General features: G+C 45.4%; 59 protein-coding genes and 1 pseudogene (1 of these 60 cut by a window edge). 18 read left to right on the top strand and 42 right to left on the bottom strand.

Translation table 11 applies throughout. The annotated features are described in order from the left end of the window. Positions 1-658: 658 nt before the first annotated feature. The gene (locus H6F74_RS04880) at positions 659-3,079 is read left to right on the top strand and encodes a sucrose synthase (protein WP_190437149.1); all 2,421 of its coding nucleotides are present in this window, start codon (positions 659-661) and stop codon (positions 3,077-3,079) included. A 353-nt stretch (positions 3,080-3,432) separates the two neighbouring features. Here H6F74_RS04880 and H6F74_RS04885 read toward each other — a convergent pair whose 3' ends face one another. The 4 genes from H6F74_RS04885 to H6F74_RS04900 form a co-directional block, all read right to left on the bottom strand. Continuing rightward, positions 3,433-4,479 carry a WD40 repeat domain-containing protein gene (locus H6F74_RS04885; protein WP_190437152.1) on the bottom strand — a complete coding sequence of 349 codons (1,047 nt, stop codon included), beginning with the start codon at positions 4,477-4,479 and terminating at the stop codon, positions 3,433-3,435. An 81-nt stretch (positions 4,480-4,560) separates the two neighbouring features. Then, positions 4,561-4,728 (bottom strand): hypothetical protein, encoded by a 168-nt coding sequence (locus H6F74_RS04890; protein ID WP_190437155.1) that lies wholly within the window; start codon positions 4,726-4,728, stop codon positions 4,561-4,563. A gap of 41 nt (positions 4,729-4,769) precedes the next feature. Beyond that, complete coding sequence (locus H6F74_RS04895; protein ID WP_199295435.1) at positions 4,770-5,243, bottom strand: peptidoglycan-binding protein; 474 nt, start codon at positions 5,241-5,243, stop codon at positions 4,770-4,772. Positions 5,244-5,515: 272 nt separating this feature from the next. Next, a complete protein-coding gene (locus H6F74_RS04900; RefSeq protein WP_190437158.1) occupies positions 5,516-6,385 on the bottom strand; it encodes a TIGR01548 family HAD-type hydrolase in 870 nt (289 codons plus the stop codon). Between the two features lie 102 nt (positions 6,386-6,487). Between H6F74_RS04900 and H6F74_RS04905 the strand changes: the two genes are divergently transcribed. After that, on the top strand, positions 6,488-6,787 hold the full coding sequence (locus tag H6F74_RS04905; protein WP_190437161.1) for a 30S ribosomal protein PSRP-3: 300 nt from the start codon (positions 6,488-6,490) through the stop codon (positions 6,785-6,787). 157 nt (positions 6,788-6,944) lie between these two features. On the opposite strand, the gene H6F74_RS04910 is transcribed toward H6F74_RS04905, so the two are convergent. From H6F74_RS04910 to H6F74_RS04925, 4 genes are all read right to left on the bottom strand, one after another. Continuing rightward, positions 6,945-10,244, bottom strand: coding sequence for a GAF domain-containing protein (locus tag H6F74_RS04910; RefSeq protein WP_190437163.1), 3,300 nt, complete (start codon positions 10,242-10,244; stop codon positions 6,945-6,947). 289 nt (positions 10,245-10,533) lie between these two features. Continuing rightward, a complete protein-coding gene (locus tag H6F74_RS04915; RefSeq protein WP_190437166.1) occupies positions 10,534-10,983 on the bottom strand; it encodes an NADAR domain-containing protein in 450 nt (149 codons plus the stop codon). A 114-nt stretch (positions 10,984-11,097) separates the two neighbouring features. Beyond that, positions 11,098-11,973, bottom strand: a complete 876-nt coding sequence (locus H6F74_RS04920) for a tetratricopeptide repeat protein (RefSeq protein WP_190437168.1) — start codon at positions 11,971-11,973, stop codon at positions 11,098-11,100. A 124-nt stretch (positions 11,974-12,097) separates the two neighbouring features. Beyond that, positions 12,098-13,231, bottom strand: a complete 1,134-nt coding sequence (locus H6F74_RS04925) for a geranylgeranyl reductase family protein (protein WP_190437170.1) — start codon at positions 13,229-13,231, stop codon at positions 12,098-12,100. A 570-nt stretch (positions 13,232-13,801) separates the two neighbouring features. Here H6F74_RS04925 and H6F74_RS04930 point away from each other — a divergent pair. Further along, entirely contained in the window at positions 13,802-13,975 is a 174-nt protein-coding gene (locus H6F74_RS04930) for a family 2 glycosyl transferase (protein WP_190419019.1), read from the top strand. A 98-nt stretch (positions 13,976-14,073) separates the two neighbouring features. On the opposite strand, the gene frr is transcribed toward H6F74_RS04930, so the two are convergent. From frr to H6F74_RS04950, 4 genes and pseudogenes are all read right to left on the bottom strand, one after another. Continuing rightward, positions 14,074-14,622, bottom strand: coding sequence for a ribosome recycling factor (gene frr / locus H6F74_RS04935; RefSeq protein WP_190437172.1), 549 nt, complete (start codon positions 14,620-14,622; stop codon positions 14,074-14,076). Further along, positions 14,609-15,337: a UMP kinase gene (pyrH, locus tag H6F74_RS04940; RefSeq protein WP_190419023.1), complete on the bottom strand. Its 729-nt coding sequence runs from the start codon at positions 15,335-15,337 to the stop codon at positions 14,609-14,611. The genes frr and pyrH overlap by 14 nt, the downstream gene beginning before the upstream one ends. Before the next feature lie 122 nt (positions 15,338-15,459). Beyond that, positions 15,460-16,011, bottom strand: coding sequence for a thioredoxin family protein (locus H6F74_RS04945; protein ID WP_190437173.1), 552 nt, complete (start codon positions 16,009-16,011; stop codon positions 15,460-15,462). A gap of 145 nt (positions 16,012-16,156) precedes the next feature. After that, positions 16,157-16,546, bottom strand: a pseudogene (locus tag H6F74_RS04950) (arginase family protein); the annotation flags it as partial. 354 nt (positions 16,547-16,900) lie between these two features. On the opposite strand from H6F74_RS04950, the gene H6F74_RS04955 reads away from it, so the two are divergent. Then, positions 16,901-17,812, top strand: a complete 912-nt coding sequence (locus H6F74_RS04955) for an alpha/beta fold hydrolase (RefSeq protein ID WP_190437176.1) — start codon at positions 16,901-16,903, stop codon at positions 17,810-17,812. 23 nt (positions 17,813-17,835) lie between these two features. Here the strand turns inward: H6F74_RS04955 and H6F74_RS04960 are convergent, their stop codons facing one another. The 5 genes from H6F74_RS04960 to H6F74_RS04980 form a co-directional block, all read right to left on the bottom strand. Beyond that, on the bottom strand, positions 17,836-18,207 hold the full coding sequence (locus H6F74_RS04960; protein WP_190437178.1) for a hypothetical protein: 372 nt from the start codon (positions 18,205-18,207) through the stop codon (positions 17,836-17,838). Positions 18,208-18,424: 217 nt separating this feature from the next. Continuing rightward, complete coding sequence (locus H6F74_RS04965) at positions 18,425-19,831, bottom strand: LCP family protein (RefSeq protein WP_313930989.1); 1,407 nt, start codon at positions 19,829-19,831, stop codon at positions 18,425-18,427. A gap of 341 nt (positions 19,832-20,172) precedes the next feature. Beyond that, positions 20,173-20,571 (bottom strand): hypothetical protein, encoded by a 399-nt coding sequence (locus H6F74_RS04970; RefSeq protein ID WP_190419031.1) that lies wholly within the window; start codon positions 20,569-20,571, stop codon positions 20,173-20,175. After that, complete coding sequence (locus H6F74_RS04975) at positions 20,568-21,836, bottom strand: serpin family protein (protein ID WP_190437180.1); 1,269 nt, start codon at positions 21,834-21,836, stop codon at positions 20,568-20,570. Before H6F74_RS04975 ends, H6F74_RS04970 begins: the two co-directional genes overlap by 4 nt. A gap of 271 nt (positions 21,837-22,107) precedes the next feature. Beyond that, on the bottom strand, positions 22,108-23,700 hold the full coding sequence (locus H6F74_RS04980) for a S8 family serine peptidase (protein ID WP_190437545.1): 1,593 nt from the start codon (positions 23,698-23,700) through the stop codon (positions 22,108-22,110). Between the two features lie 419 nt (positions 23,701-24,119). Here H6F74_RS04980 and rpe point away from each other — a divergent pair, with 419 nt between their 5' ends. The 3 genes from rpe to H6F74_RS04995 all read left to right on the top strand — a co-directional run bounded on the left by rpe (position 24,120) and on the right by H6F74_RS04995 (position 27,430). After that, positions 24,120-24,815, top strand: a complete 696-nt coding sequence (gene rpe / locus H6F74_RS04985) for a ribulose-phosphate 3-epimerase (RefSeq protein ID WP_190437181.1) — start codon at positions 24,120-24,122, stop codon at positions 24,813-24,815. 162 nt (positions 24,816-24,977) lie between these two features. Beyond that, complete coding sequence (locus H6F74_RS04990; protein WP_190437183.1) at positions 24,978-26,732, top strand: serine/threonine-protein kinase; 1,755 nt, start codon at positions 24,978-24,980, stop codon at positions 26,730-26,732. 458 nt (positions 26,733-27,190) lie between these two features. Then, entirely contained in the window at positions 27,191-27,430 is a 240-nt protein-coding gene (locus H6F74_RS04995) for a DUF2283 domain-containing protein (protein ID WP_190437185.1), read from the top strand. A gap of 86 nt (positions 27,431-27,516) precedes the next feature. Here the strand turns inward: H6F74_RS04995 and H6F74_RS05000 are convergent, their stop codons facing one another. The 5 genes from H6F74_RS05000 to H6F74_RS30400 form a co-directional block, all read right to left on the bottom strand. Beyond that, entirely contained in the window at positions 27,517-28,041 is a 525-nt protein-coding gene (locus tag H6F74_RS05000) for a hypothetical protein (protein ID WP_190437187.1), read from the bottom strand. Positions 28,042-28,141: 100 nt separating this feature from the next. After that, positions 28,142-28,582 (bottom strand): hypothetical protein, encoded by a 441-nt coding sequence (locus H6F74_RS05005; RefSeq protein ID WP_190437190.1) that lies wholly within the window; start codon positions 28,580-28,582, stop codon positions 28,142-28,144. A gap of 117 nt (positions 28,583-28,699) precedes the next feature. Further along, positions 28,700-28,888, bottom strand: a complete 189-nt coding sequence (locus H6F74_RS05010; RefSeq protein WP_190428005.1) for a CsbD family protein — start codon at positions 28,886-28,888, stop codon at positions 28,700-28,702. A 311-nt stretch (positions 28,889-29,199) separates the two neighbouring features. Next, on the bottom strand, positions 29,200-29,667 hold the full coding sequence (locus H6F74_RS05015) for a hypothetical protein (protein WP_199300846.1): 468 nt from the start codon (positions 29,665-29,667) through the stop codon (positions 29,200-29,202). Between the two features lie 158 nt (positions 29,668-29,825). Beyond that, positions 29,826-29,948 (bottom strand): hypothetical protein, encoded by a 123-nt coding sequence (locus H6F74_RS30400; protein WP_277875761.1) that lies wholly within the window; start codon positions 29,946-29,948, stop codon positions 29,826-29,828. Positions 29,949-30,012: 64 nt separating this feature from the next. Between H6F74_RS30400 and uvrB the strand changes: the two genes are divergently transcribed. Beyond that, the gene (uvrB, locus tag H6F74_RS05020; protein ID WP_190437193.1) at positions 30,013-32,010 is read left to right on the top strand and encodes an excinuclease ABC subunit UvrB; all 1,998 of its coding nucleotides are present in this window, start codon (positions 30,013-30,015) and stop codon (positions 32,008-32,010) included. Positions 32,011-32,067: 57 nt separating this feature from the next. Here the strand turns inward: uvrB and H6F74_RS05025 are convergent, their stop codons facing one another. Next, positions 32,068-32,346, bottom strand: coding sequence for a hypothetical protein (locus H6F74_RS05025; RefSeq protein ID WP_190437196.1), 279 nt, complete (start codon positions 32,344-32,346; stop codon positions 32,068-32,070). Positions 32,347-32,743: 397 nt separating this feature from the next. Here H6F74_RS05025 and H6F74_RS05030 point away from each other — a divergent pair, with 397 nt between their 5' ends. Both H6F74_RS05030 and H6F74_RS05035 read left to right on the top strand, forming a co-directional pair. Next, positions 32,744-32,902 carry a hypothetical protein gene (locus H6F74_RS05030; RefSeq protein ID WP_206756289.1) on the top strand — a complete coding sequence of 53 codons (159 nt, stop codon included), beginning with the start codon at positions 32,744-32,746 and terminating at the stop codon, positions 32,900-32,902. A 105-nt stretch (positions 32,903-33,007) separates the two neighbouring features. Beyond that, positions 33,008-33,574, top strand: a complete 567-nt coding sequence (locus tag H6F74_RS05035; protein ID WP_190437202.1) for a Uma2 family endonuclease — start codon at positions 33,008-33,010, stop codon at positions 33,572-33,574. Between the two features lie 66 nt (positions 33,575-33,640). On the opposite strand, the gene H6F74_RS05040 is transcribed toward H6F74_RS05035, so the two are convergent. Genes H6F74_RS05040 through H6F74_RS05050 form a run of 3 tightly spaced genes read right to left on the bottom strand, consistent with a single transcriptional unit; the run spans position 33,641 to position 34,944 of the window. Further along, positions 33,641-34,582: a hypothetical protein gene (locus H6F74_RS05040; RefSeq protein ID WP_190437205.1), complete on the bottom strand. Its 942-nt coding sequence runs from the start codon at positions 34,580-34,582 to the stop codon at positions 33,641-33,643. Positions 34,583-34,591: 9 nt separating this feature from the next. Next, positions 34,592-34,762, bottom strand: a complete 171-nt coding sequence (locus tag H6F74_RS05045; RefSeq protein WP_190437207.1) for a hypothetical protein — start codon at positions 34,760-34,762, stop codon at positions 34,592-34,594. 8 nt (positions 34,763-34,770) lie between these two features. Then, positions 34,771-34,944 (bottom strand): hypothetical protein, encoded by a 174-nt coding sequence (locus H6F74_RS05050; RefSeq protein WP_190437211.1) that lies wholly within the window; start codon positions 34,942-34,944, stop codon positions 34,771-34,773. 228 nt (positions 34,945-35,172) lie between these two features. On the opposite strand from H6F74_RS05050, the gene hpsE reads away from it, so the two are divergent. The 6 genes from hpsE (at position 35,173) to H6F74_RS05080 (ending at position 43,193) form a co-directional block, all read left to right on the top strand. Next, the gene (hpsE, locus tag H6F74_RS05055; protein WP_190437215.1) at positions 35,173-36,141 is read left to right on the top strand and encodes a hormogonium polysaccharide biosynthesis glycosyltransferase HpsE; all 969 of its coding nucleotides are present in this window, start codon (positions 35,173-35,175) and stop codon (positions 36,139-36,141) included. Between the two features lie 258 nt (positions 36,142-36,399). Beyond that, on the top strand, positions 36,400-37,539 hold the full coding sequence (locus tag H6F74_RS05060) for a DegT/DnrJ/EryC1/StrS family aminotransferase (protein ID WP_190437218.1): 1,140 nt from the start codon (positions 36,400-36,402) through the stop codon (positions 37,537-37,539). Positions 37,540-37,639: 100 nt separating this feature from the next. Next, positions 37,640-38,524 carry a cyanoexosortase B gene (crtB, locus tag H6F74_RS05065; RefSeq protein ID WP_190437220.1) on the top strand — a complete coding sequence of 295 codons (885 nt, stop codon included), beginning with the start codon at positions 37,640-37,642 and terminating at the stop codon, positions 38,522-38,524. Continuing rightward, entirely contained in the window at positions 38,521-39,294 is a 774-nt protein-coding gene (locus H6F74_RS05070) for a cyanoexosortase B system-associated protein (protein ID WP_190437223.1), read from the top strand. Before crtB ends, H6F74_RS05070 begins: the two co-directional genes overlap by 4 nt. Before the next feature lie 55 nt (positions 39,295-39,349). Then, on the top strand, positions 39,350-40,864 hold the full coding sequence (locus tag H6F74_RS05075) for a polysaccharide biosynthesis/export family protein (protein ID WP_190437225.1): 1,515 nt from the start codon (positions 39,350-39,352) through the stop codon (positions 40,862-40,864). Positions 40,865-41,018: 154 nt separating this feature from the next. Next, entirely contained in the window at positions 41,019-43,193 is a 2,175-nt protein-coding gene (locus H6F74_RS05080) for a polysaccharide biosynthesis tyrosine autokinase (protein WP_190437228.1), read from the top strand. Positions 43,194-43,257: 64 nt separating this feature from the next. Here H6F74_RS05080 and H6F74_RS05085 read toward each other — a convergent pair whose 3' ends face one another. From H6F74_RS05085 to H6F74_RS05150, 14 genes are all read right to left on the bottom strand, one after another. After that, positions 43,258-43,971: a rhomboid family intramembrane serine protease gene (locus H6F74_RS05085; RefSeq protein ID WP_190437232.1), complete on the bottom strand. Its 714-nt coding sequence runs from the start codon at positions 43,969-43,971 to the stop codon at positions 43,258-43,260. A 200-nt stretch (positions 43,972-44,171) separates the two neighbouring features. After that, complete coding sequence (petJ, locus tag H6F74_RS05090) at positions 44,172-44,498, bottom strand: cytochrome c6 PetJ (RefSeq protein ID WP_190437235.1); 327 nt, start codon at positions 44,496-44,498, stop codon at positions 44,172-44,174. 159 nt (positions 44,499-44,657) lie between these two features. Then, a complete protein-coding gene (gene petE, locus H6F74_RS05095; RefSeq protein ID WP_347269476.1) occupies positions 44,658-45,065 on the bottom strand; it encodes a plastocyanin in 408 nt (135 codons plus the stop codon). 138 nt (positions 45,066-45,203) lie between these two features. Further along, the gene (gene psbV2, locus H6F74_RS05100) at positions 45,204-45,695 is read right to left on the bottom strand and encodes a photosystem II cytochrome PsbV2 (RefSeq protein ID WP_190437241.1); all 492 of its coding nucleotides are present in this window, start codon (positions 45,693-45,695) and stop codon (positions 45,204-45,206) included. 133 nt (positions 45,696-45,828) lie between these two features. Next, positions 45,829-46,320: a photosystem II cytochrome c-550 gene (gene psbV, locus H6F74_RS05105; protein ID WP_190437245.1), complete on the bottom strand. Its 492-nt coding sequence runs from the start codon at positions 46,318-46,320 to the stop codon at positions 45,829-45,831. A 185-nt stretch (positions 46,321-46,505) separates the two neighbouring features. Continuing rightward, positions 46,506-46,700 (bottom strand): translation initiation factor IF-2, encoded by a 195-nt coding sequence (locus H6F74_RS05110; RefSeq protein ID WP_190427969.1) that lies wholly within the window; start codon positions 46,698-46,700, stop codon positions 46,506-46,508. 106 nt (positions 46,701-46,806) lie between these two features. Beyond that, positions 46,807-47,718 (bottom strand): acetyl-CoA carboxylase, carboxyltransferase subunit beta, encoded by a 912-nt coding sequence (gene accD, locus H6F74_RS05115; RefSeq protein ID WP_190437248.1) that lies wholly within the window; start codon positions 47,716-47,718, stop codon positions 46,807-46,809. A gap of 43 nt (positions 47,719-47,761) precedes the next feature. Then, positions 47,762-47,971: a hypothetical protein gene (locus H6F74_RS05120; RefSeq protein WP_190427963.1), complete on the bottom strand. Its 210-nt coding sequence runs from the start codon at positions 47,969-47,971 to the stop codon at positions 47,762-47,764. A 60-nt stretch (positions 47,972-48,031) separates the two neighbouring features. Then, a complete protein-coding gene (locus tag H6F74_RS05125) occupies positions 48,032-48,226 on the bottom strand; it encodes a hypothetical protein (protein ID WP_190437250.1) in 195 nt (64 codons plus the stop codon). A gap of 153 nt (positions 48,227-48,379) precedes the next feature. Further along, a complete protein-coding gene (locus H6F74_RS30405) occupies positions 48,380-48,550 on the bottom strand; it encodes a type II toxin-antitoxin system HicA family toxin (RefSeq protein WP_190437551.1) in 171 nt (56 codons plus the stop codon). Next, positions 48,551-48,769, bottom strand: coding sequence for a type II toxin-antitoxin system HicB family antitoxin (locus H6F74_RS05135; protein ID WP_190437253.1), 219 nt, complete (start codon positions 48,767-48,769; stop codon positions 48,551-48,553). Between the two features lie 211 nt (positions 48,770-48,980). Further along, positions 48,981-49,349: a hypothetical protein gene (locus tag H6F74_RS05140; RefSeq protein ID WP_190437256.1), complete on the bottom strand. Its 369-nt coding sequence runs from the start codon at positions 49,347-49,349 to the stop codon at positions 48,981-48,983. Positions 49,350-49,498: 149 nt separating this feature from the next. Next, positions 49,499-51,709: a phosphoketolase gene (locus H6F74_RS05145; RefSeq protein ID WP_190437259.1), complete on the bottom strand. Its 2,211-nt coding sequence runs from the start codon at positions 51,707-51,709 to the stop codon at positions 49,499-49,501. Between the two features lie 277 nt (positions 51,710-51,986). Continuing rightward, positions 51,987-52,427, bottom strand: a complete 441-nt coding sequence (locus tag H6F74_RS05150) for an ATP-binding protein (RefSeq protein WP_190437261.1) — start codon at positions 52,425-52,427, stop codon at positions 51,987-51,989. 743 nt (positions 52,428-53,170) lie between these two features. Here H6F74_RS05150 and H6F74_RS05155 point away from each other — a divergent pair. After that, positions 53,171-54,310 carry a SpoIIE family protein phosphatase gene (locus H6F74_RS05155; protein WP_190437264.1) on the top strand — a complete coding sequence of 380 codons (1,140 nt, stop codon included), beginning with the start codon at positions 53,171-53,173 and terminating at the stop codon, positions 54,308-54,310. Positions 54,311-54,385: 75 nt separating this feature from the next. Here the strand turns inward: H6F74_RS05155 and H6F74_RS05160 are convergent, their stop codons facing one another. After that, positions 54,386-54,706, bottom strand: a complete 321-nt coding sequence (locus H6F74_RS05160) for an STAS domain-containing protein (protein WP_190427953.1) — start codon at positions 54,704-54,706, stop codon at positions 54,386-54,388. A gap of 369 nt (positions 54,707-55,075) precedes the next feature. On the opposite strand from H6F74_RS05160, the gene crtO reads away from it, so the two are divergent. After that, positions 55,076-56,779: a beta-carotene ketolase CrtO gene (gene crtO, locus H6F74_RS05165; RefSeq protein ID WP_190437268.1), complete on the top strand. Its 1,704-nt coding sequence runs from the start codon at positions 55,076-55,078 to the stop codon at positions 56,777-56,779. Between the two features lie 343 nt (positions 56,780-57,122). On the opposite strand, the gene H6F74_RS05170 is transcribed toward crtO, so the two are convergent. After that, positions 57,123-57,127, bottom strand: partial view of an EAL domain-containing protein gene (locus H6F74_RS05170; protein WP_190437271.1) — the end only. The gene runs 2,512 nt beyond the window's last position; 5 of the gene's 2,517 nt are visible here — the last part of the coding sequence; its start codon lies beyond the right edge, outside the window — the gene reads right to left on this strand; its stop codon occupies positions 57,123-57,125.

Raw genomic sequence — 57,127 nt, forward strand, 5'->3', positions numbered from 1 at the left:
TTGGGTCGCCAGTATTTAGGGAAAACTGCCATAAGGAGTCGCCATTGGATGCAAATTATGAGCTTGATTCTCATTAATATATAAATACTGAGTATTTATACTCAATATTTGAACTATGATTCACTTCTACACTTAAAGCCACTGTCTATGTGACAGTTGTGGGTGCGGAATGTGGGTTAAAAAGAAGCATTTCTGAGTGCGAAATGTTACAGACAATACCTTTTCAAACACGCTCTTAGCCTTTACACCCTAGTAAGGAATGGTTGAAGAAGGTGAAACTAAACAACACTTATAAATTCGTTGGGTTTCGTAATCACTTAACCATTTCTACGAACTAATCAGGTTTATAAAACAGCAACAGCATCCGTTGTTCAAACGCCATGCTCCCGCGTACAACCGTGGTTTCCATTCCCTACGCTAACGTCGGTGTTTTGAGCTTCTAACCGAACCCTATGACCCAGAGTCTGTATGCGGAACTCTCCCCCTCACCCTATGCGAACAGTATTAGGACTGGTAGCAAAATTTACACTCTGTGATAGGTGTTATAACTATATGGGTGCTGCCTACGTCCTTACTCTCCATCCTCCAGAGGGAGGATGACTACCAATGGGATTATGTAATTTAGTCTTGTAAAACTATTCATCAATTTGGAGTTTTCATGTCAGAGCTGATCCAGGCCGTTCTCGACAGTGATGAAAAAAGTGATATCCGTCAGTTTATCAGCGAGTTACGTCAACAGGAAAAGCGATACTTACTGCGTAACGATATCGTTAATGCGTTTGGAGAATATTGCACCAAGCACCAGAAGCCGGAACATTTTTACCACTCTTCCCATTTGGGAAAACTGATTTATTACACCCAGGAAATTATTCAGGAGGAAGGAAACTTTTGCCTGATTGTCCGTCCTACGATTGCTTCTCAAGAAGTGTATCGGCTATCGGAAGATTTGAGCGTAGACCAGATGACGGTGCAGGAATTGCTGGATGTGCGCGATCGCTTGGTTAACCGCTTCCATCCCAGCGAAGGCAATATCCTCGAACTAGATTTTCAACCGTTTTACGACTACACCCCAACAATCCGCGACCCGAAAAACATTGGGAAGGGGGTGGAGTATCTCAACCGATATTTATCTAGCAAACTCTTCCAAGACCCCAAACAATGGCTGGAGAGTTTGTATGAATTTCTTAGCGTCCACTCCTACAACGGACTGCAACTGCTGATCAACGGGCGGATTAAATCGCAGCAACAACTCTCAGATGGGATCAAGAAAGCGATCGCCTTTGTAAGCGATCGCCCAGCCGAGCAACCTTACGAAGAATTCCGCTATGAGTTGCAAGTCCTGGGTTTTGAACCCGGATGGGGTAACACCGCCGGACGTGTACGGGAAACTCTAGAAATCCTCGATGAACTCATCGACTCTCCCGATCACCAAACCCTAGAAGCCTTCGTTTCCCGCATTCCGATGGTCTTTCGGATCGTCTTGGTGTCTGCTCATGGTTGGTTTGGACAAGAAGGAGTTTTGGGGCGTCCGGACACTGGCGGACAAGTAGTTTACGTCCTCGACCAAGCTAAAAGCTTAGAACAGCAACTACAAGAAGATATCACCCTGGCTGGGTTGGATGTCCTGGGTGTAGAAGCAAAAGTAATTATTCTCAGCCGTCTGATTCCTAATAGTGATGGCACCCTGTGTAACCAACGTTTAGAAAAAGTTCACGGCACAGAAAATGCCTGGATTTTGCGGGTGCCTTTGCGGGAATTTAATCCCAAGTTGACTAATAACTGGATCTCCCGGTTTGAGTTTTGGCCTTATCTGGAAACCTACGCCATTGATTCAGAAAAAGAACTGCTGGCAGAATTTCAAGGCAAGCCAGATTTGATAGTTGGCAACTACACTGATGGCAACATAGTTGCATTTTTGTTAGCACGTCGCTTGAAAGTAACTCAATGTAACATTGCCCACGCGCTGGAAAAATCAAAATATCTTTTCAGTAACCTTTACTGGCAAGATTTAGATGAGAAATATCATTTTTCCCTACAGTTTACCGCTGATTTGATTGCGATGAATGCGGCGAATTTTATCATCAGCAGTACCTATCAGGAAATTGTGGGAACGCCGGATAGTGTGGGACAGTATGAGTCTTACAAGTGTTTCACCATGCCAGATTTGTATCATGTGGTGAACGGGATTGAGCTATATAGTCCTAAGTTCAACGTGGTACCGCCTGGGGTAAACGAGAGTTACTATTTTCCATACTCGCGCATGGAAGATCGGGTGATGAGCGATCGCGATCGCTTGGACGAATTGCTCTTTACCCTTGAAGACCCAGAGCAAGCTTTTGGTAAACTTGATGACCCCAGCAAACGCCCTCTTTTCTCAATAGCGCGTCTCGACCGCATCAAAAACCTCACAGGTTTAGCAGAATGTTTTGGTAAAAGTGAAGCATTGCAAGAACGTTGCAACCTAATTTTAGTTGCAGGTAAATTGCGCGTTGAAGATTCCAGCGACAACGAAGAACGCGACGAAATTGAAAAGCTTTACCAAATCATTGAACAGTACAATTTGCAAGGTAAAATTCGCTGGTTAGCCGTCCGCCTCTCGAAAACAGACTCTGGTGAAATTTACCGAGTAATTGCTGATCGTCAAGGTGTCTTTGTTCAACCAGCTTTGTTTGAAGCCTTTGGTTTGACAATTTTGGAAGCAATGATTTCCGGTTTACCAACTTTTGCCACGCAATTTGGTGGGCCGTTGGAAATTATTCAGAATAAGTTTAACGGGTTCTACATTAACCCGACGAACTTAGAAGAAATGGCAGAAATTATGCTGGAGTTTGTCTCCAAATGCGACCAGAATCCTAACTACTGGTATGAAGTTTCTACGCGGGCTATAGATCGAGTTTACAGCACCTATACGTGGAAAATTCACACCACCAAGCTGCTATCTCTAGCTCGAATCTATGGTTTCTGGAACTTTACCTCTAAGGAAAAACGGGAGGATTTGCTGCGTTATCTTGAGGCATTGTTCTATTTGATTTACAAGCCAAGAGCGGAAAAGTTGTTAGCAGCGCATATGGAACGATAAAAAGCTAGTAGGTTGGGCCCTTGGAACCTTAGCCAGCCTACTACAACGATTCAAGGGTTGGGTGCAACACATCTGTAGGGACATGGCATTGCCCATCGGTGTAAATTTAAGCCCTGGCGAATGGAATTCGCGGCTACAAAAACGAAGTCCGCCTGCGCGGACTAACGGATCAAGATTCTTATAACCCGCGCAGGCGGGTTTTGTTTGTATAGCTGCGGTTACCCTACGGGAAGCCGCTATCGCGTCTACAACCGCCAAGCTAACGTTAAGCTGACACCAATGGGCATTGCCATGTCCCTACCAAGGTAGGCCGAAGGTCAGAACCGCGATATATAGTTCTTCAGTTTTGCCTTTTAATTAATTCCCTGCGTCCGCCAAATTTTAATAGTTCTGTCATAACTACCACTGGCGAGAGACTTTCCATCTGGACTGATAGCTACCGAATAAATCGAGCTTGAATCACCTGAGAGAGTGCTAATTTGTCTCCCTGTTTTCCAGTCCCAAATTCTGATTGTGTTGTCCTGCGAGCCACTAGCAAGCGTATTTCCATCGGGGCTGAAGGCAACAGAATAAATCATGTCTGTATGCCCCCTAACGGTGCGAATCAGCCGACGTCTGGAAAGATCCCAAATTCTGATCGTTTTGTCAAAAGCTCCACTGGCGATGGTCTGTCCATCTGGACTGAAGGCAACAGAATTAATTGTATTTGAATGACCGCTTAGGCTGCCAACTAATTGACCAGTAGCAAGATTCCAAATTTTAACGGTTTTATCTTGAGAGCCACTGGCGAGGGTTTGTCCATCGGGACTGAAAGCAACAGCTTCAACCCAATTTCTATGCCCTGTGAGACTGTAAATTTGTTCGCCTGTACCAACATTCCAAACTTTGATTGTGTCGTCTTTACTGCCGCTGGCGATGGTTTGTCCATCGGGGCTGAAGGCAACTCCAAAAACTGAACTAGCATGACCCCTCAAGGTGCGAATTAACTCACCAGTGGCAAGATTCCAAATTTTAATTGTGTTGTCCTGAGAACCACTGGCAATTAATTGCCCATTTGGGCTGATAGCGATCGCATAAACAGGTTTAGGATGTCCGCTAAAGGTGCGAATTAACTGACCTGTGGAAAAATCCCACATCCTGATTGTGTTGTCAAAACTGCCACTGACTACATTATTCCCATCAGGTGTGATGACGACGGAGTTTACCCAATCGGTATGTCCTCTGAGGGTGCGTTCTAGTTGAGCGTTTCGCCAGTAATCAGCAATTGTTGAAACAGCTGTATCAGTTGGGGCTGCTTGTGTCTTGATGTCGCCAAGTTGGATCATAACGCCAGTAGCGATCGCTGTGGCAACCACACCCATAACACTAATAATCGTTTTTGTTTTTTGAGCAGAGAACATAAAAATTAATTACCGAGTAACGGGAAGAATTGTTAGACATCAATTCTCTGGTCGTTTCCTAATATACATGGGGAAACGCGGTCAGCAAAACTGTACTGGAAAAATTGTGCTGATTTTATGCCCAAAGATAGATACACAAACAGCCGATTCATACAGAAATAAAAGCGCGATCGCCCCTATAGTTATAGAGCGATCGCTACCTGTAAAAGTTCCATATTCAGTTTTGGGTTGGAGGCGACCAGGAGACATGGGAGAAACAATTCCGCCAATTCCCCCACTCCCTAATCCCCTTAGTGAGGCAACTTGCTCAACTCGAACCAGGTGCGAGAACCAACAATTCCGTCAGCTACCAAGTTACGAGAAGTTTGGAAAGTTTTAATAGCATTCTGGGTAATCGGGCCAAATATACCATCAGAATTCAACTGTAGGACTTTCTGAACAGTTTTGACAGCCTCACCACGGCTTCCCAACTGTAGAACAGGCATATCAACGGGCGCGCCGGAGAACAGACCTTGCCACGTCTTAGCACCAACAATGCCATCCTCTACTAAGAATACGCGGTGCTGGAAAGCTTTAACGGCATTTTCTACTGGCACATCGAAGACTTCATCAAAGGGAGTGGCGTAATATCCCCAGCGTGCTAATAGTTGTTGCAATTCAAGCACTGCGGAACCGCGAGAACCCCTGCGAAGAACTGGTTTTTGGATAGCAGTAGCGGCAGCAGCTTGGGGAGTCATGGCTTCAAACTCTTTTGCAGATTGCATAATTAATGTTCCTTGAGGTGTGTTTCTACTCTTCCAATGTAGTTTTGAGAGCCAAGGTACACCTTCGCCCTGTTAGGTGTATTTAATCTCACCTTAACTATTCACCCATTAGGATGAGGTAGGAACCGTTACCTACAAGTAAGTGATTAATTGAAAATTGGAAATTTCAGTAATTTGTAGTAGCTCGTCCCGGCTAAAATGCAGGGCTGAAAAGCTGGAAAAGCTTACATTTCCAACTTTTCAGCCCCAAGAATACCCACTAAATTAGATGCTTAAACGCTACTACTACGTTCTGAATCTACAAGTTGCCGAATCTGCACAGAAGTTAACTGCTGCACATTGCTGAAAATTGCCGCAGCACCAGCAGCCTTAAGAGCATCTGCATAGGCATCACTTTGTTCCTGGGTTTTCTGAACGTGTGGCGGCAAAATGCCCACGCCAATCCAACACCGCTGTGATTTAAGCGATTTACTAGAAGCTGCTTCGCATTTACGCGCTTGTATTACTGTGTACAAATCAGCTACCGTATCCCCTACATAAATAACTGGCGTGTCGGGGTTAACGGAAAATTGCTGTTCCAACTGTTGTACAGCTGCCAACAGCCCTGTAGGATCGGGTTTTCCCGGAGCATCCTCCATCGCAATTAGCAATGGCGACTTCAAGCCCAAGCGTTTGCTCAAAACATAAGTCGCTGAACCACGGGTAGCACCGCTAAAAAAGCCCCAAGGTATTCCTGCTGCTGTCAGTTCCTCTAGATAACTTGGCTGCATGAGTAGCGGTTCATCGCAGATATAACCTGTCCAATTTTCCGGATCTGGCCCTCGATACCGGGACTGGAAAAAGGCAACCAGAGTGTCGTAGTTGAGTTGGAGTTGCGATCGCGTTGCGGTATTGCTCTCTTGGGATTGCTTTGTCCCCTGAGCCTCAAAGTATCGATAAACTAGCTCTTGCGACGCTTCCCAATCATTATTCCAAATTCCTTCCAACTTCAGCTTGTCTATATCCTCTGGAGTCGGTCGGTAGGCACCGCCAGTAAAATGCTCCACCGTATCAGCAAGCGCTCTGCGGTAAGATCCCCCGACATCGCGCACTACACCGTCAATATCAAAAACAACTAAACTGGGACTGGATTGTTCTACCACTCTTACCGCACCTTATAATCTTTTGCTCATGCACTATATCCAGGGTGTAGAATAGTCGTTTGTACAGTATTCAACAAGGCTGGGACTTCCCTGGAGGTGTGATTGTCGAGGTTTATTTTAAAGGTTCTCTGGCTGGAAGAGAACGTTGCATTAGCCGTTGACCAAGTAGTAGGCAAAGGCACCAGCCCTCTAACATCTTACTTTTTCTGGCCTCGGAACGATGCTTGGGAACAGCTAAAAAATGAGCTGGAAGCCAAGCACTGGATTTCTGAGGTTGAGCGCGTCGAGGTTCTAAACAAAGCCACGGAAGTAATTAATTACTGGCAAGACGAAGGCAAACGCCGTTCTATAGCTGACGCTCAGGCGAAATTTCCGGAAGTTGGCTTCACAGGTAGCGCCTAAGAGTTAGCTAAAGGCGAATTAGCCTCTTGTTTGATACTTTTGTCGGAAGTTGCCGAAGCGCGATAAGTTGAGGAATAGGGCTAATCGGTTCTGCACAAACAGAGTTTATAAAACCTAAGAGGGTAGCAGTTTATTAAAATGCTGACCCTCTAAATTTTTAATTTGCTTGTTGGATGGGAATCTCAATCCAAAACTGAGTACCTTTGCCTGGTAGGGAAGAACACTGGAAGACACCGCCGTGTTTTTCCACCACAATTTGATAGCTGATGGATAGTCCCAAACCTGTTCCCTTACCAACTGGCTTAGTGGTAAAAAAGGGATTGAAGATTTGCGATCGCACTCCTTCTGGCATTCCGGAACCATTATCGGAAATCTGAATGAGTGCGCGATCGCCATTTCGCACTTTGGTACTAATCTGTATCGTAGGTATTGCTGATTGGGCAGACTCTTCTGCCAGTCCCACATCAAGAGTCCCCATTTCCAGAGCGTCAATCGCATTGCTGATGACGTTCATAAACACTTGATTGAGCTGACCAGCATAGCACTCAACTAAGGGCAAATCGCCATAGGTTTTCACAACCTCAATACTGGGAACGTTACCCTTCCCCTTAAGTCGATGTTGCAAGATTAACAGCGTACTGTCTAGACCCTCATGGATATCAACCAGCTTCATTTCAGCTTGGTCTAGGCGAGAAAAATTGCGTAGTGACAGCACCAGCTGCCGAATGCGATCCGCCCCAACCTTCATCGAGGAAAGCATTTTGGGTAAATCGTCAGCCAGAAATTCTAAATCAATTTCCTCTTGCAGCTTGAGAATCTCAGAGTCAGGATGGGGATAACGCCGCTGGTAGAGATGCAGCAGATCCAGCAAATCTTGTGCGTACTCACCAACGTGAGCCAGATTCCCGTAAATGAAATTGACCGGATTGTTAACTTCGTGAGCTACACCCGCCACCAGCTGTCCCAAACTTGACATTTTTTCTGTCTGAATCAGCTGAGTTTGGGTTTGCTGTAGTTCTTTGATAGTACAAGAAAGTTGTTCTGTCTGCTCTTGGGTTTGAGCTAGGAGTTCAGCTTGCTGTATAGCTATGCCTAGTTGAGCAGCAATCTGGTTGACAAAATCAATAGCGGAGGCATCCCAGTGCCGGGGTTGGGAGCATTGATGGATACATAGCAGTCCCCACAGTAATTCCCCTTTCAAGAGCGGCACTACCAAGTTAGCTCGGACTTGGAATTGCTCTAGAAGCTTGACATGACAATCATTTAAGCCTGCATTGTAGATGTCATCAACTATCTGAATCCGACCTTGTTGATAGAGGTGAGCATAGTGTTCAGAAAAATGACGATCGTAAACTTTCGTCCCTAAAACCGGCTTAAACTCTGGCAACACGTCTTCTGAAACAAATTCATCATTCTCCGAACCAGAGGCTGAATATAAGCGAAATACAGCTACTCGGTCGGCTTCTAGCAGTTGTCGAACTTCAGTAGTTGTTGCCTTGAAAATTGTCTCCAGGTCAAGGGATTCTCGAATTTTGGTAACAACCGCAAATAATGCTTCCTGTTGTTCGGCAGCTTGCTCTAGTTGTTGAGCTTTTTGGGTGGCAATGTCAGCAGCAGCACGACTTTGTTGGTAGAGTTCGGCTTGTTGAATAGCGATCGCTGCTTGATCTGCCAGCTGTTGCAGTAGCTCTATTTCAGCCTCCTGCCAAATCCTCGTGTTAAAGCACTCATGGGCAATGAGCAGTCCCCACAGGTGATCGCCCATCCTAATCGACACGACTAAGTTAGCTTGAACTTGAATATTCTGTAAAAACTTTATATGACAGGCATCTAAATCTGACTCCAATACGTTGTTAATAGCCCGAACTCGTCCCTGCTGGTACCGATAGGCGTAGTCTAAAGGAAAGCATTTATCGTCATATATATCTCCGAGAATTGAGGTGCCATTGTCTTTCACATCTTCTACGACCACTTGCCCCTGGTAGCCTCTGGTGAACTGGTAAATCACCACTCGATCTGTGGTTAGCAATTCTCGGACTTCTCGCACGATGCTTTTTAGAATGGTCTGTAAGTCGAGCGTGCTACGAATTTGATCTGTAACCTGCTTCAAGACTTTGGCAAAATCCAACGATTGTTGCAACTGTTGTGTGCGCTCCTGTACCTGACACTCCAGGTTAGTATTCAGAGTCTTCACCTGCCTGTACAGTTCATACTGCTCAATTGCCATTGCGAAGTGATTGCCTAAGGCAGCAGCCAGTTCAATGTCTTCTTTTGTCCACTCGCAAGCTTGACCTTTTTTCAGCTCTAGCCAAGCTTCAAACGAGTTCCGGGGTTGCCACTGTCGGTCATCGGAATCAAAACGTCCCGCCCACAAAGTTTCCTTTTCAATTTCATCTCGAAATACGCTTAAGTAACCAAGAAACTCTTGACGATACTCCAGGGGTATAACGATCATGCCTCGAATCTTTGTCGGGCGGAATGCTGCTGCTAGCACTCGCAGCCCCGGTTCTTTATATATATCCCTAATTGCTACCGGGCTATTGCAGGCAGGATCTTGTAATTTAAAGTATTGCTGCCATACAAGACTCTCTTCGAGCAGGGAATCTTTCTTGAGTCCTACTAGCATCGGCTGAGCGCCACAGGTAAACTGTTTACCTCCAAAGCTGGGGTTTTCTGCGGCTATGTAAAGTCTGCCACCGGAACCCTTAAAGGCGGCAACGGTTTCTATGAGAGCTTGTTGCACCTCAATCGATGGTAGTGTATGCAGCAGGGTTGCTACTCGGTTAATCTTGGCTTCGATAATTGCTTGTTCGCGAGCGCGTCTGAGGAGATTTGACTGCGCGATCGCAATTGAAACTTGATCCGCCACTAACTGCACAATTTGCAATTCCCTTTCGGAAAAAGTACGTGTTTGGGCGTTGTGAGACACTAATAATCCCCACAGTTGCGGCTGTACTTTGTGTGCCTGTACGTCGTACTGTAAAATCGGCACCACGAAGGAAGACTGCACCCCCATTGCTGTGAGATATTCAATATGGCAAGGGTCTACTTCGCGATAGTAAAAACCTTGCGTCTCCAAAGGAATACCAGTTTGGGGACAATCCAGTTGACTTATCCCAATCTTCCCTGTGGCAAGATCCACAATTGAACGCCCTCTGGCTTTGATAAACATTTCGCGGGCGTGGGGAGGAATGTCATCGGCTGGAAAATTCAACCCCAGCAGGGACGGCAGGCGGTTGTTATAAATCGACTCAGCAATAACTTGCCCGCTACCATCAGCATGAAACTGATAAACTTTGACTCTATCGGTTTCTAGAAATGAACGGATCTCGGCAACTGTTGATATTAATATCTCTTGCAATTCTAGAGATTGCCGAATCCGGTTCGTGATTCGATGCAGTAACCCTTCTTGTTCTATTTTTGAGGGCATATTCTGCGTATTATTACTGAGTTCCATTCGCTTTATCCACCACGCCTATTATTTTTTAATTTTTTCTTTTGGTCGTATATGTCTATTTTGTGCCTGAAAAGCGCTTTAGCACATTAGTGAAACTATTGAAATTATCAAAAATTTAAGATTAAACGGAATATTAATATATTTTAATAAAGTTCTTGTAAGATAGCTACGTCTAAAGTAAAATACAATAATTACTGGCGAAGACAGGAAAATTATAGATAAAAATAAATAGTTAGTTTTGTTTTAAAGAAAATCTAGATTGCAATATTTATATTTTAAAAAACCTTTTTTACAAACGTTGCCGAATTTCTTGGCGGACGCTCATCAGAATTTTGCCTAGATGATTTTGACCAGTTTTATCTTTACCGCAGCCCCAGTAATAATCGATTTGGGAATCTTCGACAAGTAAGCGATCGCCTGTAGAAAGCAAAATAGACTGAATATCTAAATGGGTGAGAAACTTAATAAGCACAGCTTCGCGCATAATTTCGGTTTTCAGGCTTTCCCAGTCAGGACGGATGTGGCGAGTGCGATCGCGTCCCAATGTTGCTGCTTGCATTGGTGTCTTGGCGCTGGCAATCTCTAAAATTAAAGTTTCATCCTTGGTGCCAACAAATTTTTGCGCTTGATAGTAATGCTCTACTGTCGCCCAGTCTTGCCCCAGCAGATGAATGCAATGAGGAGAAAAGTTGGAAAAACATCCATAGGGATCGTCAACCTTGTAAAAGTAAATCGTCATTTGCTAATCGGGGATTGGGGATTGGGGAGACACGGACAAAGAAAGCAACCCTTTTTGTCCCAAGTCTCCCAAGACTATCTTCCAGTTTTTATTACCTTTTATCTCACAGGCTTTTTACTTCTGTCCCATCGCCTTCAATCCTTCATCGATCTTGTCAGCGTCCTGAGTTCTGCCTTGCTCTCTGAGTAAATCTCTAGCCTTTTTAATAGCTGTTATTGACTCAGATTTCTTACCTTGTTGATCTAAAGCCAACCCTAAGTTAAAGTAAGCTTGTGCTGCTTTAGGCTCAATTTCCGTCGCCTTTTTCAGAGACGCAACTCCCTCAGGCAAATTTCCTTGTTTGACTAAAGCAATCCCCAAAAAGTAGTGTGCATCCGCACTTTTTGGGTCAAGTTCAATTGATTTTTTAAAAGCAGCAGTTGCTTCCTTTAAATTGTTTTGGACACCTAAAGCAACTCCCAAGTCTTTGTGAGTTTTGGCATTATTCGGGTCAATTGCTAGAGATTTTTTGAAAGAATCAGTCGCTTCAGGTATTTTCCCTTGGTTGACTTGAATAAATCCTAAATTATTATAAACTTTTGCATTTTTAGGGTCAACTTCAAGGGCTTTTTGAAAAGTAGCCGATGCCTCATCTAATTTCTTTTGATTGACTTGAATCAAGGCCAACTTACTATACAATTCTATTTTTTTTGGATTTGCTTCAATAGCCTTTTTAAAAGCTTCTGTAGCTTCTGGTAACTTATTTTCTTGAACCAAAGCAGTTCCCAATTTATCGTAAGTTTCTGCATCTTTGGGATTAATTTCGACTGCTTTATTGTAGTCAGTGATCGCTTCCGATAATTTGCCTTGCTCAACAAGAGCATTTCCTGAGTCTACATACTTTTTGGCATCAGCCTGTGGGTTGCCACAACCCACCATCAGGAAGCCTACGAATCCGGCTACCGCAATCGAAAGCCCAAACCTGGATAAATTTGCAGTCCTAGAAGACATAACTATCGAGTTTCTAGAGGAAAGCCCCAATATAACACAAGAACAAATTGAAATTATTCATGGTTTATGGCTGATAGTTCCTAGCAAACCATCAGCCATAAAAAATACGACAGCAAAAAAAAAATTAGCCGCCCATACCGGGGATCATACTCTTACTCAGTCGCTTAATGGCACGATCAGCCACTTCTGAGTAACGGCTTTCCCCGCATAGCAGTTGACCCATTTTTTCAGCAGCACCGGGACGCTTAACACCAACTTTATAAGCGATACCAGGAATTCTGTAGAAAATTCCTGCTAAACGTTGCGCCCACACCATATCAGATCCCCATTCTTGAGCGATCGCATTGGTGTATCCTTCCAAAGCATTGCGATCGCCTCCCACAGCTTTATCAATTGCTTCTGCTGCCTTCAAACCGCTAAACATCGAGGGACGAATTCCCTCAGCCGTAAACGGATCGACGACACAAGCAGCTTCTCCAGCTAAAACTGCATTTTGGGTATGCAGCTTTTGATCGCCGTCCCACAAGCACAAAGGATGACCGTACTGCTTGCTGGTTTTGACATCAACATTAAACAGCGTGGCATACTCAGCTAGGAGGCTCTTAAAGTCTTGCGGGTCGCTGCCTCGGAAGTTGCCAATCCCGATAGAATAGCCGTCGGCTTTGGGAAAATTCCAGATATAGCCATTTTTGACCATCCCAAATTCAAAATGAGCGATGTGACCGTTTTCTACTTGCGCCTTTGGTTCTGCCTCCAAAGCGCCAGCCAGACGGCGTTTGCGCTCTTTAAAGCCCAGCCACTTAGCCATTGGCCCTTTGGCTCCATCGGCAGCAATTAAATAACGACCTTGTACCGGGCCGTTTGCCGTGTTGACTTGCCAAGCGTCGTTCTTAAACTCAATTCCCGTCACTTCCGTATTGTCTCTAAGTTCTGCGCCCTGTTGCTGCGCCTGCTGGATAAGAAAGTGGTCAAAAACGTCTCGCCGCACCATCCATATTGGTTCTGGCGTATTCAGTTCTGTTTCCACCGGATCTTTCATATTCCATGTGCAGCGAATCGTGTTCACTTTCAGGGAAATGGCGGGGGAGAAGTCAAAATCAAACCACTCGGCAACTGCTGGCGAAACGCCACCTCCACAAGGTTTGTATCGAGGCAGAGATTCTTTTTCTATAACTAAAACTGAGCGTCCCCGCTTCGCTAAGTGATAAGCTGCGGTTCCGCCTGCTGGGCCAGCGCCGACAATAATACAGTCAAACATCGTATTAATTTTTGCTCCTGAACGCACTTGAATTTGAGGCTGGAAGGAGAATTTAGATTCTCATAGGTGCATCCCACTTTCGGACACTCTAAAAGGCCGATGCTAGGCAAGCAAATATCGCCTGCACGGTCTTAAGAATTTTAGCCTGCCTACGCAGACTTGGTTGGCTTAGCCCGTGGGAGTATATTGGCACGCAATGGAATTCCCATCCTGACTCTTGTACTCACTGGTTTAAAGCTTAGTTGCTTTGGGTGCTAACTGGCTATTTGTGTAATTTCCCCGTTCCAGTAAAAAGCCTACAATCTAATGCTTTCAAGCTTTTGAGCATAGTGATCGCTGTTTGGATATTATATTGTGCTTTTATTTGCCCAATCAATTCCGTGTTTTCAACTACGTAAGCGATTAATTGCTCTTAAACTTGCCGATAGACTACGCGATCGCCATCTTTAATTAATTCATCAATTCCACTGAGTGCAAAATTGCATATAATTTATAGGATTGGTTCATGAAAGCTTCATAAAATTAAAAACAAGATAAAGTTGTGCATTTACTACTGTGAGGTCAAGACTTATGTGGGAAGTACGCATCCAATACGCCAACGGTAACGAGAAAATTTTACGCGCCTGCACGAACCGAGAAACTGCCCTGCGGTACGTGGATGCGATTTATTCCCAAGGCTACCCCATGCACGTTGCCTACCTTGTCCGTCCGAGTGTAGATGGACAAGTGTTTGTGCCTGCATAAGTTTTAGTCTTTAGTCCTTAGTTTTTTGCTAGAACTTTTGACGAATTAAATTTAGTCTTTAGTCCTTCACTATAACTAATGACTAATGACTAATGACTTTAAACAGTGGTGATATCTTTCTCTTTTTCGGCTAGCAGTTCGTCAACTCTGGCGATGTACTTGTCAGTCAACTTCTGAACGCTTTCTTGCAAATCTCGCGCTTCATCCTTGGGAAGTTCACTATTTTTTTCCTGTTTGCGAATCGAGTCAACGGCATCGCGGCGGATGTTGCGAATAGAGACTTTGCCTTCTTCGGCATACTTGGCTGCTATTTTCACCAATTCTTTGCGGCGATCGCTTGTCAATGGCGGAATATTCAGCCGAATCGTGGAGCCATCGTTGTTTGGCGTTAAGCCTACATCCGACAGCGAAATGGCTTTTTCAATTAAGTTTAGGCTGCTACGGTCAAAAGGTTGAATTGTAATCGTAGTCGCATCCGGCGTACTAATATTTGCCAAGGATTTGATAGGAGTTGGGGAACCGTAGTATTCCACAATTACTTTGTCGAGGAGACTAGCATTGGCTCGTCCCGTCCGAATGGTATTAAAAGACCGTTGAGTTGATTCAACTGCCTTTTTCATGTTGCTTTCAGCGTCAGATAACTTCACAAAAACCTCCGACAATTGTTCCGACAGATTCTCCCATAACGGCTCGGCGAATATTTCCCGGAACCGATAAATCAAACACCATAATCGGGATATTGTTTTCTTTACATAAGGCGATCGCTGTACTATCCATCACCCGCAGATCGTTAGCTAAAACGTGTCCGTAGGTAATGCTCTGATAGCGATGAGCTTGCGGGTTCAGCTTGGGGTCAGAATCATAAATCCCGTCTACTTTAGTCGCCTTAAAAATTACATTCGCATCAATTTCCGCTGCTCGCAAGGCAGCTGTGGTGTCGGTGGTGAAAAAGGGGTTTCCCGATCCAGCCCCAAAAATCACCACCCGTCCTTTTTCGAGATGGCGAATAGCACGCCGCCGGATGTAAGGTTCTGCAACTTCTTGCATAGCGATCGCGGTTTGCACTCGCGTTGGCACCCCAATTTGCTCTAGAGAGTCCTGCAAGGTCATCGCATTCATCACTGTGGCAATCATGCCAATGTAGTCTGCTGTCGCCCGATCCATCCCCGCCGATGCTGCTTTCACGCCGCGAAAGATATTGCCGCCACCCACGACAATAGCTACCTGAACGCCACTTGCCACCACTTCTGCGACTTGGGTCGCGATTTCCTGAACCACCATCGGATCGATTCCGTAGCCCAGGTTGCCCATCAAAGCTTCACCGGAAAGCTTGAGTAAAATTCGTCGATAAGTTATCCCCATGCAGACACTATTTTCTCACTCCAATTACCTCCACCATAAGATAGCAGTAGCGGAGTAGTTTGGGATATGATTCGGCAAATTTAACTCTTGTTAGCTACTACCACCAATCCGGCAGCGGGGTGTTAATTACGCCACTTTACCGAGCAACCCACGGCATCAGTGGACTCTGGAGTAATTGTATTGCCTTGCAGCAAACAGGCGATCGCATCCCGCAAATAATGCACCCGTACCGCTTCTGGCTCTTGGGGATTATCATCAATTCCCCCGCTGTAGCGGAGTATACCTGCATTGTCTATCAGGTAAACTTCCGGTGTTTTTGTTGCTCCGAAGCAACGAGCAACATCCTGCGTTGTATCGCGCAGATAGGGGAAATTCAGCCGATCTGCTGCTAAATTTTTCATGTTTTCAAAGCTGTCTTCAGGATACTGGAAAGCATCATTAGCATTGATGCCAATCAGCGTAAATCCTCTCTCTTGAAACTCGGCTTGAATCTCTATTAGCCTATCAAGATACAACTGCACGTAGGGGCAGTGATTGCACATGAAAACGACACCTATAGCCCGATATTTCTCTAAATAGCGGGATAAATGGTGTACTTTATCATCGATCCCTGGCAGTTCAAAATCCGGAGCATAACTACCAATGGGAGTGCCAGTTTTTTCCATCACACTCATTTGCACAAGCCTTAATGAATCAACAATTGGAACACAACAGATTAGAAAAGGAATGTGGCTACTTAGCAGTAGCTACTAGCCGATTTACAATGCCTTATAACCTATAAGTTTATAGACCAATTTGGCTGCCGTAAATTGGAATACTACGGAATGCCTTCACAATGCCAGTAGTAATGCTGGGTTCGCCACCCAAACCGATGACAAACTTACAATCTGCAATCAGCTTAAACAAGGTATCACGGGTGACTTTTAGCATTGCCTTGGATGACACCGAGCTACCGTTGCGCGTGTCCGCGATAGATTCGTAAGTGTAAATTCCAATGTCTCGGCAAGTTTCCGCATCTAGCTCCTCATCGTAGTATTCCACTTGTTGAGAAGCTTCCAGAATCGAATCTGTCCCGTTTTCGCATCCCCGGCGATAGTTTGTTGTCGCCTCGTAGGGGATTGGGAGAATGACCACCTGTGCAGCATCGGTAATTGCTACATCAGAGCCGAGGAATGACAGAACAGAGGTAGAAGTTTGCACCATATTCATCAACAAAATAGATTGCGTCAACGATTCCCCAATCTTGATACTGACATACTCCCCGCTTTAACTGCATCCACAGCGAAAAAATTGGGGACTAGGGGATCGGGGATTGGGGACTAGGGGATTGGGGATTGGGGACAAGACAAAAGAGTAAAAGTCTTGTTCCCTCTACCTTGTCTCCCCTTTGCTTTCTTACACCGCATAATTATCAGTTGTTTCTACACATAGCATCAGAGTTTTTACGGATCTTTTTTATTTATTTGCTAAAAAGTGCGTAAGTACATAGAAGAGTTGAAGAAACTAAAATAAAGGAAGCCGATAAATCCCGATCGGGGATGGAAATTTAAAGATACGCCTCCCATGACCCTATCTTCTGACCCTAGCGCGATCGCACCCACCAAAGCCAAAATCATCACGAAAACTTGGACTTGGCGGGGCTTTCCCATCTGCTACCAAACCCAAGGAACCCAAGGGCCGCCTGTTGTGCTAGTGCATGGCTTTGGGGCATCTTGGGGACACTGGCGCAAAAACATCCCCGTCCTAGCCCAAACGTGCCGCGTCTATGCTATTGACTTAATTGGCTTTGGCGGTTCAGCTAAACCCACACCAGGAAATCCGATTTCCTACACCTTTGAAACCTGGGGACAGCAACTCGCTGATTTTTGCCGCGAGGTTGTGGGAGGAGAGGCTTATTTAATCGGTAACTCCATCGGCTGTATTGTTGTCATGCAAGCAGCAGTGGATAATCCGGATATTGCATTAAAAATTGCTTTACTTAACTGTTCCCTGCGACTGCTACACGACCGGAAACGCCCTCAACTGCCCTGGTATCGCAGCTTTGGCGCACCGATAGTTCAACAACTGCTATCAGTAAAGTGGATTGGCAAACTGTTTTTTAGTCAACTTGCCAAACCGAAGGTAGTGCGTAAGGTTCTCCTGCAAGCCTATAAGCATCCAGAAGCCGTCACAGATGAACTGGTAGATATGCTCATGGCTCCTGCCTTTGATGAGGGTGCTGTGGACGTTTTTGTAGCCTTTACGCGCTATTCCCAAGGGCCACTACCTGAAGATTTACTGCCGCTTTTGCCTTGTCCGGCGATCATGCTCTGGGGAACGGATGACCCTTGGGAGCCTATAGAATTGGGGCGAGAGTTGGCTAATTATCCCAAAGTGGAAAAGTTTATTCCTATAGAAGGTGTCGGGCATTGTCCACAAGATGAAGCCCCAGAGTTGGTTAATCCGATTTTGCTGGATTGGATTTCACAAAAATAAACTCTGGGTGAGCGTAACCAATTTTAGGGAGACTTGATAGAGAAAGACCAGCTATATGATTTCGTTTTACCATCTAGAGTCCTAAAACGAACTTCGGCGCGATGAGTACCAGTCTCAGAGAAATTGGGAGTATAACCTATTTCGAGGTGGCTAATAGGCCAGTCGCGGGTGTTGCCAATCTGAGATTGAGTGGTGACATCTACTCCATCAACAAACAGCTGCACCGATCTAGGATCGGACTCTTCCCCTAATTTAAAGCTCAATGCAGCAGCAACATACTGCACATAAGTCTGTGTTGATTCTTCAGGGGGAAACACCTCCAATAGCTGAGCAGGTCGAGGCGCTGAAGATGCCATCAAGAGGAGGCTCAATAAGGTTACAGGAAGCCGATTCATAGGAAAATTAGCTGGAACGATACAATTACAAAAAGAATTTTTATAAATTGGGGATGCTAATTGTGAGGCTGGAGCCTCACCTGTTCCTTTTGCGATTTTTAGAGCTTTGGAGGTGCCACCTCCAAGAATTGCGTTCCCAAGCTGAGCCTGGGAACGAGGAAAAATTGTTAATGGCTTGTTAAAAGCCATTAGCAATTAGCCATTAGCAATTCCCTAATTAATATGAATCTCGACGAGATTGCCTTTGTAACCAGTCTTCACCCAGCTGGATAGTGATATCGGAAACCAAGTTGCCTGTGCTTTCTACGCGCACTTCTCCGAATCCAAGCGATCGCTTGATAGCTTGAGCGCTGTCGCCGTCTCCTTGCTGCGCCACTAGGTGCGTCACCCGCAACGGTTCCGGCCAAGGATCGTCCACATAAACGTTCTGGTAGCCAGCTTCCCGGAGCTTTTCGATCAAGGATTGGACGGCCCTCATATTACCAGTGCTATCTTGAATCGCTACCCGCATATAAGCAGGGTCATTTGCTTCGCCGCCGTCCAAACCCTGATCGAAGTGCTGCGCCATCATCGTCTGAATGCGACGGCGATTTGGCAACCAGTAACTCACCTCACGCTGTCCGTTCCCACTGAAATCACCAGGAACCATTAACATTTGCACCTGGGAACGTTCTGTCTTCACGCCAAAACCAACTAGCGCCAGCAACTCCTCCACAGTCAAATTGGTGTCAATATGCGACTGAATAACTGAGAGAATTTTTGGCATCCGGGCGAGAGTGGTGGGATTGAGTGCTTGTTCCATCAGCGCCCTCATCACCATTTGCTGTCGCTGAATCCTACCAATATCCCCATACTTGTCATAGCGAAAGCGCAGAAATTGCTGCAACTGATTGCCATTGAGATGTTGTTTTCCTGCCTTCAAGTTGATGTAAAGGTGCTGGGAGTCATCCTGATATTTCATGTCTCTGGGAACGTAAACGGTGACACCACCCAAGGCATCTACCAGTTTTTCTACCCCTTGAACGTTAATTCGGATGTAGCGATCAATTCCGACTCCGCTAAGGAGTTCGCTGGCTGTCTTAGCGCTCAGCGCTGGCCCCCCTTCAACATTAGCAGCATTAATCTTGGTCATGCCGACACCTTCCACGTAGGTGCGGGTATCCCGTGGGATGGAGAGAACAGCTATTTTTTGCGCCTCCGGATTAAACCGCAACAGCAGCATGGTATCCGACAGACCCTCGAAAGAGTTTACTAAGGCGTGATATCCCAAATTTTGGGTTTCTGGGGGAGGATTATCCAGGTCTGAAGAGATAACCTTTATTCCCATAACTAAGATATTGACAGGGCGGGTTAGTTCTGGTAATCGCATACTGGTGCGGGAGATGCGATCGCCATCAAATACAGCCGCTTCATCAGGACTCAGTTGACTTTGCAGCAAAGGCGTACTTGAAAGCGACACTGCAAGCATTGCTCCCGCAGTCGCTGACAACATTGCTACCCCACTCAAACCCAACCCCAGCCAAAGCCAGCTCACCTGATTCCCTTTGGGAGCTGGCTTTCTTGGGCTTTGTTGACCGTTTTTTTGCCCCCAAGGGCGGTTTTCAGGAATTTTTCGAGCTGACACTGACTTCCTCACACACGCTAAAAAATTAGCACAAATCTGCCATAAATACAGGGGCGCATAATCGAGCAATCTGGGGGGCGGACATTTAGGTAAAAAAAATACCGTTCCTACGCAAATTGCACTAGAACACTCATAGCAGTTTTTCCACCGATTTGTTGATAAATCAGGCAAAGGTTGGCAAGAGTTTCAAATTTATCCCCTTGAGATACTTAGGCTACCAGAATAACCCGATTCCAAGTAAATAATAAGCAGGCGATCGCTTCTACTTTTTTCATCCCCAGTCTCTGGTTGGAAACGAAAAGAGGGACGTGGCTTGATTCCAAAATGAGGCTAAAAGCTATTTAGGATAAGCGTTTGCGAACAACACCCTCAGCGATTTGACTAATACCCGGAAGACGCACCGATTTACGTTGCCATAGACGCACCATCAACCATAAACTGACTAAAAAGTAACCCGATGTCAGCAGGCTATTGATAAATAATAAGCGCAAGGTCAAAAACTCGGAAGTTTGGGCAACTCCAGCACCCACCAAAATGTATGCCATCAGCCAAGCCATAGCCAGCGTCACGGAAAGTCGGCTCACGGTTTGTTGTTGTCGATTACCCTCCCGTCGGTAAAGCGTCCACAGCGCCGGGAAAAAGCCAACCACAGGCATCAAATAAATAAATAGTTGGTAGAGTGGGGTTTCCAGCTCGTCCCTACTGATGTTTTTATTGTCCAACAAGTCAATTTCTTTCATTGCGGTTCCACAATAGACCCCATAAATAGAACGGTTCCAGTTTGATTATCTCTAATGCAAGAGAAGAACGGGCGGTCTACAATCATTCGGAACGGTTCTTCTGGCCTGCGCGCCAATGAGGTCACTACGCCTACGGCAGTTACTGCTGCTGCTTCGGTGCCTTCTTCGTTTACTTCTACAAAGGTTTTATGCTTGACTTGGTTAAGCTGGAGTGGGATAGAACTCATTTGAGTAAAATTGGCTTTTGAGTCAAAAGCCGACTCCATACCTAACGCTTTTAGAGACTCTGCTAAGGAAGTTTCGTACTCCATTTTGAAGCGAGGCATTTGAATAAATCCTGGTCGCATTGTGAACTTGTTCATCCATTGCTCCCAGTTTTCAGTGTTGAGTTGTTGATATAAAGCTGTCAGGTTAGACTTTTGTTTTGGCAGGAATATATAAAAACTCAGTCTTTCTTGACCATAGGGAATACTTATTGCCTGAAACTGGTCTGTCTCATAGTATTGATATTTCCCGTTTCGGGACATCATTGGATGTTGTTTCTGAGCGCCATTTGTTAAGTAAAAAGGTTTATTAACTGTATTTGCTTTATCAAATTCATTTGTCCAGATGCCTTTAAAATAAATAGCATTAATTAAGAAAAGCACTTGATCTGAGCTTAAACCATTTACAATCTGATTGATTTTGCCGCGAGTATTCTCCTTTACCCAATTATTCATAACAGATGGGGAATCAGGGTTATTAAAATCTAAATCGGTAATTTTTGCTTGATAAAATTGCCGATTTCTCTGGAGAAATTCCGGATTAAAAGAAACTCCTTGCCTTGCCCAAAGGGAGTTGGCGATAGTCAATTGTACTTGGGGGTCTGGATTTTCTAGGATTGCTTTTAAAGCTTCATTGGAGCTGTTTACTTCCTGTAAACTCATTCCTTGGATTTCCAGGGTGTTCGCCATTGCTTGTTGAGTTTTGCCGCTGGCACCGTTATAGGTCATGGCGAGAGCGATCGCTACACTAGAAGGCGAAATAAAAACGTTCTTACCGCTGTCTTTTTTCAGAATTTGCTTGAACAGCTTGAAACCAAATTTAGTATTAGCAGCAACCAGCTTTTGATCTATAGAACTATTCTTAGACACCTGTGCCTGCACTTGATTGGGACGAGCGATCGCTATATTAGGATTTTTGAGTGTTGACCATCCAACTAAACCCAAAACGATGATACTTGCAGATGCGATCGCTTTTACTTGATTGAATATTTGCGGATTCATTTTGTTGCTTTTTTGCCATAACATTCTTTATATCTAGAATGACGGGGAAGAAACACAAACGTTCCATCTGTTACCGTTTTAGTAACTGATTGAGAAGCATTATTACCCGGCGATTAAAAATTGCGGCTACACATACCAAGCATTATTACCCGGCGATTGGACGCGGCTACACCAACGAAGTCCGGATGGTGCGCGGACTATAATAAAATCCGCACACCATCCGGGCTTTTTTTTGCGTAGCGCCATTTAGACTGAGCGCAATTTGTCCTTTTTATTTTTTCGGCACAGTCCACCAAGCCAAAGCGTAAGGCTGGGTATCTTCATTAACTTTCTGACGATACTGGACGCGGATTTTGTAGCGACCAGTGGCGGGAATTTCGTGAAAAATGTGTTCTACACTGTCAACATCGCTTTGTGAAGACCAGATACTTTTGCTGATGTCATCGTCTTCGACGCGCATCAAGTAAATGTCAAGGTTGTTTAAACCGCGATCGCTAAAACTTTCCCCAACATCATACCGCTGGTTCTTATTTTTATCTTGCAACTCCACCAGGCGATCCCAAGCAAGCGTAACCGAGACAAAACTGCGTTCTTGCAGCGGTTGCTCTAACACATAATCTTGAAATGATGACTCTTTTACAGTCCGGTAATCCCAACCTATCGGCGGGAGTGCAGCATCCGGTTTCCACTGACCGGGACTAAATTGCTGATAAGCTCGAAAAGTATTCAATTGTCCCGTACCCATTTGGAAATCTAACGGGATTTTTTGGTCTTTGTAGGCATCAGATTCTAACCAGTTGCGGTTATCTTTGGTCAAGATATCGCGGCTCATTCCCAAGCGTAAGCGATCGCCATTATCTTTGATTTTCTCCGCCGAGTTCAACAGCACCGCTTTCATCACTTCGTGGCGGCGGGAATCTAGACTCCAGTTAGACTGTTTTGCTCGCAGCTGGCGATCGCCATATTCTTGTAGCAAAGCCACAGACGCTGTAACATGGGGAGCGGCAAAACTCGTCCCCGTGACACTATCAACCTTTCCTTCCAGATTCAATAAATCAATATTGCTCCCCGGTGCTGCTAAATTAATCGAACGGCGCGGCCCGACATTAATTTCGCGGTTAATCAAACGCCTGCCAATACCAACGGGTGCAGCACTCAAATTGGCAAAGTCCACTTTAGTAAAAACATCCTGGCGGCGCGTTGTGTAAGCAATATTCACACCATTAAAATTGTCAGTGGGAATGGGAATGCCGCCGTTCCCTTGATTACCAGCAACTACATAAATCACATCGTGAACCCGCGAAGACCAGTCAATACATTGTGTTAACAAAGCATTTCCATCCAAAACCGGATCGGTTCGCGAGTCTCGTTCCAAAGATTCGCCAAAACTAAAATTAATCGCTCGGACATCGCCCCCATTTTGCACTGCTACGTGTTGAGCAGATAAACACTCCTCCGGTTGTCCTGCTTTCTGGGGTGAGCCAACAGCAGAAGAATATAGTCGTGCCTCCGGGGCCACTCCCGGTAATGCTTTATCTGAGCTAATCATCACACCCGCTACCATTGCCGCATGAGCATCGACATTGCTATCAGCTTTAGCTGGGGTATCGCGATAAAACACTCGCATTAGGGAGAAAGTTCGCTTCTTGGACGCAGTTTTATCTAACCCAAATTGCCCCGGTCTGCCAATTTCTACCTGACCAATAGCAATCTTTCGACCCAATAAATTATAAGGAGGGGCGTGCAGCTTGCGAACATCAATGCCAGATTCTCCGAGTGATGACGTATCTTTAGCCAGTGAGGAAGGTGCAGTAATCAGTGGAATACTGATTCCCCAAACAAGCCATGCCAGTTTTTTGACAATTTGCTGCTGCGTCAAGGAAGCTTCTCCAATAAATGTGTGAAGGGTTGATTGATACTTACGCTTCGGTACAATTTTTTCTTAGCCCTCCTTAAAAAGGGGGGTTGGGGGGATCAATACGTTATGGAACTCAGCTTTTGATCCCCCAACCCTAATTTATGGGGAGTTCTAATCTGTAAAAACGTGATGGAACTTAGGTTTTGATCCCCCCTGCCCCCTAAAAAAGGGGGTTCTGATGTGAGGGGATATAACGTGATGGAACTTAGGTTTTGATCCCCCCTGCCCCCCTTAAAAAGGGAGGTTCTGAATCTGCGTTCTAATCTATAAAATTACGCATTGCATTACTTCACAATTTTTTAAGACTTGCGACATCTTTTGTTAAACTTATTACAACCCAAGGACGCAAAAGAGTATTAATAGCCATGAGCCAGAAGCCGATTGTTGTAGCTCCATCAATCCTATCAGCTGATTTCAGCAGGCTGGGAGAGGAAATCCGGGCGGTAGATGCCGCTGGTGCAGATTGGATTCACATTGATGTGATGGATGGTCGCTTTGTCCCCAATATCACCATTGGCCCGCTGATTGTAGAAGCTATTCGTCCTGTTACACAAAAGCCGCTGGATGTCCACCTGATGATCGTGGAACCAGAAAAGTATGTCGCAGATTTTGCTAAGGCGGGGGCCGATCATATCTACGTTCATGCGGAACACAACGCCTCACCGCATCTGCACCGGACTCTAGGACAAATTAAGGAACTGGGCAAAAAGGCTGGTGTCGTTCTCAATCCTTCTACTCCTTTGGATTTGATTGAGTATGTGCTGGAGCTTTGCGATCTGGTATTAATTATGAGCGTTAACCCCGGTTTCGGCGGTCAAAGTTTTATCCCAGAGATGGTGCCGAAAATCCGGAAGCTGCGCCAGATGTGCGATGAACGCGGTTTAGATCCCTGGATTGAAGTGGATGGGGGTTTGAAGGGTAACAATACTTGGCAGGTTTTGGAAGCTGGCGCTAATGCAATTGTGGCGGGTTCTGCTGTGTTTAAGGCGAAGGATTACGCTGAAGCAATTGAAGGTATTCGTAATAGTAAGCGTCCGACTCCTGAGTTGGCTAAGGTTTAATTTAATTAATAATGCCTGCACCCTCGAAGGGTGCGGCTACGCGAACGAAGCCTGCCTACGCAGGCTTTTTTTGTTGTTAGATGGGGGATGTACAAATGTTTTAGCACGTCGCTATATTGATACCGTGCCAGAATAAGTACCAGCACTTGGCAATCGTGAAAGATGGTTTGGACGACTGGGCAAGCATTGTTTGGCGATCGCTATATTATCGAAAAGACGCTAGGCGAAGGCGGTATCGGCATTACCTATCTCGCCAAAAATAAACGCGGTGACTTGCGGGTGATTAAAACCCTGAGAGAACAAATTCTCAATCATCCGGCTTGGATACCACAGCAAGCCAAATTACGGCAAGATTTCCGGGATGAAGGGCTGCGGCTGGCTTTGTGTCGTCACCCTCATGTTGTGCAGATAGAAAATGTCTTCGATGAGGGAAACCTGCCTTGCATGGCGATGGAATACATCGAAGGCGAAGACTTAGCGCAGCGAGTCTTCCGAATGGGGGTACTATCGGAAGCGGAAGCGCTGCAATACATCCGGCAAATTGGCGACGCTTTGACAGAGATTCACGAACGAGGCTTGCTGCATCGGGATCTCAAGCCTAATAACATAATGTTACGCGCTGGCAAATCAGAAGCCGTGCTGATTGATTTTGGCATTGCCAGAGAATTTATCCCGAACGCTATCCAGAGGCATACAGCAAATCTTACTCCTGGTTATGCTCCACCTGAGCAATATATCCCCGATGCAGAACGGGGAGAATATATTGATGTCTACGCCCTAGCCGCTACATTGTACACTTTGCTGACTGTAGAGGTGCCAATGCCTGCGCCTGCGAGATGGCAAAATATTCCTTTGGCACCACCGCAACGCTTAAATCCTAACATCAGCGACCGAGTAAATGAGGCAATTATGCGGGGAATGGCGCTGAATCAAAAATATCGCCCTCAGTCGGTGCAGGAGTGGTTAGATTTGTTGGGATACAATGTAAGGGCGGGTTTAGGGAAACAATCCTCTACACCACCAACAACACCCCAACCAAAATCCGCAACACCTGTTACAGCGGTTCCTCTGGTATCAGCAAATCCCACACCGCAAATACATAATCCAACCCCCTCAATACCTGCTGTAGTTGTTCCTCAGACTTGGCGATGCGTACAGACCCTCAAAGGTCATTCCAAATGGGTTCGTTCCGTCGCCTTTAGCCCGGATGGGCAGCTACTCGCTAGTGGCAGTCAGGACGAGACTATCAAACTGTGGCAACCGAGTACGGGTAAAGAAATCCACACTCTCACAGGTCATTTCATCAGGGTTAGTTCCGTCGCCTTTAGTCCGGATGGGCAGATACTGGCTAGTGGCACTTGCAGTTTGGCCAGGACTATCAAACTTTGGCAACCGGGTACGGGTAATGAAATCCGCACTTTAGGTAGGTGGTTTTCTCGTGATTTCAGCTGGTTTAATTGCGTTGCCTTTAGCCCGGATGGGCACCTACTCGCTAGTGGCAGTCAGGACGAGACTATCAAACTCTGGCAACCGGTTACGGGCAAACAAATCCGCACTCTCACGGGTCATTCCAGATGGATTTATTCCGTTGCCTTTAGCCCGGATGGGCAGCTACTCGCCAGTGGCAGTGCGGACAAGACTATCAAACTCTGGCAACCGGGTACAGGTAAAGAAATCCGCACTCTCTCAGGTCATTCCGGCTCGGTTAGTTCCGTTGCTTTTAGCCCGGATGGGCAGCTACTCGCCAGTGGCAGTGCGGATAAGACTATCAAACTCTGGCAAGTGAGTACGGGCAAGGAAATTTGCACTTTCACTGGTCATTCCAACCTGGTTTATTCCGTCGCCTTTAGCCCGGATGGGCAGCTAGTCGCTAGTGGTAGTGAAGACGATACTTTCAAGATTTGGCGGCGGGATTGAGGAAGATAAAAGAAGGAGAAAAGAGCTTGTTTTAAGTTGGGGTTGAGATTGTGGGTTAAGTGTGTAAGGCATAATAATCTAACCTAAGTTGCTAGTGATGCGCTCATACCTTTTCGATCCTCCTGGCATCCCCCTTAAAAAGGTAGGACTGTTTCATTCCCAGAAAATCCGCCAGCGATTGAAATCGCTGTCTCATAGCGAAAGTCGTCTGAAGACGACTCAAATATACTCTTTATAGTCGTCTTGAGACGACTTGGGCTATTAGCCAGGGACTTAAGTCCCTGGCGGGTGAGGGCAGAATAAAACAGCCCTACCCTTAAAAAGGGGGATTTTGAATCTTCCCACCGTCTTGATGCTTCCTAACAAAGGAGGTTCCCTCCGAGTTCCAGCATCGCTTTTTCAAAGGGTTAGGAGGAATAAAACTGTCTATATTTAGAACTAACAACTTGCGTTATTTTATGAAACTTACTTACGATCCAAGATACAACGTTGCTTATATCTACCTACAAGAAAAAACAGTACAGGTAGAAACCATCCAGGTAAGTGAGGAAATGAATGTTGATATAGCGCCAGACGGCACTATTTATGGAATTGAACTACTTAATGCAAATCAACAATTAGGAGCCGATAATCAGGGAAAGTTGATTGTAGTAAATGAAGCTTTGGGAGAATCTTCTGAGATTAAACTGGCACTATGAAAGATTTATAATAAACAAAAAAAGGCGATCGCTTTCGGATCGCCTAAGTTTCAACAACCAACGTTATAATTGAGTTTTAGATCGCTTTAGTGCTTGCGATCGCTTAGCCACTTAGCAGCCACAATACCAAAGACGGCTGCAACCATTGGATTGCTCAAAAACTTGACAACCGCAGGCTGATCTGCTAACACTTCTTGGAAGATGTCGGGGTGGCTGTGATAGGTAAAGGAAGCCAGTTTGCTGACATCATCAGCAGTCATGTGCTTGGGGTTATGGGTAGAGAGTCCCAACTGTTGCTCAAGTTGGCGATCGCTTAATCCCCTTTGCTTCAAATGCTTGAAGAATTCCTTCGCTACATCATCGCGTTCGTTGGGTTTAATTTGCGCGATCGCTTTTTGCAATTCCGGTTCCATCTGCGCTGGTGGAATGCTGTTTGGATGCAGGGAACGTCCGAACAATTGACGACGCTCATCTCTTGAGGAACGCTGAGCAAAATCATCAAAACTTTGATAATCCTTTGTCGGATCGCTAGGAGCATCTTCAAGAGATTCGCTGTTACCCCCAGCTAAATCGTTCATGACTTGACGCTTATATTGTTCGCTGCTGGTCATTTTTGTTATCTCCTGGTTCAATCACGAAAAAACTTATTAAATTTTGAGTTGAGACGCGATTTATAGCGTCTCTAAGGATGGTTTTTGATGTCCTGTTAGACTATGCGCCTTGATACTGAATCTGCTTTGACTGAACGTCATACTTCGCCGTCAAAATCAGTTTCTTATCAGGTGCATACATCAAAACAGTTAAATCCTGGTTTGGGAAATTCTTGTGGAATCCTTGAACTAAAGACTTGGATAAATCCTTAACTTCATTTGGACGGACTTGCGGCGAAATTACAACCCCTAATTTGTTGTTATCGCGCACGTAAGCATCATTAACCAATCCTTTCGCAGTCTGCACAACCCAATTCCCGAAATCTTGACCTGCTGCTGTGCTACCGCGTTCTAACAGTTGATAACTGCCTTGGCTATTAGCAGCAGATGGTAAAGTAGGTTGTTTAGCCTGAGTTGCACTAGCACAAGAGGTGGTAATGGTAAGAACCAATACCAATGCTAATGCAGTCAAAAATTTTCGGCTTTTTTGAAATAAATTCATAGGCTTGTCCTCAAAAAAATGGCGTTTTTAAAAGAATTATCGGTTGTTTTCTTGGCAGTAATCTTGTTACAGGGTTTAGATAACCTTGCAGCTACCTAAACCCTGCATCAGTAGGACTTACGCCCGATCGATCAGATCTTTAGCTTTATCTTTGAGGTCTTCCCCAGTGTGGCGAACTTCAGCCTCAGCTTGCTTAGCTTTACCTTCGGCTTTATCTTCTGGATCGCCTGTAAGATTGCCTAGTGCTTCTTGGGCTTTTCCTTCAATATTTTTGCCAGTTGCATTTGCTCTATCTTCTACACTCATTTTCCTTCTCCCTATTTTTTTACAGCTTTTATTTTGAAGATGCGTTGAGTTTTTCACCGCTATCTTTTTGCTTATGTATTAAATGTATCTGAAATTTTTTACATAGCCTTCTGTCGTCAGGCATACTAGGTGGGGATCAATATTTCTTACTCTTTATATATGCTTAAAGACTGATTAATTGATATTTCCCAAGATAGATGTCGGCTCACTCCTCACACAGCAGCGTCCGCATAATGATTCAATTGTAGATATTAAAAACCCGGTTTCTTTAGCAAACCGGGTTTCTAAAGAGGTAACTATTACTTTCTGGTTTAATCCAGATAACCAATAAGAATGTCATCCTCGCTATAGTTTGAAGCGATTGGACGAAGACCAGACATTAAAATGGTTTCAGAAACTTTTAGTTCACTGGAGGTAATTGGACGTCCCATTAAGGAGAGGGTTTCAGAAACTTGCAGGTTACTTGACGCAATTGGACGAACTCCCGCCATATTGACTGTTTCAAGAACTCGCAAATCGCTGGAAGCAATTGGACGAATACCCGCCAGATTAATTGTGTCAGAAATCTGAAAGTTCCCTGGAATTGCTAGGTGATTGGAATCTGAGGATTCGGCTGGCGTGGGTAAAGGAATGACTTTCGTCTTATTGTCTCTATTCAGATTTTGGCTTTCCTGAATTTTAACATTATCGACTTGAACTGTGGTTTCTGGGTTAAGTTTAGGATTGGCAATCTTAGCTTGGGTAGGATTTTTTACTTTAGCAGTGCTGGTAATGGTCATAATTTCACGCCTCTCAATTGTTAAGTGACTGCGCTAATAATGTAGAAAAATTCCGAAGTTTGGATTCATCCTGTTAATCTGAGTGTAATTTAAAAAAACATAGAGAACTATAGATATTTTGATGGTTGTATATAGAAAATATCAATGGTAAAAAATTATTAAAAAGGGACTGAGGATGAGGAATTGGTGAGAAAGTAAGACTTTTTCCCAATCCCCAGTCCCCAGTCCCTAATCCCCAGTCCCTTCCACTTCCCGGCATCGGCTGAGCAAATAGCTACCATAAGAGAGTGGTGTCTAGCGATCGCTAAGACTCCTTTTGCACAAAAAGTGATTTTTTAACGCTGTATGGCGCAATTTTGTCTGGAAGCTCCCTTTAAACCGACAGGCGATCAGCCGCAAGCGATCGCGCAACTGACTCAAGGCGTACAAAGAGGCGATCGCTTCCAAACCCTACTGGGAGCGACGGGAACCGGAAAAACATTCTCAGTAGCAGCGGTTATTGACAAAGTAGCCAAGCCGACGCTAGTTCTGGCGCACAACAAAACCTTAGCCGCACAACTGTGTAATGAGTTGCGGGAATTCTTTCCCCATAACGCGGTGGAGTATTTCGTCAGTTACTACGACTACTATCAGCCGGAAGCGTATATTCCTGTCACCGACACATATATAGAGAAAAGTGCAGCCATCAACGACGAGATTGATATGCTGCGACATTCGGCGACGCGATCGCTTTTTGAACGCCGAGATGTTATCGTCGTTGCTTCCATCAGCTGTATTTACGGTTTGGGGATTCCCTCGGAATACCTGAAAGCCGCGATTCCCCTAAAAATGGGAATGGAAGTCAATCAACGCGAGTTGTTGCGAGACTTAGCCTCAGTGCAATACAGTCGCAACGACATGGAAATAGGACGAGGACGTTTCCGCGTTCGGGGTGATGTCTTGGAAATTGGCCCCGCTTACGAAGACCGAATTATCCGGGTAGAATTTTTTGGGGATGAGATTGATGCGATTCGCTACGTTGACCCGGTGACAGGCGAAATTCTTCAAAGCATGGATGCTTTGAATGTATACCCAGCGCGTCACTTTGTCACCCCAGAAGACAGACTCGAAGCCGCTTGCAACGATATTGAACAAGAACTCAAGGATCGGCTGGAAGAATTAGAAAAAGCAGGGAAATTACTAGAGGCGCAACGACTAGATCAGCGCACTCGCTACGATTTGGAAATGTTGCGGGAAGTAGGATATTGCAACGGCGTTGAGAACTACTCCCGACATTTAGCAGGTCGTCATGCGGGAGAACCGCCAGAGTCCTTGATTGATTATTTTCCCAAAGATTGGCTGTTGGTGGTGGATGAATCTCACGTCAGCGTCCCGCAAATCCGGGGGATGTACAATGGCGACCAAGCACGAAAAAAGGTGCTGATTGAGCATGGTTTTCGCCTCCCCAGCGCTGCTGATAACCGTCCTCTGAAGTCGGAGGAGTTTTGGGAGAAGATGAATCAGTGTATTTTTGTTTCTGCGACTCCCGGTAACTGGGAGATGGAACAGTCAGAGGATCGAATCGTACAACAGGTGATCCGTCCTACTGGCGTACTCGATCCAGAAATTTTTGTGCGTCCAACGGAAGGACAAATTGACGATTTGCTGGGTGAGATTAAAGATCGGATTGACAAGCACGAACGGGTGCTAGTCACCACTTTAACTAAGCGCATGGCGGAGGATTTAACCGAGTATCTGCAAGATCGGGGGATTCGGGTAAGATATTTGCACTCGGAGATTAACTCAATTGAGCGGATCGAAATCTTGCAGGATTTGCGAGAGGGTAAGTTTGATGTGCTGATTGGGGTTAACTTGCTGCGAGAGGGTTTGGATTTGCCAGAAGTCTCTCTGGTAGCGATTTTGGATGCTGATAAAGAGGGTTTCTTACGCGCAGAGCGATCGCTTATTCAAACTATTGGACGTGCGGCGCGTCACGTCCGGGGTCAAGCTATTCTTTATGCTGATAATTTCACTGATAGCATGATGAAAGCCATTGACGAAACCGATCGGCGGCGGGGAATTCAGAGTGCGTACAATCGAATGCACAATATTACACCCCAACCGATTATCAAAAAAGTCAATAACTCAATTCTGGCTTACCTAGATGTTTCGCGGCGGCTGAATTCTCAACAGTTGGAAGAAATCTACGAACAGGCGGACGATTTGCCTTTAGAGAATATTCCAGAGTTGATTACTCAACTGGAAGCACAGATGAAAGATGCGGCGAAAAATTTGCAATTTGAGGAAGCGGCGAAATATCGCGATCGCATCAAGCATCTGCGAGATAAACTGCTAGGTCATTAAAAACGCGATCACACTGAATTCCTCAAGGATAAGTTACAGATGCGATCGCGCTTTTTATCAGCTTCCTCGTCTCTCTTCGGCATATTCACGTTCTAACGAGTCTACTTTTGAACAACAGTCATCATCATAGTAATCAGGCTCGTACTCCCATCCACGACTCTTATCTTTACGATTTTCCTGTTCAGCGTGTAAATATTCTAAGGTGGTAAGCCTCTTATTCAGCGCTTCAATTTGGTCAAGCAGACAACCCAGAAAGTCTTCCTGAACAGAGAGGAACTTCCGATATTCCTCTGTGAGTTCTTTACTTTGCGTTTTTGGAGTATAATTTTTAGGCATGAGAATTCCTCCTTGGTTTAATACACCATGTGGATTTCAAAACAAAAAAAATTGGATTCTCAAACGGCTTGATGCCTGCCAGGGCCGCCGTTTCAAGATTCGGGCTTACTAATTAGCGTCATCTGAATGCCAGTTCAGGTGACGCTTGTTGTTTGTACATACACCTTAGTAATTGGTTTATAGATAATTTTAGCATCGTTACTGACTTGTGGATAATAGGTAGCATAACGTATCTATTTGGCGCTGTCATACACTATAATTTTGCATAGAGAGCAAACAGATTAGCCTAGAACTGTCTAGGCAAGCACAAATCCCTATCAGGGATTGAAATATGCTTCCTATAATCGCTATTGGCTCTCTTAAGCCCTTCTATTTAAACTGTATGTCTAATAGAAGGGTGAACAAATTACCGGATAAATGTCTGGGTAAGCACAAATCCCTATCAGGGATTGAAATAAGTGAAGATGCGCGATCGCGCATCTTTTTTCTTTCTTCCTTGTCCTTTGCGTCTAAAGAACGGTTCAAAAATTCAAAGCGCGATCGCACTTTTGCTTGATGAATGAAGTGAAAATGCGATCGCATCTCCCTGGCGAGACTGTCATCTGAAATTGTGCAACCTTTATAATTTAGTTCACAGACTCAGGCATAACTCGGAAAGCCTATGAACGCCATCACGCTGAATATTCCCCACCTGACATCTGAGGGGTTTGTTGAACTTTGTCAAGCGAATCAAGACTTGCGAATGGAACGCGCAGCTACTGGAGAAGTCATTTTCATGCCCCCAACAACTCCCTGGACAGGCAAGCGGAACGGCGACCTTTATGGCGAACTTTGGCTGTGGAATCGACAGACGGGCTTGGGTGTAACTTTTGAGTCCTCAACCGGGTTTACCCTGCCTAATGGAGCTGTCAAGTCGCCGGATGCCAGTTGGGTGAGTAATGAGCGGTGGGAAGCTCTGACTGAAGAGGAGCAGCGACAGTTTTCCCACCTTTCCCCTGATTTTGTGGTGGAATTGCGCTCTAGTAGTGATTCCCTCAAAAAGCTGCAAGAAAAGATGCAGGAATATATTGACAACGGCGTTCGCTTAGGATGGCTGATTGACCCGAAAACTAAACAAGTGGAAATTTACCGTCCAGGGCAAGATGTAGAAGTGTTGCAGTCTCCCACAGCTGTATCTGGCGAGGATGTGTTGCCAGGATTTGAGTTGAATTTGAATAAAGTTTGGTGAAGTGCTTAAGGGCGCGCTGGTGAGCCATCCAAATCACGCAATTCAATTCTCTTCAATGCTATTTTTTTATGGCATCGCACCCAGCAAACTAGCAAGAATCGCTTTGCGAACCGCAAGCCCGTGGCGTACCTGATCGAATATGCCTACTCGCCTGTCATTATCTACATCAGTTGACAACTCAAACCCACGAGGTAAAGGGTGAAGGATCGTTGCTTGGGGTGACAAATCCTTGAGAAATGCCAAGGGAAAGGTAAACCATTGATGATAGCGTTCATATTCTGAAATATCGGCGAAATCTTCTAAGAATGTACCTCCAGTAAAATATAGTACGTCATCATTTAGTGCATCTGACAGGCTCAGGCTGTGCTGAAATGTAGCACCGCGATTTTGGACAATCGATTGATATTCTTGCTTCAGTGCTAACTCACTCGGACAAATCATCAAAATTCTAGGTTGCAATGGTGCTAACAATAAAGCAAGTGAATTAGCACAACGGCTTGTTTGTAAGCAACCAATCAAAGATATTTTTAAATTTTTGAGGTCAGGACAATTCTTCTGGATTACGGAAAAATCTGCTATAGCCTGAGTTGGATGTTCGTTATGACCATTTCCAGCATTAATCACCGGAATTTTTACCAGTTCGTTGATTTGGGTAATTAATTCCGAGTTAGAAGAACGAACCACTAAACAATCGACATAACATTCAGCTGTATGGCAAAAATCACTGAGAGATTCACCCCTTAAGCGGCTATCTCTGTAGCTGTCGGATAAATCAAGAATGTTGGCACCCAGCCACATAGCTGCTGAAGAAAAGGAATTTTTAGTTCGATGGCTAGGCTGTTCAAAGATTAAGCCAACAATTCGCTTAGGCTGTAGGTTAAATTGCTGAGGAAGCAAATTATTTTCTAGAATCCTATGTGCAAGGGCAACAATTTCCTCTACCTGCTGCATCGGAAGCTGCAAAACGGAGAGAATACTATTTACAGTCGTTTCCACCTGAATTCTCATGGTTTAGTTTTAGGGTTTTAAACAGACACCCTCACCCAGATGATTAGCTGATGCTGCCCGCTTTACTGAGTTTAACGGTGCGATTATCTCGCCATAAGTTGCCATAGAGGGATTGTGATGAATCGTACTGCGATCGCTTGTGCAGTTCTGGCGATCGCCATCTGGAATTTCCGCCGCCATCAGTCCAGTTACACTCGGTTAAACGTGTCGCGCCCGAAGCACACCCTAAGCTTACCTAACGCCTCTAGGTGAGTACCAAGACTCAGTTTAATCGTGGCATCAATTTCCTTCAACCGCCCAGCCACATTTCGAGGGCCGATTTGCGACCGATGGCGATCGCGATTGATCTTTAAAATTGACAAGTGCTGTCTAAAGATATTTAAGATTTGTTTTAAGTTACTGCGGTTTCCTAAGCGGGGGGCAGCAATTGTCTACAATGTTGGCAATTTGCACTGCTAGATTTTTACTCATCGGGTTGCTACTTTAATCATTCTTTTCGGGCATACTTAGAGACATAGAGGAGCATCACCCAGCAGAGGGATGTCATACCTCTGAAGGAAGACCCCTTATATGAGATTTTCTTAAAGAGGATGTTAGTTGATTTTACAGTCGCCATCCCGACCTATAACGGGGAAACTCGCTTACCGGAAGTTCTGGACAGATTGCGATCGCAATCTCACACCCAGAACTTTGTCTGGGAAATTCTGGTAATTGACAATAACAGCACTGACAATACAGCAAAAGTCGTTCAAGACTACCAAGCCAACTGGTCTAAAGTTTATCCTTTGAAGTATTGTTTTGAACCCCGCCAAGGATTAGCTTTTGCCCGCCAACGTGCAATTCAAGAAGCCAAAGGCACATTTGTTGGGTTTTTGGATGACGATAACTTACCGACACCGACATGGGTTTGGGGAGCCTACAATTTTGGGCGCGATCGCCCGAAAGTTGGAGGTTATGGCAGTCGCATTTATGGCGAATTTGAAATTACACCCCCAGAAAACTTTGAGAGAATTGCGCCACTACTGGCAGTAACCGACAGAGGTGCAAATGCTCTGCTATACGAACCACACAAAAAGTTATTGCCGCCTGGGGCTGGATTAGTTGTACGTCGCCAAGCTTGGCTGGAAAATGTTCCCCAGGAGTTTATTCTTCATGGGCGAATTGGAGATAGTATGCTTGCCGGAGAAGATTTGGAAGCGCTGTTACATATTCAACAAGCTGGATGGGAAATTTGGTATAACCCCCAAATGTGTCTTTACCATCGCATACCTCACTGGCGTTTAGAGAAAGAATATCTCATCAAACTATGTCGCGGCATTGGTTTGAGTCGCCACCGGACTCGGATGCTCAGCGTTAAACCTTGGCAAAGACCTCTAGCTTTTTTTGCCTATATGCTGAACGATATTCGTAAAATATTATTCCATTCAATAAAATACAAAATGGCCATAAAAAACGATATTATAGCAGCTTGTCAGATGGAGCTTCTTATTAATAGTCTAATTAGCCCTTTTTATATTTGGAAAATATCTTTAAATACCTCGAAAATAAATATTGATTAAAGTTAGTTGAGATAATTTAATGCCTAATTGGTTAATCTTGTCAATGTAAAAAGCTTTACTTTATCTTCATTTATGAAGTAAGAGTATCGCTTAAACTGGTATTTAGCTGAGCAAACAGTAACAAACTTACTCTAAAAAAGTAAGCCTTCCGCTCAACAAGCGCTATAGATACAGCCAAACGCATTAGTATGGCAGATTATCAGGGATCTTCAGGAAAATTGTTTCTAGAACTACCCCTAACATTAATTCCCCAACGCCATGAACATGACGACTACAACAATTCCCTTTGTGGATCTTCAGCTTCAGCACCAGCCAATTCAAACTCAGATGGAAGAGGCAGTGCGGGGTGTAATCCAGCGGGGAGATTTTATACTAGGTAAGGCTGTAGCTGAGTTTGAGGCGGCGTTTGCGTCACACAGCGGAGTATCTTATGGTATTGGGGTAGCTTCGGGAACAGATGCGATCGCTCTCGGATTAGAAGCCTGTGGCATTGGTACTGGTGACGAAGTAATCTTACCTACCAACACCTTCATCGCCACATTGATTGGCGTTATCCGCGCTGGTGCCAAACCGATTTTAGTTGATTGCGACCCCCAAACCGCCTTAATTGACCTCAAAGCCGCAGAAAAAGCGATTACTCCCCAAACCAAGGCGATAATTCCTGTACATCTCTACGGACAAATGGTTTCGCCACGCCAAGTGCTAGACTTTGCCGATGCCCATAACCTGATCATATTTGAAGATGCAGCCCAAGCACACCTAGCCGAAAGAGAAGGTTATCGCGGTGGTTCCGTTGGCAAAGCAGCAGCCTTTAGCTTCTACCCCAGTAAAAACTTAGGCGCATTGGGGGATGGAGGCATGGTTATTACTAACGATGAAGCAGTGGCGCAGAAAATGCGAAGTCTCCGCAACTACGGTTCGCCCCGCAAATATTATCACACCGAACCTGGAACCAATAGCCGACTCGATACCCTACAAGCAGCCGTACTCAACATTAAACTCCCCCATCTTGCAGACTGGAACTCCTCCCGCAACCAAGCTGCTGCCAAGTACGACACCTTACTTGAACCACTGCGTAACATGGGAATTTTACCCATGCAGAACCAAAGCGGCCAAGGTCACATTTATCACCTTTACGTCATCCGCATTACCGAACCCTGCCCCATCGACAGGCAAACCATCCAAGACAAACTAGCAGCCATTGGCATTCAAACTGGAATCCACTACCCCATACCCTGCCATCTTCAACCAGCCTTTGAGAATTTGGGTTATCGCGCCGGAGACTTCCCCCAAGCCGAAACCCTAGCCCAAGAAATTTTATCCTTACCCATGTATCCCGGCATCAGCGACACCCAAATCCATCAAGTCGTTGATGCCTTGCACAGCCTCTGTGTTTAGAAAAAATCATGAATTTTAACCCAAAAAATGCAAAGGTAGGCAGAGAATAACTTTGCATTTTTTGCGTTAAAAAAAAGAAAATAACTAACAAAGTAAAATCATGCACATTGAACGAAAAAATCCCATTGCCATCGAACGCTACTTAGTAGAGACAGCCATCATCGGTCTACTGGTGATATTGTACGCTCCCCTAATCTGGTACTGGTACGATGGCTGGCTGCACAAAAATATCAGCATTGAACATGAATATTACAGCCACGGTCTAATCGGTTTACCTTTCGCCGCCTATATTATCTGGACGCAACGACAGCAGTGGCAACAATTGCCAGACAAAAATAATCTCTTCGGTGCCGCATTGCTAGGATTGGGAGGAGCATTGTATCTCAGTAGGATACCTGACCTGGTAAATTTATCTTTTCCTGCTGTATTAATCGGACTTTGTCTGTGGCTGAAAGGATTACCAGGCTTGAAACTTCAAAGTTTCCCACTGTTGTTCATCTTTCTAGCAACACCAACCCAAATTCCCTACCTGCTTGCTCCCTATACCTTGCCCTTACAGGAATTTATTGCTGGAACAGCTGGCTTTATTCTGAATCAATTTGGCATGAATGTCACCGTCGAGCAAATTTACTTGTCCGTCGGTGGACGAATTGTGGAAGTTGCCCCTTTTTGTGCGGGGCTTAAGATGTTGTTCACCACTCTCTATGTAGCTATGATGTTGCTCTACTGGACTGGTGCATGGATTTCTCGCCGGACGACAATGTTGTTGTTAGTTGGTGCGATCGCCATCAGCGTCAGTGGTAATATCGTCCGCAATACCCTGCTGACTTTCTTTCATGGCACAGGTCAAGACCACGCTTTTGAGTGGCTGCACGAAGGGTGGGGCGGTGACGTTTATTCTGCCTGTATGTTGGGTTTAATCGTGCTTCTACTAAATGCCATCGAAAAATTTATCCCAGATGAACCTCTCAAGGATGAAGCATGAGACTGCCCAAGTTATTGCACCTTCCAGTTTCCCAAGTCGTCTTGCTGTGTTTTCTCATCGTGCTGATTGCAATTGGAGCAGTTCCCAGCTACTTGAGTGGAAATTGGGCTTGGGTAAATCCTCCACAAGTTACCAACTTCAAACAACTCAAAAGCTTACGACAGAATGGACTAGCGCTTCCCGGATGGCAAACTAAACAACAGCAGGTCGAAACCATTGGCGGCCATAAATGGTCTATTCAGGAACTGCAACGGGATGAAAATAGTCAGGTAACTTTACTGCTTTTACCTCAAATCAGTCAAAAGGATCAGCCAGAGGTAGAGTGGATGGATGTTAACGGCTTTATGACAAGGGAGTTTCAGTATAGGAAGCTTTCGCAAACAGATAAAAATTCTAATCGTCGGTTTCAGTTTAGCTGGGATACAGACTCATACCGCCAGTTGCCGTTTACTGTAAAATCCACGTCTACGTCGTCAGCAGATGCCAAAGTGGAAGCCCGTTTCTTTCGCGGTTGGACTCGGCAACAAACCTTTGCTGTTCTACAGTGGTACGCTTGGCCTGGAGGGGGCAAACCTGCACCCAGTAGTTGGTTCTGGGCGGATCAAATGGCTCAGTTACAACGCCGCCGCTTGCCTTGGACTGCTGTTACCATCCTGATTCCGATGGAACCTTTGGCTGACTTAGAAACCGCTAAGCCTCTAGCTGAATCACTCGGTCAAACGGTTCAAGCTGCCTTAATGGCAGACGTTTTACATCCAGCTAATCGCTAATGGCAATTGACAGTTAGCAATTAGCCATTAGCAATTAACTACTGACTACTGATTAATGACTAAAATTCAGTTGCGCCGCTTTACAGCCCTCTCCCTCCTCAGTCTCCAAACGAGTGCTTACACGCTGTTGGGTGGTGTCTTCCTATGGACTCGACAGGCATCGGCAACACCTGTGACTGCACACCCTAACGCTCAGGCGCAGCTGCCGCAGGTTCCTGTGGTAGTGCCTCCTGCTCCCGTTGATCCCACGAGTCCTCCACTGCCGCAGGTTCCTGTGGTAGTGCCTCCTGCTCCCGTTGATCCCACGAGTCCGCCCCCACCTGTAGGCTATCCTACCCAGCAACCGTTCTTAGAGGGAACTCCGTCGCCGCAGTTTAGCCGCTACCAGTTAGGGATTGGAGATGTAATTAACGTTGTAGTTCAGCGCCCTCCAGGTGCCTACCGCTTGGGAACAGGAGATGTAGTTAGCCTTTTAGTTCAGCGTTTTCCAGATTTGAATGTTCAAACCGCTATTGATCTAGACGGCAACATAGTAGTGCCGCTACTGGGAAGAGTATCGCTCAAAGGTTTAACTTTGCAACAAGCGCAAGAAAAAATTCGCTTGGGGTTAAACCGCTTTGTGGTTGATCCGGCTGTGACCCTCTCACTCTCTACGCCTCGTCCGGAATTGAATTTTCAAGCCCAAGTTAATCAACAAGGCGATATTGTAGTGCCGCAAGTGGGAAGGGTGTCAGTACAAGGTCTTACCTTGGAAGAAGCACAAGAAAAAATTCGCTTGGGCTTCAACCGTTTTTATATTGATCCTGATGTAACTTTAACTTTAGCTTCTGCACGTCCAACCCAAGTCACAATTAGCGGCGAGGTGGTGAAACCTGGTTACTACACACTAGGCCCAGGTTCTGTACTGACGGCGGCGTTGCTGACTGCGGGGGGAAGCACTAATCAAGCAGATTTGCGTTCCGTTTTGGTGCGGCGATCGCTCTTTGATGGCTCGATTATTGAGCAAAGGGTTGATTTGTTTACACCACTGGCTAATGGACAGGCTTTACCGAATTTGCGCCTACAGGATGGCGATGCGGTGATTGTACCGAGAATAGAAGTCGGCACCGAGCAAACCTATGACCGCACGCTGGTTTCTCGCTCCACAATATCCCAGCAGCAGATCAACATCCGAGTTTTAAGCTACGCTGGTAGGGGAATTGGGAATATTACCTTGGCTAATGGTAGTAACTTTGTTGATGCTTTAAGCGCACTCGTACCAAATCCAGACAATGCGAATTTGCGAGAAATCGCCCTGATTCGCTTCGATCAGGAACGCGGCAAAGCTGTCACCCAGAAAATAGACGGGAAAGCAGCTTTAATGGGAGATGTTTCTCAAAATGTCCCGCTCCAGAATAACGATGTTATCGTCGTCGGTCGCAGCCTTTTAGGTAAAATTTCCTATGCTTTAACTACCTATACTGCACCCTTCCGAGATATATTGCAATTTTTCTTGTTTTTAAGGCAATTTGGAGAAGAAACCACTATCCTGTTTGGTCCGGGTGGGAATAATTCGGACTCAGGAAATTAGGTGAAAAATTGCAACTTTATTAAGAAAGGGGAAGGGAAAATGCTTAACTAAAAAGGTAAAACCACTAAAAATTATTGAGGTCGATTCTTAATTTCTACTTCATAGATTCTATTTCTTAATCCCTATTTCCTAAATAGCTTCTTCTAAAACGATTATGACTCCTCCCATTGTCAAACGTTATTTGATTGCTCTCGATCAACATAAATTGATTGGATTAACTAGCTTTTCAATCATTGTAGCTGCCTCGGCTGTAGTGGGTATGCAGCCACCACCACCCACCCTTTACAAGGCTACAGGGGTTCTAGCATATAACGGGCCGATTGCACCGTTTTCGACGACGACGCAAACGATTCAGCAGCAGGGGAAGGAACTGACTGCGGAGATGCTGCTAGCTGAGAATGTTGTCAAAGGGGCAGCAGCGCGAGTGAAGGTCGATCCGAAGCAAATTGCTAAAAATGTAGAGGTCAAGCTACCGAAGGAAGATGGGCCAAACGTAATTCAAGTTGTTTACGTCGATAATGACGAGAGGCGAGCAGGGGAAACTGTAGAAGCGCTGAGGCAGAAAATGGTGGAGCAGAGCCGTGCGATTAATAGCGCACGGTTACTAGAAATTATTAAATCTATAGAGGCGCGGTTGCCGAAGGTTAAGCAGGAACTCCGGGAAGCGGAACAGAAACTAGAGCGGTATGTCCGCGTTGAAGGGCCAGCGATATTGGCGGCTCAGGATGGCACTACATTAGGGGGAATTACTGGATCTGAAGGGCAGCAACGTCAGATTCAGATGACGTTGGAGGGGGTGGACACCCAAATTCGTAGCATCCAAAACAAGTTGGGGTTAACGCCAGAGCAAGCTTACACGTCTTCTGCGCTGAGCGCCGATCCGATTATTGGCAACTTGCGATCGCAAATTTATCAAACTGAGACGCAGCTAAAAATTCTCCAGGGGGATTTGCGAGCAGAACACCCGCAAATAATTCAGCTCAGACAACAGCTACAAGCTTACGAGCAACTGCTATCGTCTAGAGCAGCTGAAGTAATGGGCGGAAACGGTGTGGTAGCACCTCTACCTAGTGCCAGAATTCGCCAGGACAGCAGCCTCGACCCAGCACGGCAACAGCTGGCCAACACTCTGGTAAATTTACAAACTCAGCGCGAAACGCTGACACAGCAACTCTTGGCTAGCCGCAAGACAGAGCAGCAACTGCGTGCTGAGTATGTAAAAATTCCCAATAAGCAGCTGGAGCAAGCGCGGTTACAACAGCAGGTGGCGCTGAAACAAGGTCTCTTTGATAAGATGCAGGCGGCTTTAGTAGATGCCAGGGCAGCAGAAGCTGAGACTGTCCCCAGTCTCAGCATTGCCGGATCGCCAAAAGTCCTTGCTGGCGAAGGGGGAAGCCAAGGCTTACCAATAACGATGTTAATAGGAGCCTTGGTGGGTGTGTTGGTCAGCGGTGGCTTGATTTTCCTGCTGGCTATGCTAGATGGTACGTTCTACACGGTCGAGGAAGTGCGGGCAGCTCTGAAAAACCGGGATGTGCCGCTGCTGGGCGAATTGCCTTTTGTGGCTATCCTCGATCCACAGCTGGGGGAAACGCCAATTTTGCTCAAGCAAGATTCTGTTTATCACGAGTATTATGAGCGGTTCCGCAGTAATCTCCGCCGGGCGAGTGAAAAACCAGCCAAGGTGGTGTTGTTGACCAGCACGATCGCTGTTGAAGGTAAAACGGTGAGTGCTTATAATTTGGGAATCGCGTCGGCTTGTGCTGGCAAGCGTACCTTGATTATAGAAACGGATTTGCGATCGCCTTCTAGCTCCAAGTTTCTTAAGGTCTCACCCGATCCCGCCGCCAGCGCCGAACCTCTCCGCTACTACGCCCAACTAAACGAGTGCATCCGTTTGGTTCCAGACATTGAGAATCTGTACATCGTACCTACTCCAGGCCCGGTGCGTAACCCTGCGGCTATTCTAGAATCTAGCGAACTTAGACGGCTGATCGAAGATGCGCGGGGTCGTTTTGACATGGTGATTCTCGACTCTCCTCCTCTTACCCGGTGTAATGATGCCCTAATACTAGAACCTTATGTAGATGGCATGGTTCTGGTGACTAGACCAGGATTTACTCAGGAAAGTATCCTAGCAGAGGCCATCGATCAGTTGAGCGAAGACGAACTGCCGCTGTTGGGAGCAATTATCAATGGTGTAGATAAGCCAATTGAGGTTGCAGATGTGACACCGGAGGAGGGCGATACCGAGATCGAACAAGAAGAAGAATTAGAGTCTCCTACCCCTGCGAGAGAAAAAGTACCACCCCAGGTTATAAAACGCTAACTACATAAAAGGCAAAAGGCAACAAGAAAGACTCTTGTTGCCTTTTGCCTTTATGTAAGCGTCATTAGTAAGAATTTGTTTCTGGATCTGAGGAAAACAATCCCAGCAGTGGCCCCAAGATTGCCCCGAAAACAAAACCCCCAGCGTGCGCCCAGTAAGCAATTCCACCACTTTCCATGCCAATGTTAGTTGGTGCATTTAAGCTGGCAATGCCATATAAAGCTTGCTGCAAAAACCAAAAACCCAGGAAGAAAAGAGCGGGGATGCGAAAAGTGGTTATGAAAAAGCCGAGGGGAACTAAGGTCAGAACTTTTGCTTGAGGAAATCTGAGAACGTAGGCTCCTAGAACGCCTGCGATCGCGCCACTCGCCCCCAAGGAAGGAATAGCAGAGTTAGCGGAAAAAAACCACTGACTTAAAGATGCCAAAACGCCGCAAGTAATGTAAAAAATTAAGTATTTAACGTGACCGAGTTTGTCTTCAACGTTGTTACCAAAAATCCACAAAAACAACATATTTCCCGCCAAGTGTAAAAAACCACCGTGCAGGAACTGAGACGTTACAAGCGTCAGCCACTCTGGTATTTGCTGATATCCTACTGTATTGGGACAAGTGCTTGAGAGTTGGCAGGGAACGACAGCGGCGACGCGGAAAAATCCCTCCAACTGTTGCGGTTCTAAAGTCAGCTCATATAAAAAAACCAAAATATTAGCAGCAATCAGTCCATAAGTAACATATGGAGTGATGCGTGTAGGATTATCATCGCGTAAAGGAACCACAAGCGTTTTTCCTAACTATCCAAAGACTGGAAATAACATAACTTAATTTCTTTGTTGCTGTCTTTTGACCTCTGGATAGATATCTAGGATCAAACGCCATCTCTAAGGATATGGATCGCCGATGAACTCCTGAAAACAAAAGACCCCTCGCACTTTCTAAAGGGGTCTAGTTATGGGATTACGATGAAAGTCTGGGAAGATTACCAGCCTTTTTCTGCCTTTTCCATAACATAGCTGGCAACGTCCTCAATTTGTTTTTTGTTTAGACGCCCCTTGAAGGCTGGCATAGCATTTTTGCCATTGGTTACTTGGGTTACAATCGCCTCCATTGAGTTCATACTGTACTTATCTAGGGCATCTTTTTTCAAAGTTTTATTAGCCATAATAACGTTGCCGCCGCCCATGTGACAAGCAGAACAGTTGGCGCTGAAGATTTTGGCACCATCTACTGTATCAGCTGCTACTGGACGAGTCAAGGCAATCAAAACAAGCGTAACCATCAGTACAACCGATAACAGTTTCCTCAACTTGGTTCTCCTATTTTTAATGGAGCAAGTCAATACAAAAAAGCCTTGCAAAACTATTCTAAGATTCTGCAAGGCTTTTTTGTTACCAAGGAGGAGAAGAAAACTTAAACCTCAGCGGCAATTCTGAATAACGAGCGTCACATTGATGGTAAGGCTATCTTACCCGGCAACTGTGATTTTACCAACCATTCCAGCGCCACGGTGAGGTTGGCAATAGTACGTATAAGTACCTGGTGGTGTGTCTGCTGGGAAAGTTGCCTCGTAGGACTCACCAGGAGAGTAGAGTAACTTGGTGTGAGTCAGTTTAGTTGCTAGTGCCTTATCTCCAGTTGGCACTCCCTTGTCATCAAAAACAGCATTGTGGGGAGCAAGTTTATTATTAACAAACTTAACTGTGTCACCGGGCTTAATCGTGATATTAGCCGGATCAAACTTCAGCAGCCCTTGGTCAGTACCCATTTTCACGGTGTAGCTGTCTGCTGATGCAGGAGAAACTGACATCACAAAGCTAGAGATTACTAGCATAATTGTGCAAAGTAGTAAACCTATGCTTCGTGAAAATGTCATTTTCAATTTCATCGTTTCCTCCCAAAATTAACAATTTAATTTCTTTATCAATATTTTACCTTTATCTTTGACAAGCTGTCATACTATTTTTTTTCATAATTGTGCAATAGATGGCTGCATCCTTAAAGGAAGCGGGGGTTAAAAATTATTTGTACCCCATCCCGGTGCCTTCTGCGCTGCCCTGAGTATAAATCCAGCTATATTTTCCACATCCTGACGCGGCATCCAGCTTTCCGGCACTTGACGACACCAAAAGGTTTCTTCGCTGCCGTCATAGGTCATTGGTTCCCGCAGAAAGGCAACTAAACTGTTGATATTGTCGCGGGGTGGAGTGGCACCATGCAAGTCTGCTAGGGACAGAGACAGTGTGGGATCTGGTAAGGTAGCGCCGCCGACGTGACAATTTAGACAGTGCTGCTCAAACAGTCGCTTACCTGCGGATAAATCTTCAGGGGAGAATTCGCGAGTCTGACCTTGCTCATCTAAGTCTAACGAGATTGGCTCAGTAACCCGCAGGTACTGCCGAATGTAGGTGTCTGCGGCAAACGCTGGTAAGCTGACCGTGAACACCAAAAGGCAGATACCCAAAATCAAAAATAGACGGCGAAGTGAGAGTAATTGACGCAGCATGATAGGGGCGTGGAGTTGAGAGGCTTTTGAGTTGGGAAGAGTTGGGAGTTGAGAGTTAATTTAAAATTTATAACTCATAACTCCTAACTCTTAACTCAAGACGCGATAAATCGTGTCTTGAACAAATTTTCTCTTAGCGCACGGCTTTACCGCCGCCCCACTGTTCGCCTAAAATTTTCGGCTGGAGGAGGATGTGACCAGCGATCGCATACAGGTCATCTTCCGTGAGATTTCTCATCACTGTGTAAATATCGGAGCTTTCTGTGCTGGGGTGCAGCTCAGAGATCGGTGTTTCTCCGTCGTAGGTCGTGGGATGGTGCATATAATCCACCAGAGCGGCAATATTGTCACGCGATGGGGTTGCACCAGCTAGGTCGTCTGGTGACAGACCGATGTTAAAATCGGTCTTCGTGACACCTCCAGCATGGCACTGAGCGCAGGCATAGTTAAATAAACGTTTGCCTTCTGCAACTTGTTTCAGGCTCAATGTCACCTGTTCCCCTTGACCGTTCAAGGGTATGGTGCGAACGTCTGGGTTCAGTTCTACTGCCATCGCTCGACCGACAAGTAGCACAAAAGTGCAAAATACAGTGGTTATAGCCAGACTTATGTATCGCTTAAGCATGGTTCTCCTTAAAAAGTTTTGCGCGAGTTTTTGTTCCACAACACAAGCTAAGGACTCAACCTTATAAACCGCTCTTAAGAAGGGCGCACAAGTGCCGACCTATCAAAAAGGGCGATTAGAAGCTTTGTCCGTTGTCAAAAAGAAAATCGACAGTAGAGGCTTAGGGTGGTTGGTCGGGATTAATTTTACCCTTCGTCAGCACCCGATCCCCGTTTTTGAGACAGAATCTTAGAAATAATAGCCTTGGCATCCTCCAGAGCTAGACGAGTCTGGGGGGTTTTATAGGCGATTCCCAACTGTTGGCACAGATTACAGACCTCCTCTACTGGGAAGCTGTAGTCTGCGGCGATTTCTGCAATTGACAGGTCTGCAAACCCCATGATGGTGCTTAGATGAGCCGATCTAATATCAATATCATCCCATCTGGCGCGATCGCTTTCCTCTCAAAAGAAAAACTGGTTCTGTTGAGAATCGCTTCGCAAGCAACTAGAAACCCACTCTCAGTGCTTCTGGTACTTGCATCATCGACGGTACAGGGGAGATGGGTTGGTGCAGGCTAATTAGCTGCGCCAGAGTTTTCTTTAACCCGGTGCGAGGCACAATTGCGTCTACAAAGCCGTGCTGTAGTAAATACTCAGATGTCTGAAAATCATCTGGTAGCTTTTCGCGCAGGGTTTGCTCAATCACTCGCCGTCCTGCAAAGCCGATGGTTGCTTTTGGCTCTGCCAGTATAATGTCTCCCAACATCGCAAAAGAAGCTGTTACGCCGCCTGTGGTGGGGTGGGTGAGAACGGGGATATAGAGCAGTCTGGCTTCTCGATGACGCTCCAGTGCGCCGGAGATTTTCGCCATCTGCATCAGACTTAACATTCCTTCTTGCATCCTGGCACCGCCGGAAGCACAGACTATCACTACTGGCTTACTTTCCCAAGTAGCTCGTTCAATTAGGCGGGTGAGTTTTTCCCCCACCACAGAACCCATGCTACCGCCCATAAAGCGAAAGTCCATGACACCAAGGGCGATGGGCAAGCCTTCTAGTTGCCCCATCCCTGTTTGTACGGCATCCAGCAGCCCGATTTTTTCTTGCATTTCGCGGATGCGATCGCTATATTGTTTGCGATCGCGGAACTTCAGCGGATCGCTGGGAGACAGATGATCGTCAATTGCCATCCAGGTATTAGCATCAATTAGCTGGCGGATGCGCTCATCGCTGAATACACGGCTGTGATGGTTGCACTCTAGGCAAACCATTTGGTTAGAGCGCAAGTCTTTGGTATAAGCCAGTACACCACAAGCCTCGCACTTCGTCCACAGCCCATCGGCAATTTCTCGCTCTTGTGGTTGTTGACTAATTGGCTCTGATTTTCGTCGATTTGCAAACCAATCGAATAGAGACATGAAGACCGTTAAATCCTTATTAAAAAATTAATTCTCTTGCGCCTTAAGGCTGTTCCTCAACTGGACTTAATATTAGCAGGGCTTCCCACTGATCTTGCGATCGCACTTGTAAGGCAGTAGGACACCCAGCACCAAAATAAGGTGCCACACCGAGGTCGATAATCCGGCTGGGGATTTGATGACCGAGCAGCATTTGCTGCATTAATTCGGCTTCCCAGCGGGCGCAGTTGGTTCTCAGAGTAATCCAAGACACTGTTTCATCCCATTTTGCTTTCTTTTGGTGTATGGAATGCTTTAATGATATCCAAAGATTTTACCACCACTGCTCTGTAGTTGCTGGCGATCGCCCCGCAGGTAAGCTTGCAATTCCCTGATCCCTCTGCAAGGGTTCCATCACTGCGGAAGGCGAATCCCCTTGAGAAAATCTGTTCTCGCTTCCAGTCTTGAGGGGATTAAAACACAGCGCACTAGCAAATCTAAATTCAATTGTAATAGAATGCGATCGCATTCTCCCCAACCCTTCTCCTTACGCATTTAATGGAGTGTAGAAGGGATGCGATCGCCTCAATGAAAAATAGCAAAACACGTCCTAAACTTTCTTATGTTTAGCTTTTCATCTGTTAGCAATAAATTCATCAACCGTAATTCCTGCCAGTCGAATTCAGCTTCTAAGCAATCCTGGCGCTAATTCGCGATGATTGGGTACTGATAAAGTTGGTTTTAATTCCTGCCACAATATCATGTGGCTTCCGGTTTGATGATCTAATACATAGCTGAAATTTTCAAAAATCTTGACGGCTTCTCTACCGGAGATATTTGATAAACGTCCGATTTATACTACAACTTCTCCGATAAAGGATTGAGGTTCGTTGGCAACATAAGGCTTGCCATGCTTGGCTTGGACGTGAAGGTAGCCTCTGATGGCATCTTTAATATTTTCAATTGCTTCGTCCAATGTTTTACCTTGGCTCAGACAGCCAGGAAGCTCAGGAACCTCTGCGACATAACCTTGATATTCTGGATCAAAAGTGAAAATTACTTGAAATTTCATAATTTTATTTATTGGATTTTTCAGGAATAATATCTTGTTGAATTATTATGCGATCGCGCTTTGTTAATCCATTACATCCACGCATCTGCCTGGGTGACTGGTGAGGGCAATTGCCTCTCCTTTGTTAGGGGCATAGTCCCCCAAACTCCCTGATTTGGAGGACTAGCTTTATGTAAAGTGGCTAAACTCTATCACTCCGGAGGCTCAGGAATCACCAGTCAACCGTTTTCCCTGGCTGGTACAAGCTGTTGGCATCCTCTCCGTGTACATCCTCACAAGCATCATCAAGCACCAGCAGAATCGTATATAGCAAGTGACCCCAATTTTTGCCGTGAATGTGGAATATCCAATCAAGTAGATCATTAGAGCTGTTGCAACGCTCAAGATCAATTTCGTACCATTGTGTGCCGTTGTACTCGATTTGAATGGTTAGGTTACTTTTCTGGAAATAGACGCGATAATTGCCATCCTTAACCCCGTTCTGTAGCCTTTCCTGCCTCTCTGATGCAGTTTTTTCAATCAATTGGTTGAAAGTATATGTCTCAATCTCAGGTTTGTCTTTATCGCTCGTATCGCTCATAGCTTTCTCTTAGGTGGTTTATATTTAATCTTTTGAATTCCAATATTCAGCTTCTGTCATTGACGCTCATAGCGTTCTCTTAGATGGTTTATATTTAATCCACCCCTACCTTGGAACAAGCAAGGCAGGGGCATTACTTTACATCCAGTTTAATGCAGCAATTCCTGAGCGCGTTTTGTTAACGCCTCAGCGGTTAAACCATTAAACGCCATCAATTCACCAGCACTGGCTGTAGTTTCTCCACGCTTCCAGGCGAAGGTGTCGCGCTTGCAGTTACTCCGCAGCATGATCGGTTCCAGCATCCCGGAAGCGCCACCCGTGACACCAACCAGTGCATCGCCATCAAATAGCTTGGCAAATGCAGCATCATCTAAGAAACCGTCATCAGCTTGAGAACAGGTATCCCACAACACATCAGAGGGACGGTACAAACGGCGAGGATTGATAACGGAGACAATTCGCACGCCAATTTGTTCGGTTTCTAGGAAGGCGGCGGCTTCAAAAACAGGCATTAGCGTCATGTCGCCAATTACGGCAAAGACTACCATCTTGTCACCGGGGATTTCGTGCAGCACAATGGCACCATCGCGCAAGGCTTGACGGGTTTGTTCAAAGGTGGTGCGAATTGGTAGCGGCGACTTACTAGCAGTAATGACAACTCCCTTATTCTTAGTTGTTAGCGCCCAGTCATAGCAAACTTGGATGCTGTTAGCGTCGGGGGGAAACAGGGGGAAAACGTTACCATTCCGCATCATGGCGGCGAAATATGCTTCGATTTCCGGACGTTGGTGCGTCCATCCGTTGCGCCCTTGCTCTAATGCTCCGGCGGTGTATAAGGTAATAGTAGAGGGAGTTGGACGGCGCAATTCTGCGATCGCTTGCGTCACTGTTTGCCAAATTGGTACGCCATTGATGGCGAAGGATTCGTAGGAACACCACAGAGTACGTCCTCCCATCAAAGCTATACCAGCAGCTAAGCCTGCACAAGCATCTTCACTCAGGGGTTCGTAAACTTGTCCGCCTGGTGCTTGGTTATACAAGTCGTCAACTGTGGGGTGAATAATTTTCAGCGCTTGGTTAATGTTGGCGATACCAGAAGCTTCGTTACCGTCGGCGTTGGTGACAAGATAGTTTTTGTCTATTTCTCCGACTTTTCCTACTAAACGTCCCATTGCGGTTGTGGAAACTTTAGAATCTCCACCCACGGGATATTCTTCTAAGGGAAGTTCGCCTAAGTCTGGTAAAGGTAATTCAAATTCTGTCACGGCTGTTTTCGCCGCTGGGCCACGGCCTGCGTTGACGCAATTTGTCCTTACTAATTCCCATGCAGCAGGTGACAAAGCGCGCGTTTTCAACGCACTGATAATATGGGGAGCATCCAGGGTATCTTTGGGATAGAGGTTGTGAGATTTTGCCCCTCGTGCGTGGACACCTGCACCTTTTAGCTGTTTGATGATAAATACTGTAAGTTTGCCGCCAAGGGCAGATTTTGCAGCTTTATCCACGCCGACGAGAACAGCTTTGGTAAATTCCAAGCGCTTCTCGAAGGAGAAGGCGGTACTATCGACGTAATCTCCAGGCTGATTTTGATCGTCGTAGTCTTTGGCGTTGACTAAGATAACTTCTTCAAACCCGTTACCGCGCCAGTAGTTAATCATCTGTTCGTTGGATTTGGTGGACACCATGCTATGGTGTTCCTGGCTGTAGCCGTTCCAAACCAACACGGGTAAAAAGTTGGTGACATCCGGATAAGCGGTGTGGAAGTGTCCCATCCCACTCATAATGTATGGTTCGCCTAAACCGCCGTCGCCGAGAGTAAAGGGGAAAAGTTTGTCGCGGTGGAGTAAAGCTGCTGCCATTGCGAAGTGTTGCCCTTGTCCGAGGGGGCCTGCGGGGGCTAAAATGCCGGGAATGTAGCCGGAAAGGTGTCCCAGGAGTCCGTGTTTTTCTCGGAAGCGATCGCGCAATTGTTGTACTGTTTCTATCCCCATGTCTTCTAGCGACCGATCGAGAAACATGGCACTATAAAATCCAGGGGCGTGATGTCCAACTTCGGTGATGATATTCTTGTGACCCAGCATCACCAAAGAGGCATAAGCTTCCGCTTGAGAAGCGAAACCTCCAGGGTGTCCTGATGCTTTAGAGGCTGTAACTTGCAGGATAAGGTACCGCAAAGCGTCAGCATAAAGTAAAGTTTGGAATACAGCAGCCGGATCTGTGGTGGATGCGATCGCATCTTTCCCCTCTTCTATTGCTGGCAATTTCCCAAATTTCTCAAATTCTGGCATTTCTTCGCCAAAATATTGAATTCCATCGCAAAAAGCAGGCTTATTAACAATTGCCTCTTGAATTGCTGTCATAATTACAGATACCTTTGGTAAATTAACTGCGCTTGAAGTTCTAAACGCAATGTACTACGCAACACGCGATCGCGTCGCGCACATCGAATCTCTGGGCTTGTTATGATTTAACTTAAACCAAAAACAACTTTCTTTCGTAAGCTATACGAAGTCTCTGCTTCATTAGTCCCTTAACCTTTGATCCTACAGCCTTATAGGCCTATAAAATCCTCGGCAACTTTTAATTTTAAATATCAAAACCTTGTTAGGAATACAACTTATACTTATTTGTTAATTTTCACTTAGGCTCAAAACAACTGGAGAAATGTTTAGCAATAAACAGACAGTTCCGATTATCTATAGTGCGGCTGTAACTCAAAGAATCCGCTATTTTATGCAAAATTGCGATTCCCCGCCCACCCCCAGATTCTTTATTCGCTAGTTCGGGTAGAGTCTTGAGTCGTTTTTCTAAATCAAATGGCGGCCCTTCATCCCAAATCCGCATCTCTAAACGTTCTGCAAACAGAGTAACTTCGATATCAATAGGCACGTCTGAAGGTTTACCTTTGTGGGCGTGGCGAACAGCGTTAGTAAACCCTTCTGCTAGTGCTAATTGGCACTGCAACCAAACTTTTTTAGGAATAAATGGTTGATTTATACTCTCAAACCCTGACAAAACACTGTCTAAAGCCTTGAGGTCTGTGGTAACTTGTAAACAGATTTTCTTGATTTCGTTCAACTGTTCAAAGTCCTTTAAATTAACAACACTTTAACTGATTATTTCAAACAAATAGCGTTTATTTTTTTAAAACTTAATTAATTGCTAGATATTATACAACTACTAATATAATTAAATACATAAGTTTTTATTTTTTCTTTTAAACTAATGCTTTAAAAGCAGCAACACACGATTTTTCCTAATTAAGTTAAATTTCGATATAACAGTTGCTGTAGCCATAAAATTTATTGCTTGTGGGCTGCATTTCCCTTTCTCACTATACTAAGGAATACATGACAAGTTGATGTAAAAGGTGGTGGGGGCGTAAGTGTTGTGGTGCGGCAAGCGATCGCGCATTGCGTCAGACAAGCTAAATAGGTTATAACGGCACGAAGTACAGCACAGCCTTTTTGTAAACAAACCTTTACTTAGATAGTGCCGTATGTGCTTAGTTCTTACACAAGGTTATTAAACTGGAAACAGAAGGCATTGCTTTGTTAGTATAACTTGTTAGATTTAGTGATGATGTGTCTCTTTCTTACCTGCATGGACATTTTTGAGTTTAATAGTGATGTTAATTATCATAATGCGAGTCAGTCACTTGTGGAAAGCAAAGGAAGACTTTGGTAGCCAATGACTATACTTGTTTATGATTGTCCATGTTTTTGGTTAAGTTTATTAAAACTCAACTGAGTTTCAGGTGTCATCTTTGAAGTTTAATCTGCCTGATGTCCATCTTAATCGACCTTTAGTCTCTCTGTCTCATGGTTCAAGTTTTGATTATTGATGATGACCCTGCGATTCAGCTATTGCTGAAAAGAACACTCAAAAGCGAAGGGTACGATTTGACCGTAGCAAGCGATGGCGAAGCCGGGTTAATCCAAGCCCAAGAGTTAAGCCCCGCTTTGGTAATTTGCGACTGGATCATGCCGCGCATGAACGGACTGGAGGTGTGCCGTCGAATCAAGGCAACGCCAGAACTTTCTACCACCTTCTTTATTTTGCTGACATCGATGGGTTCCGTCGATGATCGCGTTAAAGGGTTAGATGCTGGCGCGGATGATTTCTTGTGCAAACCCATTGAAATGAATGAATTGAAGGCGCGAGTGCGGTCGGGCTTAAGACTGCACCAACTCAGCCGGGATTTGAAGGAGCAAAAACAGCTGCTGGAGGACGAATTAGCCGAAGCTGCCGAGTATGTGTGTTCCATTTTGCCCTCGCCCCTCTCTGATCCACCTGTAACCATCGACTCACGGTTTATTCCCTCGCGGCAGCTGGGAGGTGATGGATTTGATTACTATTGGCTAGATAAGGATCATTTAGTCATTTATTTGCTGGATGTAGCTGGACATGGATTGCGGGCTGCCTTACCCTCTCTTTCGGTGATGAATCTGCTGAAGAACCAAGTGATGGCTAAGATTAATTACTATCAGCCCAGCGATGTTCTCAAGGGGTTAAATGAAACTTTCCAGATGACTCAGCGCAATGATAAATACTTTACCATTTGGTACGGCGTTTATAACAGAATTAAGCGCACCCTGGTTTACGCTAGTGCTGGACATCCACCAGCCGTTTTAATCTCCGCCAAAGCTCCATTCTTTACCCAAGTAAAACGTCTGAAAACCCCAGGCTTACCAGTTGGGATGTTTCCGGATGTAGAATTTACCGATGATTTCTGCGAAGTAGAAAAATCCAGCACCCTGTACATTTTTAGTGATGGAATTTATGAAATCAACCAGCCAGACGGCAACATTTGGGGGCTTGATGCGTTTGTCCAACTGCTTACAAACTGCCGCGACAAGAGCGAGAGTAATTTAGACCGGGTATTGCGTTCCGTTCAAGTTGTAAACCCTAAAGACTATTTCGATGATGATTTGTCTTTATTGCAAATCAATTTTCCTTAGTCCTTAGTCGTTGGCTAATGGCTAATCGCTAATGGTTTGATTATTAGCAATTAGCAATTAGCAATTAGCAAATTACTATGAAGTAACTTGGTTATAAAATTCGTCTCGGTTAGGAAAGATTTCAAACACACGATCCATACTGGTGAGTTCAAACAACATTTTTACTTGCTCATTGATAGAGCAAATAAAGAGTTTTCCACCAGAGGCTCGAACAGTTTTGAGTGCTAGAACCAGCGCTCCTAACCCAGAACTATCCATAAAGGTAACATCCTTAAAATCAATTAGCACAATATCGGCTCCATTTTCCACAATATCGCTAATTTCTTGACGAAACTGACCCGCTTTCATACCGTCTAAAATTCCAGAGGGTTGAACAATTTTAACAACAGGACTCATATTCTGTAGCGCGGACCCTTTGAACGACGAGCTAGACCTAGACAGTATAGCTGTGAAGGTAGATTTCAGCTAGGCTTTAGCAGGTAAGATTTAAGAAAATCTCTCCAATTAAGGGATCAAGGCTAGGTTTAGTTGCGATCGCTTCTATCTGAGGACAAGTAAACCGCCAATTCCACCTATGCCGCTTCTACGGAAGTGAAAGATTTCTGCCTGTATAGGGCAGCTTCCCCTACGCCCTGCTAACGTCTCCTTCCTCTACAAGCTTTGTTGCCTGTAGGAGAAGCAATCTCTTTCGAGTGATAGACCCTTTAAACTTCTTAACTTTTTTAAAATCGGGGAATATATATACGGGTTTCGCGAGAATTGTCCATGCAAGAGTACGATGTCGTTATTATTGGTGCTGGTCACAATGGGTTAGTGTGTGCTGCATATCTTCTAAAAGCAGGGTACAGCGTCCTGCTGTTGGAGAAGCGTTCAATTCCCGGTGGCGGCGCGACAACTGAAGAAATTTTACCTGAAGAGGCACCAGGTTTTAAGTTCAATCTCTGCTCAATTGACCACGAGTTCATTCACTTGGGGCCAGTAGTTGAAGAGTTAGAACTTACTAAATATGGCTTGGAATATCTTTATTGCGATCCAGTAGTTTTTTGTCCCCACCCGGACGGCAAATACTTTTTAGGTCACAAGTCAGTAGAAAAAACTTGTGCGGAAATTGCCCGGTATAATGAGCGCGATGCCAAAAAATACGCCGAATACACAGATTACTGGCAACGGCTAATTGGTGCAATGATTCCGATGTTCAATGCACCGCCAAAATCTATCATTGACATCGCTGGCAACTACGACCTAAAAAAAATTAAAGATTTATTCTCAGTGCTAGGTGGCCCGAATAAGACGTTGGATCTAATTCGGAATATGATCACTAGCCCAGAAGATATTCTCAATGAGTGGTTTGATTCGGAATTTCTCAAAGCCCCCCTTGCTAGACTCGCCGCAGAACTTGGCGCACCGCCTTCCCAAAAAACAATTTCTGTGGGAGCGATTATGATGGCAATGCGCCACGATCCTGGTATGGCACGACCCAAGGGGGGTAGCGGCGCACTTGTGGATGCTTTGCTAAAGTTAGTGCATAGTAAGGGCGGGGTGGTGCTGACTGACCAGACCGTTGAGCGCGTTTTAGTGGATGATGGTCGTGCGGTAGGCGTTAGGGTGGCAGGTGGCACCGAATACCGAGCAAAACGTGGGGTAATCTCCAATATTGACGCTAGACGCTTGTTCCTGCGCTTAATGGACGAGGCAGATGTTGATGATGCTGACCCAAATTTGCGCGATCGCTTGGAGCGTAAAATCGTCAACAACAACGAAACTATTCTCAAAATTGACTGCGCTTTATCTGAACCTCTGCGCTTTGAACACCACAACCACCAAGATGAATACCTCATCGGTTCTGTTCTCATCGCTGACTCGGTGCGTCACGTCGAAATGGCCCACAGCCAAGCATCTATCGGCAATATTCCCGATTCTGACCCCTCAATGTATGTGGTTGTACCCACAGTGCGCGATCCGTCGATGGCACCAGAAGGCAAGCATACCTTATGGATTGAGTTTTTCGCCCCCTATCAGATTGCTGGTGCCGAGGGAACAGGTCAAAATGGCACTGGCTGGACTGACGATCTAAAAAACAAAGTCGCCGACCGGGTGCTGGACAAACTGGCAGAGTATTCCCCAAATCTCAAGCACTCAATCATCGCTCGTGCTGTGGAAAGCCCCGCCGAACTGGGAGACAGACTGGGTGCTTATAAAGGAAACTACTACCACATCGACATGACCCTCGACCAGATGATCTTCTTCCGTCCCTTACCGGAATTAGCTAACTACAAAACTCCCATAGAAGGGCTATTCTTGAGCGGTGCTGGAACCCATCCAGGCGGTTCCGTTTCCGGGATGCCGGGACGCAATTGCGCTCGTGTTTTCCTGCACACGCAGCAGCCATTTACCCAAACTCTGAAGGATGCGGGGAATTCTATCAGATCAACTGTCGAGTCTGTCTTTAAAACCTCCTCTGACACCTAGTCGTATCGTCTCATATCATGTCTGGTTAATTACCCATAATTAAAAGGAACCCCCAACCCATAGAGAGCAAGCGGGGGAGGAGAGCCACCGCAGGCTATGTTGGGGTCTTATATTTATGGGTAATCAACCAGATTTGATATCGCTAATACCCAGATTGCTTACCAAGGAAAGCTGGCTAATGTATTGGGCGGGTTTATATTAAATAATCTTGTTTTAAGTTATACACGCCGCTACCTTTTGGAGACTGGAGATAGTCCGGCTCACTTTAACCTTGATAGATTTATATATAAATAAATCGAGAATGCGATCGCTCCGACGCTTCCATCTCTATCAGAGATAGAAACTATG

It is taken from the genome of Trichocoleus sp. FACHB-90, from assembly GCF_014695505.1.
GTDB classification, from domain to species: Bacteria; Cyanobacteriota; Cyanobacteriia; order Cyanobacteriales; family FACHB-T130; genus Funiculus; species Funiculus sociatus.

What these genes read in the sequence shown, in the direction of transcription:
- H6F74_RS05070 (WP_190437223.1), top strand. Translation starts at nt 38,521, where the DNA reads ATGAGACTGCCCAAGTTATTGCACCTTCCAGTTTCCCAAGTCGTCTTG.
- H6F74_RS05140 (WP_190437256.1), bottom strand. Translation starts at nt 49,349, where the DNA reads ATGAGCGATACGAGCGATAAAGACAAACCTGAGATTGAGACATATACT.
- H6F74_RS04970 (WP_190419031.1), bottom strand. Translation starts at nt 20,571, where the DNA reads ATGAAAGAAATTGACTTGTTGGACAATAAAAACATCAGTAGGGACGAG.
- H6F74_RS04990 (WP_190437183.1), top strand. Translation starts at nt 24,978, where the DNA reads ATGGTTTGGACGACTGGGCAAGCATTGTTTGGCGATCGCTATATTATC.
- H6F74_RS04895 (WP_199295435.1), bottom strand. Translation starts at nt 5,243, where the DNA reads ATGCAATCTGCAAAAGAGTTTGAAGCCATGACTCCCCAAGCTGCTGCC.
- H6F74_RS05035 (WP_190437202.1), top strand. Translation starts at nt 33,008, where the DNA reads ATGAACGCCATCACGCTGAATATTCCCCACCTGACATCTGAGGGGTTT.
- H6F74_RS05160 (WP_190427953.1), bottom strand. Translation starts at nt 54,706, where the DNA reads ATGAGTCCTGTTGTTAAAATTGTTCAACCCTCTGGAATTTTAGACGGT.
- H6F74_RS05005 (WP_190437190.1), bottom strand. Translation starts at nt 28,582, where the DNA reads ATGAATTTATTTCAAAAAAGCCGAAAATTTTTGACTGCATTAGCATTG.
- H6F74_RS04930 (WP_190419019.1), top strand. Translation starts at nt 13,802, where the DNA reads ATGTGGGAAGTACGCATCCAATACGCCAACGGTAACGAGAAAATTTTA.
- rpe (WP_190437181.1), top strand. Translation starts at nt 24,120, where the DNA reads ATGAGCCAGAAGCCGATTGTTGTAGCTCCATCAATCCTATCAGCTGAT.
- uvrB (WP_190437193.1), top strand. Translation starts at nt 30,013, where the DNA reads ATGGCGCAATTTTGTCTGGAAGCTCCCTTTAAACCGACAGGCGATCAG.
- H6F74_RS05010 (WP_190428005.1), bottom strand. Translation starts at nt 28,888, where the DNA reads ATGAGTGTAGAAGATAGAGCAAATGCAACTGGCAAAAATATTGAAGGA.
- H6F74_RS05155 (WP_190437264.1), top strand. Translation starts at nt 53,171, where the DNA reads ATGGTTCAAGTTTTGATTATTGATGATGACCCTGCGATTCAGCTATTG.
- H6F74_RS04925 (WP_190437170.1), bottom strand. Translation starts at nt 13,231, where the DNA reads ATGTTTGACTGTATTATTGTCGGCGCTGGCCCAGCAGGCGGAACCGCA.
- hpsE (WP_190437215.1), top strand. Translation starts at nt 35,173, where the DNA reads ATGTTAGTTGATTTTACAGTCGCCATCCCGACCTATAACGGGGAAACT.
- H6F74_RS05000 (WP_190437187.1), bottom strand. Translation starts at nt 28,041, where the DNA reads ATGACCAGCAGCGAACAATATAAGCGTCAAGTCATGAACGATTTAGCT.
- crtB (WP_190437220.1), top strand. Translation starts at nt 37,640, where the DNA reads ATGCACATTGAACGAAAAAATCCCATTGCCATCGAACGCTACTTAGTA.
- crtO (WP_190437268.1), top strand. Translation starts at nt 55,076, where the DNA reads ATGCAAGAGTACGATGTCGTTATTATTGGTGCTGGTCACAATGGGTTA.
- H6F74_RS05060 (WP_190437218.1), top strand. Translation starts at nt 36,400, where the DNA reads ATGAACATGACGACTACAACAATTCCCTTTGTGGATCTTCAGCTTCAG.
- H6F74_RS05025 (WP_190437196.1), bottom strand. Translation starts at nt 32,346, where the DNA reads ATGCCTAAAAATTATACTCCAAAAACGCAAAGTAAAGAACTCACAGAG.
- H6F74_RS05040 (WP_190437205.1), bottom strand. Translation starts at nt 34,582, where the DNA reads ATGAGAATTCAGGTGGAAACGACTGTAAATAGTATTCTCTCCGTTTTG.
- H6F74_RS05080 (WP_190437228.1), top strand. Translation starts at nt 41,019, where the DNA reads ATGACTCCTCCCATTGTCAAACGTTATTTGATTGCTCTCGATCAACAT.
- H6F74_RS05110 (WP_190427969.1), bottom strand. Translation starts at nt 46,700, where the DNA reads ATGGGGTTTGCAGACCTGTCAATTGCAGAAATCGCCGCAGACTACAGC.
- H6F74_RS04885 (WP_190437152.1), bottom strand. Translation starts at nt 4,479, where the DNA reads ATGTTCTCTGCTCAAAAAACAAAAACGATTATTAGTGTTATGGGTGTG.
- H6F74_RS04975 (WP_190437180.1), bottom strand. Translation starts at nt 21,836, where the DNA reads ATGAATCCGCAAATATTCAATCAAGTAAAAGCGATCGCATCTGCAAGT.
- psbV (WP_190437245.1), bottom strand. Translation starts at nt 46,320, where the DNA reads ATGCTTAAGCGATACATAAGTCTGGCTATAACCACTGTATTTTGCACT.
- H6F74_RS05015 (WP_199300846.1), bottom strand. Translation starts at nt 29,667, where the DNA reads ATGACCATTACCAGCACTGCTAAAGTAAAAAATCCTACCCAAGCTAAG.
- H6F74_RS05145 (WP_190437259.1), bottom strand. Translation starts at nt 51,709, where the DNA reads ATGACAGCAATTCAAGAGGCAATTGTTAATAAGCCTGCTTTTTGCGAT.
- H6F74_RS04955 (WP_190437176.1), top strand. Translation starts at nt 16,901, where the DNA reads ATGACCCTATCTTCTGACCCTAGCGCGATCGCACCCACCAAAGCCAAA.
- H6F74_RS04960 (WP_190437178.1), bottom strand. Translation starts at nt 18,207, where the DNA reads ATGAATCGGCTTCCTGTAACCTTATTGAGCCTCCTCTTGATGGCATCT.
- psbV2 (WP_190437241.1), bottom strand. Translation starts at nt 45,695, where the DNA reads ATGCTGCGTCAATTACTCTCACTTCGCCGTCTATTTTTGATTTTGGGT.
- accD (WP_190437248.1), bottom strand. Translation starts at nt 47,718, where the DNA reads ATGTCTCTATTCGATTGGTTTGCAAATCGACGAAAATCAGAGCCAATT.
- pyrH (WP_190419023.1), bottom strand. Translation starts at nt 15,337, where the DNA reads ATGGGGATAACTTATCGACGAATTTTACTCAAGCTTTCCGGTGAAGCT.
- H6F74_RS05135 (WP_190437253.1), bottom strand. Translation starts at nt 48,769, where the DNA reads ATGAAATTTCAAGTAATTTTCACTTTTGATCCAGAATATCAAGGTTAT.
- H6F74_RS05125 (WP_190437250.1), bottom strand. Translation starts at nt 48,226, where the DNA reads ATGCGATCGCATTCTATTACAATTGAATTTAGATTTGCTAGTGCGCTG.
- H6F74_RS04915 (WP_190437166.1), bottom strand. Translation starts at nt 10,983, where the DNA reads ATGACGATTTACTTTTACAAGGTTGACGATCCCTATGGATGTTTTTCC.
- H6F74_RS04880 (WP_190437149.1), top strand. Translation starts at nt 659, where the DNA reads ATGTCAGAGCTGATCCAGGCCGTTCTCGACAGTGATGAAAAAAGTGAT.
- H6F74_RS04920 (WP_190437168.1), bottom strand. Translation starts at nt 11,973, where the DNA reads ATGTCTTCTAGGACTGCAAATTTATCCAGGTTTGGGCTTTCGATTGCG.
- H6F74_RS05075 (WP_190437225.1), top strand. Translation starts at nt 39,350, where the DNA reads ATGACTAAAATTCAGTTGCGCCGCTTTACAGCCCTCTCCCTCCTCAGT.
- H6F74_RS04910 (WP_190437163.1), bottom strand. Translation starts at nt 10,244, where the DNA reads ATGGAACTCAGTAATAATACGCAGAATATGCCCTCAAAAATAGAACAA.
- H6F74_RS30400 (WP_277875761.1), bottom strand. Translation starts at nt 29,948, where the DNA reads ATGGTAGCTATTTGCTCAGCCGATGCCGGGAAGTGGAAGGGACTGGGG.
- petE (WP_347269476.1), bottom strand. Translation starts at nt 45,065, where the DNA reads ATGACATTTTCACGAAGCATAGGTTTACTACTTTGCACAATTATGCTA.
- H6F74_RS04995 (WP_190437185.1), top strand. Translation starts at nt 27,191, where the DNA reads ATGAAACTTACTTACGATCCAAGATACAACGTTGCTTATATCTACCTA.
- H6F74_RS04890 (WP_190437155.1), bottom strand. Translation starts at nt 4,728, where the DNA reads ATGTCTCCTGGTCGCCTCCAACCCAAAACTGAATATGGAACTTTTACA.
- H6F74_RS05045 (WP_190437207.1), bottom strand. Translation starts at nt 34,762, where the DNA reads ATGGCGGCGGAAATTCCAGATGGCGATCGCCAGAACTGCACAAGCGAT.
- H6F74_RS04945 (WP_190437173.1), bottom strand. Translation starts at nt 16,011, where the DNA reads ATGAGTGTGATGGAAAAAACTGGCACTCCCATTGGTAGTTATGCTCCG.